We start from the raw sequence: 41,997 nt of genomic DNA on the forward strand, positions 1-41,997 counted from the left end.
CTGTTATCTTCAAATAGCAGGCGGCGCTCCCGCCTTGCCACTGGGGCCGCTGCGCTCGCCGGTTCATTATGACAATCTTTTCGAGAACAGGTCTAACCACAGAGTCCGAGCCGAGAGGCACAGAGCTTTTGTTTTGCTGAGTTACTCATCACCCGAGCTCAAGACGGGACTGGAAGTTGAAGGGACGTTCGATTCTGCCGCAGAGGGGCGGAGATGCAGAGGGGGCAGAGAATTGAGACGGGCTTGGCTCCATTTGGTTGTTTTCCATGGGCTGCGGTTTACCGGGGGGCCTCAGGGAGGAGGAGTAGGAGTACGAGGAGGAGGCAGAGTGGCGGAGCTTGCTGGTGGCTGGTTAGTTTGTCAGTTCAATGGCCATGGCGATGCCCATGCCGCCGCCGATGCAGAGGGAGGCGATGCCGCGGCGGAGGTTGTGGTCTTCCATGTGGTGGAGGAGTAAACTAGATGTCTGGCGTCTTCTTTTTGTGTTTTTGCATGGTTCTGCTTCCAAATAGGAGGGTTTAAAAAACCGAGCAGCTGGCTTAATTTTATTTTATCAAATAGGTTGGCACAGCCAATGCCATTGGTTGGCGCGTGGGCTCATTATATAACTGCCCCGTTCCAGGAGGCAGGCTACTGCGTTTTACAATTCGTCCACATATAAAGTCCCTTTTGAAAGATAATTTAATGTACTCAGTAGCCGCTCACGATCCTCTGGCTGATAAACCTTCGTGTCAAAAGCCATCGTCAGCTTCTCAAATTGATTGTCCGCTCCAAGGAAGAGATCCGCTTGCCATCTTTGCTCATTCTCAATGACGCTGAAGTACTTGCCCAGATAGTTTGCTCTTTTTATTATGTTAAATCCTTTCAGGCTTTTGGCTTCGCGCCAAATCGTTTGTCTATTTACATGAGCATTATATACCTCGATAATTACAGATGCAGTCCAATAATAAGGCGTTGCAAAAACTTCTTTGAAATCAATAAAATTCGCCGCAGTTATGAGTGAGTCTTTCAGGGAGCTTTCTTTATGTAATTCTTGATTATAGGCGTCAAGAACATAGTAGTTTCCTTTTTCCGTGTACAATATGAAAACTCCTTGTGCGGTATCAACCACGCCAAATATCCGCCCTTCCTCTTTAGGATAATTATCAACTTGTTCCGCCAAGAGATTTAGTGTTTTAGTTGGAATCAAAGTTCCAAAGTTGAATAAACCGCATAAGATTCCTCTTCCAAAATCTTTGTAAAATTGGATTAAATCCAGTGGTTTTGTTTGCAGCCCGGATAGTTCTGAAATTGGCAGATGATTAGTCATAACCTCGCCGATGCCGACAATTGTCCATCCTTTATATTCTTTTATCATAATTAAATTTTTGAAATGGATTTGGTGATGGCAGTGTGATGCTCGTTGGCCGATTCATCGAGCTTAGAATGTGCCTAGGGGGTATCGAGTTCGATGGCCATGGCGATACCCATGCCGCCGCCGATGCAGAGGGAGGCGATGCCGCGGCGGAGGTTGTGGTCTTCCATGTGGTGGAGGAGGGTGACGAGAACGCGGGCGCCGCTGGCGCCGATGGGGTGGCCGAGGGCGATGGCTCCGCCACGGGGGTTGAGCTTGGCGGTGTCGAGGTTGAGCTCTTTGGCGCAGCCGAGGGCCTGGACGGCGAAGGCTTCGTTGATCTCGATGGCATCGACTTCGTCGAGAGCCCAGCCGGTGAGGGTGCAGACTTTCTGGATGGCACCGACGGGACCGAGGCCCATCAATGCGGGATCGCAGCCGACGGCGGCGCTGGCGATGATGCGGGCGCGAGGGGTGAGGCCGTGACGGGAGACGGCGTCTGCGCTGGCGAGGAGGGCGAGGGCTGCGCCGTCATTGATGCCGGAGGCGTTGCCAGCGGTGACGGTGCCGTCTTTGCGGAAGGCGGGCTTCAATTTGGCGAGGGAGTCGGCGGTGGTGTCGGCACGCGGGTGTTCGTCTGCGGTGACATCGCTGATGGGAATGATCTCGCGGGACAAGGCGGCGCGGCTGGCGGCGACGCGGCTTTGGCTGAGGGCGGCGAAGGCGTCCTGCTCGGCGCGGGAGATGGCGTGTTTGTCGGCGATGCGTTCGGCGGTTTCGCCCATGCCGATCTTGAGGAGGGGATCGGTGAGGCCATCGACGAACATTGCGTCCTGGAGGGAGGAGTCGCCGAGCTTTTTGCCGAAACGGAGGTCGGTGGCGTAGTGGGGGGCGCGGCTCATGACTTCGACGCCGCCGGCGAGGACGAGGTCGTTTTCACCGGAGCGGATGGAGTCGGCGGCGAGGGCGACGGCTTTGAGGGAGGAGCCGCAGGCCATGTTGACGGTGTAGGCGGGGACTTCCTGAGGGAGGCCGAGCTTGAGGGCGATCTGGCGGGCGACGTTCATGCCGGAGCCTGCCTGGAGGACCTGGCCGAGGATGACCTGCTGGATGTAGGCGCGGAGAGCCGGAGGGAGCATGGCGTCCCCGAGGGCGTGGCCGAGCTGGGTGGGGGAGAGGTCTTTGAGGCCGCCGCCGAAACGGCCGATGGGGGTGCGGCGGGCGTCGATGATGTAGATGGGGGGCATGGGAAAGTTACAGGTTTAAAGTTTGAAGTTTAAAGTTCTCTGGGCGCGGTGCGTGTGAGGTGCTGGTGATCCGCAGAGAGGGCGGAGTTTTTTATTGGCCTACGGAAGACGCGGAAGACACGAAAGCCAGAAGAGGATGGCTTTTTAGTGGGCTGTGGGGACGTGAGTGCTGGCATCGCTACGCGATGCGAGTGTGTTTGAGGAGGCCGATAGCGGTCACGAGGGGTGTCGCTTCGCTCAACCCCTCGCTACAGGCTTTGATGGCTACGCCATCAGGGGAAGGTGGTGTGTGGGTAGAGTGAGTGATCGCAGTATGAATGTTGATTTGCCAAGTTGTCTGGCTGCGAGGGGCTCGTGCGGCATGGTGTTTGCCGTGCGCTGATGGACGGGCGGGCTGTCGCCACACCCATCCTACGAGCCGGCGTGGTGCCATGCGTTATTTTACGAAGGTGGTGAAGCGGTCATCGGTGCAGGTCGATGGAAGGAGTGAATTCCATTTTGGAGAGGATGTCGGTTTGGAGGTCGAGGCCTTCGGTGATTTCGATGAGGCGGAGGCCGCCGGGGACGAGCTGGAAGACGGCACGCTCGGTGATGTAGAGGACCTGCTGGCCATTGCGGAGTGCGGTGGGGCCGTGGAAGCAGACGTGCTGGATTTTTTGCACGAACTTGGGCTGGCCCTTGGCTTCGAAGGTACAGCAGAAGATGAGGCGGCGGGCGCTCTGGGCGATGTTTACAAAACCGCCGACGCCAGCAAAGCGGTCGGCGAAACTGGTGACATTGACGCTGCCTTCGTGATCGACTTCGACGGCACCGAGGACGGCGAGGTCGAGGCCGCCGCCGTCGTAGTAGTCGAACTGTGAGGGCTGGTCGATGATGGCTTCGGGGAAGTGGCTGCAGCCGAAGCTGAGGCCGGAGGCGGGGACGCCGCCGGTGGGGCCGCTTTCGACGGTGAGGGTGAACTCCTGGAGGCGACCGGTTTCGGCGGCGACCATGGCGACGGCTTCAGGGAGGCCGATACCGAGATTGACGATGTCTCCTTTGCGCACCTCCTGAAGGGCGCGGGTGCCGATGCGTTTGCGATCGGACTCGGGCATGACGGGGAGGGTAAAGGAGCCGTCGCTGGTGACGACGAAGTCCTCGATGAAGGCTTCGCTGAAAGTCTGATCGTGATGGAGGCCGCCGGAGGTGACGATGTAGTCCACGAGGAGGCCTGGAACGCGGACGGATTTGGGATCTGGGAGCTGATCAACGACGGACTCGACCTGGGCGATGACGATGCCGCCGTGGTTTTTGGCGGCCTGGGCCATGGGGAGGAGCTCGCTGATGATGCCTTCGCATTCCATGCTGAGATTGCCGCGTGAGTCGGCATAGGTGGCGCGGATGAGGGCGACATGGATGGGGATGGGCTTGTAGCGGAGCCAGGTGTCGCCATCGAGCTGGATGCGCTCGACGAGGGGCTCGGTGGTGCGTGCATTGAGCCTGCCGCCGCCGTGGATGGGATCGATGAAGGTATTGAGCCCGACTTTGGTGAAGAGGCCGGGGCGCTTGGCGGCGATCTCGCGGGTGAGGACGGAGAGGACGCCCTGGGGGAGATTGTAGGCCTCCACTTTGTTGGCGAGGGCGAGTGTGCCGAGCTTGGGGGCGAGATTCCAATGGCCGCCGACGATGCGCCGGAGCAGGCCTTCATGGGCGAGGTGATTGAGGCCGCGCTCGCAGCGGTCGCCCTGGCCGGCGCAGTAGTAGAGGGTGAGATCTGTGGGTGTGCCGGTCTGGAGGAAGCGGCGCTCGAGGGCGAGGGTGAGGAGCTCGGGATGGCCGGAGCCGACGAAGCCGCTGACGGCGATGGTGGAGCCGCTGGGGATGGCGGCGATGGCTTCGTCAGCGCTGGCAAGGGTGGCGGGTGCGCGCATGTTTCAGTGACTGCGGAGGCTGGGGGTGGCGGATTTAACACCGCGAGAGATTAGAAGACCGCAGAGATGAGGTTTTCATTCTGAGGTGGTGATGAGGAGGCGCTGGGGACTGGAGGTTGCACCGCAGAGATAGGAAAAACGCAGAGGTGGGGTGAGGGGCGCCGGGAAGAGGAAGAGGAAGAGGAAGAGGAAGAGGAAGAGGAAGAGGAAGAGGAAGAGGAAGAGGAAGATTGGCGGGGAATCAGCCGCGCCAGCCGCCGTTGATTTCGATGGTCTGGCCGGTGACGTAGGAGGCGAGGGGGGAGCAGAGGAAGAGGACGACGTTGGCGACTTCCTCGGTGGTGCCGAAGCGGGCGAGGGGGACGTTTTTGAGCATCTCGGCGCGGACGGCTTCGGGAATGGTGGCGGCCATGGAGGTGTCGATGACACCGGGGGCGATGGCGTTGGCGCGGATCTGCTTGCGGGCGGCCTCGCGGCTGAGGACGCGCATCATGGCCTGGACGCCGGATTTGGCGGCGGCGTAGTTGGCCTGGCCGAAGAAGCCCTGGATGGCAGCAATGCTGCCAAAGCTGACGATGGCGCCGTGATCGCGCATGATTTCGAGGGCGTATTTGCAGCAGTAGAAGACGCCGGAGAGATTGACGTCGATGACGGCGTCCCATTCATCGAGGCTCATCTTGGCGATGGTGCGGTCTTTGATGATGGCGGCGTTGTTGACAAGGTAGTCGAGACCGCCGTGACGGGCCTGGATCTCCGCCATCATGGACTGGACCTGATCGGGCTTGGAGACATCTGCGGCGATGATGCTGGCGCTGTCTGTGCGAGCGAGGTTGAACTCATCTGCGAGCAGCTGGGCGTCTGCGGTGGTGCCGGGGGTGCCGAGGTGATTGAGGACGACGGTGGCACCTGCGCGATGGAAGGTGCGGGCCACCTGGGCGCCGATGCCCTGGGATGCGCCGGTGATGAGGGCGACTTTTCCTTTGAGGTCGATGGAGATCATGGTGTGGTTTTATGAGACGGAGCGCGGCGCATCAAGCTTTCCTCCACTCTGAGGATCATTTGCCACGAGGGGGAGCGTGTGGCATAGGCATGGAATCATGGTCAAAAAACTTCTGCACACCCGCTACCGGGTGAACGATCTCGAAAAGACGATCCACTTTTACACCCAGGTGCTGGGGCTGAAGGAAGTGAGGCGGCACAAGTCGCCACGTGGGTCTGAGCTGGTGTTTCTACAGACGCCGAACAGCGACGAGCTGATCGAGATCTGCAGCTATCCGGCGAGCGGGCCGGTGACGTTTTGCAGCGATCTGACGCATCTGGCGTTTGAGGTGGAGAGCATCGAGGAGTTTGCGAAGCATTCGGCTGCGCTGGGTTACCCGCTGTCTGACGGGCCGACGCCGAGCTCGAGCGGGGTGTTTGCCTTTATTGACGCGCCTGAGGGGTATGAGATAGAACTGATCGAATACCGCAAATAAATCCGTATATACCGTCTCATGGACTTTGACTGGATCGGCGCCGCCTTTGACCTCTCCAAGCTGCCTCCCAAGGACATTGAGGAGTCATTTGAGGATCCGTTTTCCATCAAGCTGCTGCCGGATGGCCAGCTAGAGAGCGCGGAAGCCCGGTACTACAACCTGGGCAAGTCGCTGCAGGGCAAGCCGGTGTTCAGCGTGTTCTGGACGGACGGGAAGCACTACCGGGTGGTGTTTGCGCGCCTGATGACGCCAGCGGAGCATGACTTCTTTGAGCGCAAGAAGGCGGAGGATCTTTGATTTTTTAACCCAGCACCGACATGGAAACCGCACCTGCAGACCTGAAGCTGATCAAAGCGTGGAGAGACGTGCCCGTCTTTGAGTCGGACGAGGCGGAGGGGAAATTCTGGGGTGCGCACCAGCTGGATGCGCGGCTGATGCAGTCTTCCATCCATCGCACGGATGTGAGGGAGTCCACGACGATCACGCTGAGATTTGACCCGCGGATGCTGAGCCGGATCAAGCGTGTGGCGCGTAGGCGCTACCTGAACTACCAGAGCATGATCAAACAGTGGCTGAGCGAGCGGATGGAGCAGGAGCTGAAGGGAGAGTAGGCAGGCGGCTGTGTGCCGCCGCTACGCCTTGCCACGGGAGGGAATGATTTTCGGACGGTTCCTGGCGATTTTTTATGACGGGGCAGGAATGCCCCGGCTACTTTCATGTCATGGGGGCAGGAATGCCCCGGGTGCCTAGATGGACTCTTTGAGGGCGGCGGAGGGGACGAAGCGGACGGTTTTGGAGGCCTTGATCTCGACGGGAACTTTGGTCTTGGGGTTGCGGCCCATGCGGGCTTTGCGCTCGACGGGCTTGAAGGTGCCGAAGCCGATGAGCTGAACGGGCTCTTTTTTCAGGCCGGAGGCGATGGCCTGCAGGACGGCGTCGAGGGCTTCTGAGGCAGCGCGTTTGGAGGTGTCGCCACCAAGGATTTCCTGAACTGCGTCGATGAGCTGAGCTTTGTTCATGGGCGAGTGAGATTCGTTGTTGGATAGAAGGTGAGTCCGTTCCAGAATGAATGAGGCGCGGCGCTGTTTATGGCGCTGACGGGTTAATTTCACAATCATAAAATCTCATCTCGACCATCATGGAATCGCTAAAAAAATTCTTGCTTCCTGAGGCGCAGCCGTCCGTGGCCGCCGATGCCTTCATCGCCCAGGGGGCGGTGGTGCTGGGGGCGGTGGAACTGCATGAGCAGTCGAGCGTGTGGTATGGCTCGGTGCTGAGGGGAGACATCAACCGGATTGTGGTGGGGCCGCAGAGCAATGTGCAGGATGGAAGCGTGCTGCATGTGAGTGATGACTGCGCCTGTGTGCTGGGGGCGCGGGTGACGGTGGGGCACCGTGCGGTGGTGCATGCGTGCACCGTGGGGGACGAGGTGCTGGTGGGCATGGGGGCGATCATTCTGGACGGGGCGCAGATCGGGGCGAGAAGCATCATCGCTGCGGGGGCGCTGGTAACGAAGGGGACGGTGATACCGGAGGGCTCTCTGGTAATGGGCTCTCCGGCGCGAGTGGTGCGTGCCCTTTCCCAAGAGGAGCAGCAGGCTAACGCGAAGCTGGCGCTGAAGTATGTGGAGGTATCGCGGCGATATCTGGCGATGGGGCTGGGCGCCGGTGTGGTGAAGATCCCAGGAGAAGTCCAGGCCTAGAAAAACGCAGCCTGCGTGTTGCCAGCGGGCGGCGGGCGGCTTTTAATAGATCGTCATGAACAAGGATGTCATCGAAGTGCAGGTGAGGGCGGTGCTGCCGCTAGAGGGCAGCTTTGCCGTATTCCTGGGGAATGAGACGAAGGTCTTTGTGATCTACATCGATGAGTCCGTGGGCACCGCGATCTCCATGTTTATGCGAGGGGTTTCCAAAGAGAGACCGCTGACGCATGATCTTGTGGGGCATCTGCTGCTGGCCTTTGGCGCGAAGGTGGAGCGAGTGGTGATCAACAACATCAACGGCAGCGTCTTCCACGCGAGGCTGATCATCTCCGCCGAGAATGAACTGCATACGACGCGCAAGGTGATCGAGCTGGATGCACGGCCGAGCGACAGCATCGCGATGGCAGTGCAGCAGGGAGCGCCGATCTTTGTGGCCAAGTCCGTGTGGGATACGGTGGAAGATGTGAGCGAGACGCTGGCGCAGATCGAGAAGAAGGGGCTGCAGGCGCAGCAGGCGGCGGAGGCATCTTCTGAAGAAGAGGAGGATGACGAGGACGACATCGACGAATTCAGCGATGAAGACATCGATACGATTGCGGGGATCGAACCCGAGGAGAAGGAAGATGACGAGTACGATGATGGTTTTGGCGGAGATGATGACGATGAGGAAGGTGAGGAGTGGAAGAAGGCGGATGGGTAGCTGGATGCTGCAGCATGCGCGAACGCCTTTTCTGCTGCGGAGAGGCGGAGAAACGCTGCTGGTGAAAACGGCGCGCGAAGACGGCGCTGGGTTTGCTTCCCAGGATGAGATGCGGCAACCCAGGGTTGCCTCGCTCAGCCTCGGCTAACCCTGGGCTCAACTACACAACCCCTTTGGGGTTGGTGCGAAGAATGGGGCTTGCGACAAAAGAGAGACCTGTGTTCAACAGAATGTGGCATCATCTTTGGATGATACTAATACCACGAGTCCTTGAAAACGGGTCTACAATTCAGTCGCCGCAGGCATGGAGTGCGTCTGGATTTGGAGTGCGGTCGCGCAGATGCAAGGCGCAGGCCTGCATCGGAGCCACCGCATTCGCGGGGTCGTGAAGGTTCTTTGGCCTCAGCCAGCTGTCCGGCCTGCGGAAAGCGGTAGCTTCGTTCGTTCCTCACTGCGCGACCGCACTCCAAATGGGACGCTGTGCTTTCACGCCCCAGAACCTGCGGTACGCTCATGCACTTACGGGCTATCGCCACACCCATCCCACGATCCAAGATAGCGGACCAGCCATTCCGCTTTTTATCCGAGGAAGACTCTGAGTCTGTGATCCTGTTCAGACTCGTTTTCAACTGCCAGTGGTATAAAAGCCTTTCACCGACCTGTCAGGGCGGCGCGGAGCTGGAGGGCTTCGCCGTAGCCGGGGGCGATGGTGAGGGCGCGGTCGAGGGCGGCGATGGCTTCCGGGCGGCGGTTGTGCTGGGCGAGGATGGTGGCGCGGGCGTAGGGGATGCCGGGGTCGCGGGGATTGGCGAGTTCGCCACGCTGGAGGGCTTCGAGGGCTCCGGGGATGTCTCCCTGGCTGTTTTTGGCGAGGCCGAGATTGTACCAAGCGCGAGAGAGGCCGGGGTCGAGACGGGTGGCCTCCTGCAGTGAGTGGATGACGGCGGGCATGTCGCCGGATTCGCTGAGAGCGAGGCCGAGCTCGTAGTGGTATTCGGCGTGATTGGGGGCGAGCTTGATGGCGTCCCGCAGCTTGCCGATGGCGAGCGGGGTCTGGCCGGTGGAGCTGTACATGAGGGCCAAGTCGTGGTGGAAGGGGGGAGAGTTGGGATCCCAGCGGATGGCGGTTTCCATGTGCTGGATGGCGGAGGTGACATTGCGCCGGGCGTGCTCAAACTGAGCGAGCTGCATCTGGCCGCTGGGCTGGTCGGCGTTCCAGTTGAGCATGTGCTGAAGGTCCAGGCCGGCGGCGGAGTCGAGGTGCAGGCTTTCACGCAGGGCCCAGGCGGCGGTGACGCGGACACCGCGAACTTTGTCGTTCAAGAGGGGCTCTATGGCTTTGCGGACCGAGCCTTCCTGCAGCATGGGTTCAAGGGTACGGACAGCGCTTTCGCGCACAAGAGGGTGGGTGTGCTGGAGCTGGGCGAGGACGGCGCTCTGGACGGAGGGCTGGTCGATCCAGCGGTCAAGCAGGAGCGTGGCGCTGGCTTTCCAGTGGGGGATTTCATCGCTGCCGAGCAGGGCCACGAGGCCCTCGCGGGCTTCGTCATTCCCCTGACGAGCTTTGGCGATGAGAGTGGCGCGGGTGCGAGTGCGGCGATCCATTTTAGGGCCCCACCACTTCTGCGTGGCCTCAAGAGCCCAGTCGGTGGACTTGTCGGTGTGGCATTTGTTGCAGGCGTTGGGGATGCTGAACTGCTTGGTGAGCAGCGGGTCGGGGATGGTGAAGCCGTGGTCATGGCGCGGGTGGCGCTGCATGTAAACGGTCTGCGGCATGTGGCAGTTGACGCACTGATTGCCGGTGCTGGCTGTCTGATGAAAGCTGTGGGCCTCCGGCATGATGGGCGGGGCATTGGGGAAGCCGCCCGGGGTGTGGCAGCGCATGCAGAGCTGATTGCCGGGGAGGATGATCTTCATGCTGTGCATGTCGTGGCAGTCCATGCAACGCACGCCGGCATTGTGCATGCGGCTGCTGAGGAAGCTGCTGAACTCATAGTTTTCATCCCGGATCTGGCCGTCTGGGAAGAAGGTGTCTGACTGGTCGGTGATGGTGAGGTGGTAGTGGTCCCAGAAGGATTCGCCGGGAACGAAGTCGCCGGTGATTTCGCCACGGCGGGCGTGGCAGCCAGCGCAGTTGTCGATGTGCTGGTCGCGGGTCCACTTGGTGAGAGTGGGATCGCCCTTGGTGCCCCGGTGTTCGTGCTGCCAGGTGTTGTGCGCTTTCATGGGGCCGTGGCAGGCTTCGCAGCTGACGGACATCTCGGCCATGGTGGTGCGGTAGCCATCGGTTTTGGCGTCGTAGTTTTTCCGCAGGCGGGTGTTGTGGCAGGTGGCGCACATCTGGTTCCAGACCATGCCGCGCCCGGTCCAGTGGCCCCATTCGCCGGGCTTGCGGTCTTCGTGGCCATAGACATTGAACCACTCATTTTTGTGCGGGTCGAGGCAGGCCTCCATGGCCTGGAGGCGGCCGTCGCCACCCGAAACCAGGAACTGGCGCAGCGGGTCGTGGCCGATGACGCGCTCCACACGATAAGGGGTGATCTTGTCGCCGAAGCCGAGGGCTACGAGCTCGTAGTCGGAGCCGGTTTTGCGCGTCTCGGTAGTCTGGGTGCCGTGCTGGAAAGTGCGGCTGGGAACGAAGGCGGGGTCGTCGAGCTTTGAGTCTGGTTTGCGCTCGGCGAGGCCGTGGTGGGAGCCCTGCCATTTGGCGAACTGGTCGGCGTGGCATTCGCGGCAGCTCTGGGAGCCGGCGTATTGGGAGAAGGTGGTCTTCTCGTCCGGCATGGCGTAGGGGGCGGCCTTGGCAAGAGAGATGGTGACCGGAGCGACGGGCAGCTGGGTGTATTTTTTCTGAGGCCAGAGCGCCCAAGCGATGAGGGCCACCACTGCCGCGCCCAAACCGCCTATCCACAAGCCAGCCTTCCACGAGGACTCGGGTGGCTGGGAGGAGGGCGGGGTGTTGTTCTTCATGCGTGCGCCAGACTAGGCGGACGCGATAACGCTGCAAGGCGTGGCAAAGAATCAGAAATCCAGATAGATCTCCGCGCGGCGGTTGTGGCTGCGACCTTCGGGGTCGTCCGTGCCGTCCGACTTCTTGTTGGGGCTGAGAGGCTGGGCTTTGCCGAGGCCGGTGGTCTCCACCTGATCGGCTGGCACGCCGAGGGCGGCGAGCTGCTTTTTGACCGCTTCGGCGCGATCACGAGAGAGGCGGATATTGTAGTCATCCGCGCCTTTTTCGTCGGTGTGACCGGCGATGCGGAGTTTTTTGGAGGGGTCCGCCTTCATGAGGGCGGAGATGACTTCGAGCTGCTTTTGCGCGCGAGGGTGAAGCTCGGCGCGGTCGTACTCAAAGTAGAGGGCAAGGGATTCGCCGCCTTTGGGGTTCTTGACGATGGGAGTGTAGGGGACGCCGAGCTTGGAGGCGCTTTTGGCGAAGGAGCCGAGGATGTCCGAGAGATTGAGACCGGCGACTTTCCAGGGCTGGGCGATGTCGGCGCGCTTGAGTTCGACGCCGAACTCGGTGTTTTGCTGAAGTGATTCTGACTGAACCTGGGCGATGACCCAGGAGACTTCGGGGTTGGCGATGGTGACGATGAGCGGCTTGGCAGGGTTGAGGGCATACTGGCCTTCCTCGAACACGATGCAGAGGCCCACGAGGCGCTCGGCGGGGACTTTTTTCTCATCCACATAGGCGCGTGCGGCGGCGAAGTCGTGCTTGAGCAGGAGGCGGACGAAGTCGCTGGCGAAGGCGAGGGCGTCAGTGCCGTCGTCCACACCGAAGATCGGCTTCATGGGGGCGGCGGCTGTGGCGGGAGAGCCTGGAGTGGCGGACGCTGCGGGGGGAGCTGCGGGCGCGGGCATGGGGGCTGCGGCGATGGCGCTGCTCATGGCCTTGGGGAGGGTGGCCTTGGCGACCTTCCAGCCCATGCGTTCGTCGCGTTCCAGATCGAGCTGAATGCGCACGGTTTCCTGAGAGCCGGGCATGACGAAGGGGAGGGCGATGCGGGTGCGGTCCTCGACGAGACCGAGGAGCTCGGCCTGATCTTCGCCAGCAGGTTTGTAACCCATGGAGGCGAGTTTTTCGAAGAGTTTGGCGACGCTTTCTGACTGCTCAGCGTCTGAGGTGGAGGCCAGTTTGCCTGCGGTGGCGAAATCTCCGGTGGAGAGGCTGCGCATGAGCTGCCTGCCGAGATCCAGGGGGCGGGCAAAGGCAAAGGCGGGCGGGGCGGGCTTGGGAGGTGGAGGCGGGGGAGCGGGCGGCGGAGTGACCGGGGTGGAGGGAGAGGTGGTCTTGGCTGCTTCCGGGGCTGCCTTGGCGGCGGCTACAGCGGCTGTTTTCTCCGCAGCTTTGGCCGAGGCATCCTTCTGGGCCTCCATTTTCTTTTTGGTGAAGAGGAAGAAAATAGCGGTGCTGAGCGCGAGGGCGGCAACGACGATGAGAACAGGCACGAGACTGCCGCCGAAAACGGAGCGGACAGAGTGAGAGCGGGGCGGGATATGCATAGCCGGGAGTAAGCTGTCCAGTGACAGCATTTAAGATGCCACCACGGGGGGTGATGAATCAAGGCCTATTATGCTGTCCAGCAACCGCTCAGCGCTTGTCCTCAGTGCCTTCTGTGGTCTGCCCAGAACGCATTTTGGCTTTGAGGCGCGACCAGAAATCGTCTTCGGGCTTGGACTCGCCTTTGGAAGAGTCGGTGCCACCCTTGAAAGCAGGAACATCCACGCTGGCGGTGCGGGCGCCATCGCTGCCCACATCTGCCAAAGCACGGCCATAGGGGGCGAAGTTGTTCACCGGCACGTCGTATTTCTGCATGCTGGAAGGCAGGGCGCGGCGGGCATTGATGAAGGCTGTGGGGCTGTAGTAGTTGGAGGAATCCCTGGCGAACTGGGAGCGGTTCATGCCGATGTGGAGATTCTTGCGTACCTCGAAGTGGAGGTGAACGGGGTACATGCCATTATTACCGCCCATGGTGCCGACGAGCTGGCCTTTCTCCACGAGTTGGTGGAGTTTTACCTTCCGCTCATGGAGATGAGCGTAGAGGGAGTCCACCATGGCGACCTTGCCATCAGCCTCGCGGAAGATGTGGCGTACGAGGATGCAATTTCCCCAGCCGACGCCGATGTTTTCGGAGAAAATCACCACGCCACGGCCCATGGCATAAATCGGCACGCCGAGGTCGGTGTCGCCCCCGCCGCGTCCGTTCCAGTCTTCGCCGAGGTGGCCGTTGGGCCAGTAGCCGCGGGCTTTGTAGAAGCCGTCGGCGTCAGGTTTTCCGACTGGGAAGTCAAAGCCATCGGCCAGACGCACGCGGATGGTGGAGCCAGCCTGGGCGGCGGCATCGGCTACCCAGCAGAGCAAGGCACAGGCGCACAGGAGCGCTGACCACACCATGGAAGGGCGGTCGGGCAATGTGGATGGTCTGGAATGAGCACTGGCTGGCATGCCGAGGGGGAAACGAAGCTAGTCCAAATCGTGGCAAAGGCCAGCCTGAAAACCGCCGCAGGGAAGAGATTGGCGGAGTGTGACGAAATTATCATGTTCTATGGACTGACTAAAGCGTCGGGGGCTTGCAAACTGTGCTGACCGCCTGATTGTAACGACCGGCACACGCCCAATCCTCCCCGTCAACCATGCCATGACCGAAGGAGCGGGCTGGCAGCCCGTATCACTTCAGACCTTCCACATCCCCCATTTACGACATGCCTGACTGGCTCGCGATCATACTTCTAGGCATCATTGAAGGTGTCACCGAATTCCTGCCCATCTCCTCCACAGGGCACCTGCTGATACCGCAAAATCTGCACTGGCTGCCGCAGAAGAGCGAACTTTTCAACGTGGTGATCCAGAGCGGTGCGGTGTTGGCGGTGCTGGCGGTCTTCACCCAGCGGCTGAAGCATTTGGCAACCACTCTGGGTGATCCCTCGACACGGTCTTACCTGGCCAAGCTGTTTGTGTCGTTTTTCATCACTGCCGTGGGTGGTCTGGTGATCAAAAAGCTGAACATCAAGCTGCCGGAGACGGTGCCGCCGGTGGCGTGGGCGACTTTCATTGGAGGAATTATCATCCTGGTGCTGGAATTTCTGCACAAGGACAAGAAGGGAACGGCGGAGATCACGTGGGCGGTGGTGGTGGCGGTGGCGCTGGCGCAGCTGCTGGCGGCGGTGTTTCCGGGAACCTCGCGCTCCGGCGCGAGCATCCTGATGGCGCTGGCGTTTGGGGTGTCCCGACCTGCGGCCACGGAGTTTTCATTTTTGCTGGGCATTCCGACGCTGATGGCCGCTGGGGCTTTCAAAGTGCTGTCCGCGATCAAGGATGGCGAGGCCGGTGGGGAAGACTGGGCGATGGTGGCACTGGGGACGGTGGTGGCCGCCGTGTCCGCCTTCATTGTGGTGAAGTGGCTGATCCGTTTTGTGCAGGGGCACACCTTCAACGGCTTTGCGTGGTACCGGATCGTGATGGGCGGCGCACTGCTGGCCTGGGTATACACCGGAGGAGGGAACTGAGCATGTTTGCGATTGCCAGAGGGTGGTTTCGCCGCTCGGTTTTTAAAACGATCCGGTTTCTCAAGCACCCGCGCAAGCTGAGGCAGAGCCCGGCGATGCGCTGGTTTGCGCGGCACTTTCTGGACAAGAGGGTGTGGAAACCGACGCAGCACACGCTCTCCGGCGGGATGGCGGTGGGGATGTTTGTGACGCTGCAGCTGCTGCCGATCCAGATGCCGACGGCGACGGTGCTCTCGGCGATTTTCCGGGTGAACATCCCGATCTCGATCGCGCTTTGCTGGGTGAGCAATCCTGTGACGGTGCCGTTCATGGCGTGGCTGGAGTATGCGATCGGGAAATGGTTTTTGTCCCTCTACACGACGGTGCCGACCTCACCGTTTCCGACGCAGCTGCCGGATTCGATGGTGGACGCGTGGATCGTGCTCAAGGAGCATGCGCCGGTGATGCTGATGGGGGGGATCATCCTGGGGGCAGTGGTGGCGTTCTTGAGCTACATCATCACGTGGGGATGCTGGGAGATCGGATTGCGGATGGAGATGGCAAAGAAGCTGCGTGAGGCCAAGGCGGCCGCTGTGAGAGCGTGAGGCCACGGGAAATGAATGCTTTTTTGCGCTGTCGCAGGTGCGAAAAACCTTGTTCCTGCGGGCGCTTTGCGTTCTCATCCGGGCAGACGAACAATCACTCATGACCGAAGCAGAACGCAGGATCATCGCCGCGCAGGGATACGTGGAGCTGGGGCTCTATGAGGAGGCCCAGGCGGAGCTGGCTCCGCTGCCGGAGGAGATGCACCACCGGGTGGATGTGATCGAGATCACGCTGCTGTGCCTGATGGGTGCGCAGCGGTGGGCAGAGGCGCTGGCGCTGGCGACCAAGCTGTGCAGCGAGGAGCCGATGGAGCCGGGGGGATTTATCCATGCGGCCTTCTGCCTGCATGAGCTGCAGCGGACTGCGGAGGCTGTGGATGTGCTGTCGAGAGGACCGGCGACGCTGCGAGCCAAGCCGGTGTATTACTATAACATGGGGTGCTACCATGCGTGCCTGGGCCTGCTGGACAAATCCATGATCTATCTGAAGCGTGCCTTTGAGATGGACGGCGAACTGCGGCAGCACGCGAAAAAAGACCGTGACCTGGACTGCCTGCGGGCCCAACTGGAGTCCCACCACGCATGAGCGCGCCCGCCAGTCCAGCCAGTCTCGCAGCCGTCCGGCAATGGTTTGAAGAAAGTTTCCGCACGCGCTGGGAGATGGGGGCGTCTGTCTCCATCTGGCATCATGGGCAGGAAGTGCTGAGCCTGGCGCATGGACACTGCGACCGGGCGCGCACCCGCGAGTGGGATCAGGACACGCTGGTGCCGGTGTGGTCCGCCACGAAGGGGCCGGCGGCGGTGTGCTGCCTGCTGGCGCTGGAGGAGGCGGGCATCCCGCTGGAGTGCCCGGTGGCGGAAGTGTGGCCGGAGTTTGTGGGTGGAGGGAAGGCGAATGTGGCGTTTGTGCACCTGCTAACTCATACCGCCGGGCTGTGTGCGCTGGATGAACGGGCGCCGATTTACAATTACGACGCGGTGATCGAGGCTCTGGAACATCAGCGCCCGCTGTGGGAGCCTGGAACACGACAAGGGTACCATGCGCGCACGTTTGGCTTTCTGCTGGATGAGATCGTGCGGCGTCTGACTGAGGCGGAATCTCTGGGGGAGTATTTCAGAGAGGTGTTTGGCAGCCAGATGGGGCTGGATTTCTGGATCGGGCTGCCGAGCGCGCAGTGGGACCGGGTCTCGCCGGTTTATCCTGGGAAGATCAGCATCGCGAACGGGGACCAGCCTTTTATCAAAGCCTTCAACACGGGAGGGACGCTGACGCAGCGGACCTTTACCTCGCCGATCGGGCTGAATGCGATCAGCGACTTTAACCAGAGCGAGATGTGGTCACGTGGCTATGCGAGCATGGGCGGCGTGGGCAATGCGCGGGGGCTGGCGAAGTTTTACTCCATGCTGGCGCAGGGCGGGCGGTGGAATGGGGCGCAGATCGTGCCTGAGAATGTGGTGCGCCATTTGGAGCAAACGCTGACGCAGGAAACGGACGCGGTGCTGCTGACACCGATCGCTTTTTCAACGGGGATGATGCAGGACCCTTTGAACGAAGATCCGGAGTCAGACGGAGGAAAGCTGAGGCAGCTGTATGGGCCGAGCCGACTGGCGTTTGGGCATCCGGGGGCAGGTGGCAGCCTGGCCTTTGCGGATCCGGAGAATGGCATCAGCTTTGCCTACACGATGAATCAGATGGAGGTGGGGGCGCTGCCCGGGGAGCGTGTGCTGGGGCTGGTGCGGGCGTTGTATGCGTGAGTGCAGGCAAGAGTGCCTGCATCACTTTGATTATTGGGAGAGCTCGTGTTTTCCTTCCTGGATCACGAGGGCCTTCATGCCGCTGGCGGTGATCTTGTTGGCTTTTATGATCTGGGATTCGCCGGAGAGGATGATGCCGTTTTTGCCGGAGGCGGTGATTTCGTTTTGGGCCACGGTGTTGCCTTTGGTGCCGGTGGCGATCTGGATGGCGTTTCCCCTGGTGTGATCGAAGGCGTTTTGGGCGATGATGTTTCCTTCGTTGAGGCCAGGCTGCCTGCACCAGCGCCAGAGATTGATGCCGGTGCCGCATTCGCGGAATTCATTGCCGGCGACGAGGCAGTGGCTGGCGTCGTTGAGTTCGACGCCGATGTGGCTGCGGGTAATGTGATTGTGGGTGACCACGGATTTCACGGTGAAGTGATCGAGGTCGATGGCTTCGTCTGAGGTGTCGCGGATGGTGCAGTCGTCGATCTCGGCGCTGTCCACGGAATAGAGGGCGATGCCGCGCCCGTGGCAGTTCTGGATGAAGCAACGGGAGATGCGCAGCTTTTTGACCTGAGGACCGGTGGGGCCTTTTTCATAGCTGTAGGCTCCGGTGGCGAGCACAGCGCAGAGCTGAGTGTGGCCGCGGATGGGAGGATCTCCCTCCACGCGGCCGCCGTCGAGGGTGAGCTTTTCGATGAGCACTTCCTCGCTGGTGCCGCTGATGGAGATGATATTGGGAGCGTCCTCGTGGCGGATGAGGGTGCCGTCGGGGACGGGATATTTGAGCGGGGCATCGAGCTCGATGAGCTCTCCGGCTGCGGATTTGACTTTGGCGACGTGGAAGGGGCGGGGCTTTTGGGTGAAGCTGTCCACCTCGCCATCGGCCTCGATTTTGAGGCGCATGCCCGGCTGAAAGCCGCGCTGGGTTTTGACGGAGATGGAGGTGGCGCCGGCTGCTGTGGCGCCAGCGGCGATGGCATAGGCCACGGGCGGGAGCTTCAGGACGGTATCCTCGGCATCGAGGCCGACGATGCGGAGTTTTTTGGCATCTTTGAGCACGAGGCCGCGCTTGATGAGATGGACCCCCGGGGGGATGACGACCTCTCCGCCGCCTGCTTTGATGGCTTCATTGATGTAGCGCTGCAGCTCCGCCTCAGGCAGCGCGTGGGCAGACTGGAGCAGGATGAAAAACAGGGCGAGCAGGGCGGGAAATCGCATGGCTTAGGAAAGACGGTGCGAGAGGGGAGAAACTCGCTTTTTTGTCTGGATTAAACGCCTCCGGCCTGCCCATGAAGTTTCTCAATCGTCCTGGATTCTACCTGATTCTGCTGCTGATCACCGCGATGCTGATGCTGACGCTCTGGCTGCAATGGAAGCTCGACAGCCTGCCAAAGAGGAAAGTGAAACAAGAAACGGCTCCCGCTGCCGTTTCACATTCACCATGAAGCCGCTTTCTCTTCTGCTAGCCCTGGTGCTGACGCTGCAGGTGCATGCCCGCCAGCCGAACATTGTTTTCATTCTGGCGGATGACCTGGGGCCGGGGGATCTGGGGTGCTATGGGCAGAAGATCATCCGCACGCCGAATTTGGACCGGATGGCGGCGGAGGGGATGAAGTTTACGCAGCACTACTGCGGCAATGCGGTGTGCGCGCCCTCGCGCTGTGTGCTGATGAGCGGGCTGCACCCGGGGCATGCGTTTATCCGCGACAACCGCCAGGCCGATGATGCGAAAGGCCTGCCGAAGATGGGCAAGCCGGAGCATGAGGGGCAGTTTCCGATACCGGCGGACACGGTGCTCATTCCGCAAGTGCTGAAGCCGCTGGGGTATGTGACGGGCGGCTTTGGGAAGTGGGGGCTGGGCGGGCCGGGATCAAGCGGGGAGCCGATGAAGCACGGCTTTGACCGGTGGTTTGGCTACAACTGCCAGGGAGTGGCGCACAATTTCTACCCGACGTATCTGTGGGACAATGAGCGCACGATCGATCTGAAGAACCCGCCGTTTCCTTCTGCTGACAAGCTGAGGCCGGATGAGGACCCGAACAAGGCGGAGAGTTATGTGCGGTTTAAAGGCAGCGAGTATTCGGCGGATCTGATCGCGGAGCGGGCGCTGAAGTTTGCGCGGGACAACAAGGACAACCCATTCTTTCTCTACTGGCCGACGACGGTGCCGCATGTGGCGCTGCAGGTGCCGGATGATTCGCTGCAGGAGTATGTCGGCAAGTTTGATGATCCGCCGTATCCGGGTGGCAATGGCTACCTGCCGCACTTCAAGCCGAAGGCGGCGTATGCGGCGATGATCACGCGGATGGACCGTGAGATCGGGCGCATGGTGGCGCTGATCTCCGAGCTGGGGCTGGATGAGGACACGATCTTTGTGTTTGTGAGCGACAACGGACCGCTGACGGGCACTCACCAGGGGCTGGCGGGGACGGACTGCGCCTTCTTCAACTCCAACGAAGGCCGACGCGATGGCAAGGGGACGCTGTATGACGGAGGGTTTCGCTCTCCTTGCATCGTGAGATGGAAGGGCAAGATCAAAGCTGGGAGCACGAGCGACCGTGTGACGGGATTTGAAGACTGGATGCCGACGCTGCTGGAACTGGCGGGCGCGAAGGAGAAGGTGCCGCCTACGGACGGGATCAGCTTTGCCGCGACGCTGCGGGGGGAGAAGCAGGCGGAACGTGAGTTTTTATACCGAGAATTTCCGAGCTATGGCGGGCAGCAGATGCTGCGAATGGGAGAGTGGAAGCTGGTGAGGCGGAATCTAACGGGGAAGGGGAATGCGAAAGCGAAGGGCAAGGGGTCCGTCATCACAGAGGAGTTGTTCAACATTGCCGAGGACCCCGCGGAGACAAAAGACGTGGCTGCAGAGCACCCTGACCTGATCGTGAAAATGAAGGGGATCATGGCGACAGAGCATACGCTGAGCGCGGATTTTCCGATGAAGGCGCTGGATTAGGAGAGGTCTGCGTCGTTGGGTTCAGACTGGGGGATCAAATTTTATCTGAATGCCCGTTATCGTGACGGTCTTATGACGGCATCAGGTGTCGGTCTGATTTAAGCAAATATTCAACTGGCCTTAGGTTCTGAAATTGATGAGGAAAGAAGCTTGTTCTTGTTGAGGAATACGCTTATGGCTTAATTTTGTTTAAATAAAAATAAATTACTGTGCTTGGTTCAGGCTTATGCAGCTCTCTGAATGCCCTAATTCATCCGTGTGTGATTTCCAGAAAAAGCCGTGTTTGGCTATAGAAGACGCATGGTATTCCGCATCGAGTGGGGCGAGGAAGAATCGCGGAATAAGGGCGCTCGTGATGAAGCTGACAGCTGGAAAAAAGAAGAGCTGAAGACATGCCAGCAATCGGGAGTCAAGATTATCGCAAGATAATAAACTATTATATATAAGATATATATCTAAAAATATAGATGAATAATTTTAGAAATTTAAAACACATCATGATGATGCACTCTGCATTCGACTGCGGTAAAGCCAAGAAAGACGTCTTATTCCAGCGGTTCAGGAAACAGATGGCTTTTCTGATGATGGCTTTGACCGGCTTTTGGCAGGTGGCACCGACACTGCATGCTGCGACTTTGACCTGGGACACAGTGGCGGGGGATGGAGGGACCATCACGAGTGGTTCAGGAACTTGGACCACTGGCCTGGGGAACTGGAACACCGGGAGCGGTGACACGACCTGGAACAGCGCGACGCCTGATTCTGCGATTTTTAGCGGGGGGGCGTCGATTATTGGATTCGGAGGGCCGGTGACGGTCGGCAACATTCTTTTTAACGCCACGACTACCCTGGCTGGTGGAGGAACTCTGACGCTGTCGAATTCCACGCTCACGACCAATGCTGATTCGACGATTAGCGGCGTGCTGGCGGGAAACACCGGTCTGATCAAGAATGGCAATGGTGTGCTGACGCTCTCAGGGGTGAACACCTACACGGGGGTGACAGCGGTGACAGCGGGCACGCTGAATGTGCTTTCTCTGGCCGACGGGGGAGTCAACAGCGCGATCGGGGCCGCGAGCAACGCTGCGGAGAATCTCGTGATGGACAATGGCACGCTGAAATATTCTCCTGGGGCGGCGGCTCCCGTCAGCACGGACCGGCTTTTCAGCGTGGGCACCGGCGGCGCCACGATTGATGCTTCGAGTGGATTTAGCGTCAGCTTCACGAACACGGGAAATCTGGGCTTCAACGGGCAGAGCGGGGCACGCACGCTGACGCTGACTGGAAGCAACACTGGCGGCAATTCACTGGCAGCAGTGATCGGTGACAACGGGGGGGGCACTGCTCTGACCAAGGCGTCCACAGGCAACTGGAGCCTCTCGGGAAACAACACCTACACAGGTGTGACGAGCATCATGGGGGGGACGCTGAGTGTGTCCACACTGGCCAATGGCGGGCAGAGCAGCAATCTTGGTGCCGCGACGAACGACGCTGCGAACCTAATTCTCAATTCGACGCTGCAATACACGGGGACAGGCTCCAGCACCGACCGGCTATTTACCCTGGGCGGTTTGCAGCCAACGTTGGACGCTTCCGGAACGGGAGCCGTGAACTTTACCAACACCGGCAGTGTCGGTTTTTTATCGGCGGGCCCGCACACCCTAACGCTCAAGGGCACAAGCTCAGACGGCAATACGCTTTCCGCCGCGATCGTTGACAACGGAGGAGCCACTGCGATTACAAAGTCTGGAACTGGCAACTGGGTGCTGACGGGAGCGAACAGCTACACTGGCACTACGACCATCAGCGGTGGTGTGCTGCAGGTGGGGAATGGAGGCACCTCTGGAGCTCTGGGGACCGGCGCAGTGACCAACAATGCGAGCCTGGTCGTGAACCGCTCTGACAACCTGACGATAAGCAATGCGATCAGCGGCACGGGCAGCTTTACGCAGGCTGGCACGGGCACCACGACTCTGAGTGGTTCGACGAGTTATGCGGGTGCGACTTTAATCAACGCCGGAAAACTGCAGGCAGGGGCGGCATTTGTTTTTGCCGTCAATTCATCGGTCTCCGTTGCCGCAGGGGCTGTGCTTGAACTCAATGGTTTTAGCAACGCCATAGGCAGCCTTTCCGGGGCAGGCACGGTGCAGAATGGCACGGCCACGACAGCCACCTTCACGCTGGGAGGCATCCCAAGCACGACTTTTGACGGGCTGATTCAGAATGGTGGCAGCGCGCCCCTGGCGCTCAGCAAGAACGGAACAGGCACGCAGGTGCTGACAGGGGCCAATACGTACACGGGCGGCACGATTGTGAACAATGGCGTGCTGAGCGTGTCCTCACTGGCGAACGGCGGTGTGGCGAGCAACATCGGCGCATCTTCGAGCGGGGCCAACAGCCTGGCGCTCAACGGGGGAACGCTGAGCTACACGGGAGCAGGAAACTCCACCGACCGGCTGTTCTCAGTGACCACATCCAACGGCACGCTGGATTCTTCCGGCAGCGGTGCTGTCAATTTCACGAACGCTGGGAGCATGGGGTTTGCCGGCACAAGCGGGACACGCACGCTGACTCTGACCGGAAGCAACACAGGCAATAATACGATCGCGGCGGTGATCAGTGACAACGGGGGAGCGACTTCGCTGACTAAATCCGGCCAGGGCACCTGGGTGCTGACCGGGGCCAACAGCTACACGGGGACGACGACCATCAGCGGCGGTGTGCTGCAGATTGGCAGCGGCGGCACCACCGGCACGCTGGGAACTGCAGCAGTCACTGACAATAGCAATCTAACGTTCAATCGTTCGAACGTCCTGACGGCAGCGAACACCATCAGCGGCGTCGGTGGAGTGACCCAGGCCGGGACTGGCACCACCACACTGAGCGGCACCAACAGCTACACGGGGGCGACGACGATCACCGGAGGTGTGCTCGTAGTGAGCACTCTGGCCAACGGAGGGAGCAGCAGCAACATCGGAGCATCGGACAATTCCGCCGCCAACCTGGTGCTGAATGGCGGCACGCTGAGGTACTCCACAGGCGCGGCCTCAGCAGTGAGCACTGACCGCCTCTTCAGCGTGGGGACCAGTGGAGGCACGCTTGATGCCTCAGGTGGTTTTGCCATCAACTTTACCAACACAGGCGCCATGGGATTCAATGGGCAGAGCGGAGCGCGAACGCTGACGCTGACAGGCAACAATGCGAATGATAACACACTGGCGGCGGTGATCGGAGACAACGGCGGCGCGACGTCCGTCACGAAGGCGGGCGGCGGGATCTGGGTGCTGAGCGGAGCAAACACGTACACTGGCGTCACAACGGTGAGCGGCACCGCAGTGCTGAAGGTCAGTTCCCTGGCCAATGGAGGAGTGGCGAGCAGCATCGGGGCGTCGTCCAATGCGGCGAGCAATCTGGTGCTCAATGGTGGTACGCTCACCTACACGGGTGCTGCAGTGAGCACGGACCGTCTGTTCAGCCTGGGCACCTCGGGCATCACCTTGAATGTTTTTGGGACTGGCGGGGTGAACTTTACCAACACGGGGGCCATGGGATTCAACGGGCAGTCGGGAGCGCGTACGCTGACGCTGGCGAATTCGAACGGGGGGGCAAGCACCATTGCTGCAATCATCGGTGACAATGGCGGTGCGACTTCGGTCACGCATACCTCCGCCGCAAGCACCTGGGCCCTGACGGGAGCGAACACGTACACAGGTGCGACGACGGTGAATGGCGGCGTGATCAATGTGACCAGCCTGGCCAATGGTGGTAGTGCGAGCGGCATCGGGGCCGCAAGCAATGCGGCAACCAATCTGGTGCTTAGCGGGGGCACGCTGCAATACACGGGCGCTGGATCGAGCACGGACCGGTTGTTCAGCGTGGGGACCAGCGGCGGGACTGTGGACTCCTCAGGAACGGGAGCGGTGAATTTTACGAACAGCGGCGGCATGGGCTTCAACAGCCAGACGGGGACGCGAACTCTGACACTGACAGGAACGAACACGGGAGCCAACACGATCGGCGCAGTGATCGGAGACAACGGTGCTGCGACGGCATTGGTGAAAAGTGGTGCAGGCACCTGGGTGCTGACCGGAGCCAACAGCTACACGGGCACGACGACGATCAACGCGGGATCTCTGCAAGCGGGCGGCGGAGGCACCAGCGGCAACCTAGGGACCGGAGCGGTGACGAATAATGGCAACCTGACTTTCAACCGCTCGGATGCCATCACCGTTGCCAATGTCATCAGTGGGACAGGCTCGGTCACTCAGGCGGGCGCGGGCACCACGACGATGAGCGGGGCCAATTCCTACAGCGGAGCGACGATCATCAATGCAGGGGTGATGAATGTCACATCTCTCGCCAATGGCGGGAGCAACAGCAACCTGGGCGCATCCTCAAGCGCTGCGACCAATCTGGTGCTCAATGGCGGCACCCTGCAATACAGCGGTGCTGGAAGCGCTGCGACGGACCGGTTGATCAGTGTGTCGACCAGCGGAGGGGGGCTGGATGCCTCCGGCGGAGGCGCGGTCAATTTCAGCAACACCGGCAGCATTGGCTTCAACAGTCAGAGCGGCGCACGCACATTGACTCTCACTGGAACCAACACCGGCAGCAACACGCTGGCCGCCGCGATTGCAGACAATGGAGGGGCGACTGCCCTGACGAAGAGCGGGACCGGAAGCTGGACCCTGTCTGGATCCAACAGCTACACGGGAGTGACGACGATCAACGGAGGTGTGCTCAGTGTGACGACACTCGCCAACGGCGGGACCAGCAGCAACATTGGTGCGTCAACGAATGCAGCGAGCAATCTGGTGCTGAACGGCGGGACATTGCAGTACAACAGCACTGCGACCACCAATACGGACCGCCTCTTCAGCGTGGGGACCGCCGGAGGGACAATCAGTGTGCCTGTGGTTGGAACACTCAATCTAACGAACACTGGCAACATCGGATTCAACGGTCAGAGCGGTGCGCGCACGGTGACGTTTGCATTCAGCGACAGCCCATCGAACGCCGGCAACATAGTTCTTTCCAGCGCGATTACTGACAACGGGGGGGCGACTTCTCTCCTGAAAGCGAACTCATTTGGCATCTTGCGGCTAGCCAGCAACAATAACACTTATACAGGAACCACGACAATCAATGGAGGCAGTGTCTCGATTGGTGCGCTCGGCGGCAGCACGGGCAGCATCGGCAGCGGGAACATCATCATCAATGGCAGTGGAACTCTTGCCGTGTCGCGCAGCGGGACGGTGAATCTGAGCCAGACGATCAGTGGTACGGGGGGAGTCATTCTCAACGGGAGCGCAGCGCTGACCATGAGCGGTACGAATACTTATACCGGCTTTACCAATATCCTGGGGAGTGGAGGTGTGCTGACAGTGAGTGACATTGGCAACGGGGGTGTTCCCAGTGGAATCGGGGCTTCTAGTTCTGCGGCGAGCAATTTGTTGATCACGACCTTGAGCACCTTGCGGTACGTTGGTGCGGGCGCTTCGACAGACCGTCTGTTTTCGGTTTCCGGGGGTGCAAGCGGGGTGGGCACCATCGATGCTTCGGGCACCGGGCCGCTGGTGTTTACCAACACGGGGGCCATGGGGTTCGCCTCTTCAACCGGAACGAGAACGCTGATCTTGAGCGGTACCAATACGCAGAACAACACGATGACGCCGGTGATCGGGGATAACTCGGGGGCGACAGCGCTGACCAAGTCTGGAGCGGGGACATGGGTGGTGGCAGGGGCCAACAGCTACACGGGAGTGACGACTGTGTCCGGCGGTGTGCTCAGTGTTGCCAGCCTGGCGAATGGCGGGAGCAACAGCAACCTCGGTGCATCGACCAATGCCGCGACCAATGTGGTGCTGAATGGCGGTACGCTGCAATACACGGGGGCTGCGGTGAGCACGGACCGGTTGTTCAGCGTGGGGACGAGCGGGGGAACACTGGATGCCTCGGGTACAGGGGCGGTGAATTTTACCAATACGGGAAGCCTAGGATTTAACAGCCAGACGGGGACGCGCACGCTGACACTGACGGGGACGAATACAGGGGCCAACACGCTGGCCGCGGTGATCGGTGATAACAGTGGAGCCACCGCATTGACGAAGTCGGGAGCCGGCACATGGGTGCTGACCGGGGCGAATAGCTACAGCGGTGTGACGACGGTGAGCGGCGGTGTGTTGCAGGTCGGGAATGGCGGGACCAGCGGGACGCTGGGCAGCGGGAGCGTGACTGACAATGCCAGCCTGGCATTCAACCGTTCTGATGCCGTGACTGTGTCCAATGTCATCAGCGGCACGGGCTCTGTGGTGCAGGCCGGCGCGGGTACGACAACGCTGAGCGGTGCCAATTCCTATTCTGGAGCGACGGTCATCAATGCAGGCATTCTGAATGTCACATCCCTTGCGAATGGCGGGAGCAACAGCAACATTGGGGCTTCATCAAGCGCAGCGAGCAATCTGGTGATCAATGGGGGAACATTTGCCTATGCGGGAGCCGCGGCGAGTACAGACAGGCTCTTTAGCGTAGGCACGGCCGGGGCCACTCTGACTGTGCTTGGCAGCGGCGGTGTTACCTTCACGAATACCGGGAGCATAGACTTCAATGGTCAGACAGGGGCACGCACTCTCACGCTGGCGAATGCAAGCGCCGGCACCAGCACGATAGCAGCAGTCATCGGTGACAATGGCGGCCCAACATCAGTGACGAAGATCAATGCTGGCATCTGGGCTCTGACGGGTGCGAACACTTACACTGGAGCTACTACGATCAACGGAACCAGTTCCACCATACTAAGCGTGACCAGCCTGGCGAACGGGGGGAGCGCCAGCAATATTGGCGCGTCGAGCAACGCAGCGACCAATCTTGTGCTTAACGGCGGCACGCTCCGATATACCGGAACCGGAGCAAGCACTGACAGGCTTTTCAGTGTGGGAACAAGCGGAGGTATTTTGGATGCCTCTGGCACTGTTGCTGAACTGAAATTTACCAATACAGGAAGCATGGGATTCAACGGTCAGACGGGTGCACGCACGCTTATGCTGATCGGTACATATCTTGGGTTTAACACTGTGGCGGCTGTTATTGGGGACAATGGCGGAGCCACCTCGGTGACGAAGGCCGGTACTGGAAAATGGGTGCTGACTGGCAACAATACATATTCCGGCACCACAACCATCAGCGGGGGAGTGCTCCAAATCGGGTACCTCACCGCAAGCGGCACGGTGGGAACAGGGAATATCGTGAACAACGGCATTTTGGTGCTGTATCGGACAGATGCCTTCACGTTGTCGAATGTCATCAGCGGGACCGGATCAGTTTCGCATGCACAGGGCGCCGCGACTCTTGCCGGGCTGAATACTTACACAGGGACCACTGCTGTTGCAGCAGGCACCGTTATTGTGGACACGCTTGCCGATGGCGGGAGTGCCAGCAACATCGGGGCCTCCACCAACGCGGCCAACAATCTTCAACTCACCGGGGGTACGTTCAAATACACAGGGGCAGGAGTCAGCACGGATCGTCTTTTCACGATCGGAGTAACGGCAACGATTGATGCCTCCGGCACCGGGGCTTTAAACTTTACGAACACGGGGATCATGGGGAGGATGTTAACTGGAACACGGACGCTGACCCTGACCGGCACCAATACAGGCAGTAACACGATTGCCGCAGTCATCAGCGACAACACAGGGGCCACTTCATTAGTGAAGACCGGCACAGGAACCTGGGTGCTTTCTGGATTAAACACCTACACGGGTGTCAGCACTGTCAGCGGAGGCGTGCTGTCAGTCTCGAGCCTGGCAGATGGTGGTTCTGCAAGCAACATCGGAGGGGCGACTAATGCGGCCACGAATCTTGTGCTGAATGGCGGCACTCTGCGGTATACAGGAGCAGCCGGAACTACGGATCATCTCTTCAGTGTGGGAACGGGCGGGGGGACGCTGGATTCTTCGGGGACGGAGGGCATTACTTTCTCCAACTCAGGCAGCATGGGGTTCAATGGCCAGACCGGGGCGAGAACGCTGACGCTCACTGGAACTGGCGCTTTTGCGACCAATCAGATTGCCGTGGGAATCGGAGATAACGGGGGTGCGACTTCGGTGGTCAAAAATGGAAGCGGCACATGGTCGATAACGGGGACGAACAGCTACACCGGCACCACCACGATCAACGCCGGGACTTTGATTGTTGGGGCCAATGGAATCCTCGGCAATTTGGGAACAGGCAACATCATCAACAACGGGCAACTGATGGTCATGCGTTCGAACGCCTTGACGATGGCTCAGAGCATCAGCGGCAGCGGCAATCTTATCCAAGCGGCTGCAAACACGCTGACGCTGAGCGGAACCAACACCTACACCGGAGTCACGATGATCGGCGGCGGGGGCACGCTGAGCATTTCCAGCCTGGGCAACGGGGGCAGTGCGAGCGGGATTGGCGCCGCAACGAATGCTGCGGGCAACATCGAGTTTTCCAGTGTCAATGCGACACTCAAATACACGGGAGCGGCCACCAGCACGGACCGGCTTTTCAGCATTGATGCCGGGGCGGGAGCGGTGATTGATGCGTCTGGCACGGGGGCGATTAATTTCACCAACACCGGTGCCATGGGGCTGACACCTGGCGGCGCCAGTGCGCGCAGCCTGACACTGACAGGATCGAACACCGGCAACAACACGCTTGCCGCTGCGATTGGTGAAAGCGGGGTCACGACTTCAGTCAGCAAGACTGGCAACGGCACGTGGCTGCTGACAGGTGCAAACACCTACACCGGGGCGACGACGATCAGTGGAGGGAAACTGGTGGTCTCAAGCCTGGCTGATGGTGGAAGTGCCAGCAGCATTGGGGCTGCCAGCAATGCGGCGGGCAATCTGGTGCTCAATTCAGCCACACTGCAGTACACCGGCAGCGGTGGGAGCACGAACCGACTTTTCAGCATTGGCACAGGCAGCGGGACGCTGGATGCCTCCGGCACCGGGGCCGTGAATTTTACCAATACAGGAGCCATGGGGTTTAACGGACAGAGCGGAACACGAGGGCTGTCACTTGCCGGCACAGGCACGGGGTCGCTGGCTGCCGCAATTGGTGACAATGGTGGAGCCACTATCGTTCTTCTGACAGGTTCTCCCACCTGGACACTCAGCGGCGCCAGCACTTACACTGGTGGAACGCGGGTGTTTGGCGGCGTGCTCATTGTCTCCACACTGGCCGATGGCGGCCTGGCCAGCCCATTGGGCGCATCCAGCAATGCTGCGACCAATTTGTGGCTAAGCGGGGGAACACTGAGATACCTTGGGGCTGCTGTCAGCACGGACCGGTTGTTCACGCTGGGAGCCTTGAACAGCGCCTTAGACGCTTCAGGCACGGGAGCTGTGAAATTTACCAACACGGGCAGTCTGGATCTGAATGGAACGGGTGGTCGAATGCTCACGCTCACTGGCACCAACACCGACGACAATACACTGGCTGCGGGCATTGGTGATAATGGTGGGGCTACGATCCTGACCAAGTCTGGTGCAGGCAAGTGGGTGATCACGGGAGCCAACACCTATACGGGAGCCACCAATATCAACGCCGGCATATTGCAGGTGGGGGATGGAGGAACTACGGGCACGCTGGGGAGCGGGACGGTGAACAACTCTGCAGCGCTCGTCATCAACCGCTCGGATGCGGTCACGATTGCCAACGCCATCAGCGGTACTGGAACGTTTACGCAGGCAGGTGCAGGAACAACCACATTCAGCACCGGCACCAAAAGCTATACGGGAGCCACTTTTGTGAATGCGGGCAAGCTGCAGGCGGGAGGAACGAATGCCTTTAGCACGGGCTCGGCAGTGACGGTGGCGAGCGGGGCGGTGCTGGAGGTGAATGGCTTCAATGTTGTTGTCGGCGGACTGTCAGGAGCGGGGACGGTGCAGAATGGGACGGCCACCGGAGCGACCCTGAATATTGGTGGCTCTGCCAACGCTTCGTTTGACGGGCTCATTCAAAATGGCGGCAGCGGGTTCATGTCCGTCAACAAGGGGGGGCTGGGAGGCACGCTGACGCTGACGGGCAGCAATACCTACACGGGAGGAACTGTGGTCAGCGCTGGAACGCTGAGCGTCTCCACCCTGGCGAATGGCGGCGTGGCGAGCAACATTGGGGCGTCCAGCAATGCGGCTTTCAACCTGCTTCTCAATGGTGGCACGCTCAGCTATACGGGAGCTGCCGTTTCTACTGACCGGTTGTTTTCCGTGACGACTGCGAATGGCACGCTGGATGCCTCGGGTACGGGAGCGGTGAATTTTACCAACACCGGAAGCATGGCCTTTAACAGCCAGACGGGGGCGCGCGTGCTGACGCTGACTGGAACAAATACCGGAGCGAATACGATCGCCGCAGTGATCGGCGACAACGGTGGGGCGACGGCGCTTTTGAAAACAGGAACGGGCAAATGGGTGCTGACTGGAAACAGCAGCTACACGGGGGTCACGACCATCTCGGGCGGGGTGCTGGCTGTTTCTAGTCTGGCGAACGGGGGCTCCAGCAGCAGCCTGGGCGCGGCCACGAGCCTGGCCAGCAATCTGGTGATCGGCGGCGCTACTTTGCAATATCTGGGGGCGGCAGCCAGCACGGACCGGCTCTTCAGCGTGGGGAGCAGCGGCGGTACGCTGGATGCTTCTGGCACCGGTGCGGTGAATTTTACCAACACCGGAAGCATGGGATTTAATGGTGTGACAGGAACCCGTACGCTGACACTCACGGGAACGAACACGGACAGCAACACGATCAACGCGATCATTGGTGACAACGGTGGTGCTACTACGGTGGTGAAATCTGGTGTGGGAACGTGGGTGCTGAATGGAGCGAACACCTACACCGGAAGCACCACGATCAACACCGGGGTGCTGCAAATCGGCAGCGGAGGCACCACAGGCACACTGGGGACTGGTGCCGTAACAAACAACGGCAACCTGACGATCAACCGTTCGGATGCCACCACGATCAGCAACACCATCAGCGGCAGCGGCTCCCTGATACAGGCAGGCAGTGGCACGACGACGCTCAGCGGCAGCAATTCCTACGCAGGGGCGACGACGGTCACCGCAGGTGTCCTCAAGGTTTCCACGCTGGCCAATGGCGGCAGCAACAGCAACATTGGCTCCTCCAACAATGCGGCCAGCAATGTGGTGCTGAATGGAGGTGCGCTGCAATATACCGGAGCGGCCGTGAGCACGAATCGTCTTTTCAGTGTGGGAACGAGCGGCGGCACGCTGGATGCCTCTGGCACTGGTGCGGTGAATTTCACGAACACGGGAAGCGTGGGGTTCAATGGCCAGAGTGGTGCGCGCACTTTGACTCTCACGGGGAGCAACACGGGCAGCAATACTCTGGCTGCGGTGATCGGTGACAGTGGGGGGGCTACATCGCTGACGAAGTCCGGTGCAGGCACCTGGGTGCTGACGGGAACGAATACTTACACGGGCACGACGACCATCAGCTCAGGGGTGCTGCAGGTGGGGAATGGTGGCACGAGCGGCTCTCTGGGCAGCGGTGCGGTGACCAATAATGCAAGCCTGGTCTTTAATCGGTCGGACGCGATTACCGTGGCCAACGTCATCGGTGGCAGCGGGTCTTTGACTCAGGCGGGCTCTGGAACCATGACGGTGAGCGGGGCTAACACCTACACGGGAAGCACCATCATCAACGCCGGAGTGCTGAGTGTGGCATCCATTGCAAACGGTGGCACCAGCAGCAATCTGGGAGCCTCCAGCAGTGCGGCGAGCAACCTCGTGATCAATGGCGGCACGCTGAAGTATACGGGGGCTGCGGCCACGACGGATCGTTTATTCAGCGTGGGGACGAGTGGCGGTACGGTGGATGCGTCCGGGACTGGGGCGGTGAATTTTACGAATGCCGGAAGCATGGGCTTTAACGGGCAGAGCGGAGCGCGCACGGTGACGCTCACGGGCACGAACACTGGCAGCAACACGATCGCTGCAGGCATAGGTGACAACGGAGGGGCGACCGCGCTGGTGAAATCGGGCACGGGAACCTGGGTGCTGATGGGAGCCAATACTTATACCGGCAGCACCACCATCAATGCCGGGGTGCTGCAGGTAGGCAACGGCAGCACCACGGGCACCTTGGGCAGCGGGGCGGTGATCAACAATGCTCAACTGACCGCCAACCGTTCCGACGCCATCACCATCAACAATACGATAAGTGGCGGCGGTTCGTTTACCCAGGCGGGGACAGGGACCACGAGGCTGAGCGGCAGCAACTCCTACACTGGAGTGACGACGATCACCTCTGGAGTGATGAATGTGACGAGCCTGGCGAACGGCGGGAGCAGCAGCAACATTGGTGCGTCAAGCAATGCGGCCACGAACCTGGTGATCAATGGAGGGACGCTGCAATACACGGGGAGCAGCAATGTGAGCACGGACCGGCTTTTCAGTGTCGGGCTGGGCAGCGCGGTCATTGATGTGTCCGGAACGGGCACGGTGAATTTTACGAACACCGGAAGCATGGGTTTCAATGGGGAAAGCGGCGCGCGCACGCTGACTCTCACTGGGACGAACACGTCCGGGCAGAACATCATCGCCGCCGCCATCGGCGATTTTGGCGGGGCTACTTCCGTGACTATCGACGGCGCGGCTACATGGGTGCTCACGGGAGCCAACACCTATACAGGAGCCACGACCTTGAGCGCAGGTGTATTGCAGATCGGAGGCAACAGCCTGGCTTCCGCCATCATCGTGGGAGCGAACGCCACCCTTGAGATCAATGGAGTGAATGCCAGCATAGGCTCCCTGGCCGGATCTGGAACTGTGCAGAACAATTCGGTGACTGCGGCGACGCTGACCCTGGGCGGAAACGATCTCAACACGACCTTCAGCGGTGTCATCAAAGATGGTGGTGCAGGTGCGCTGTCGCTGGTCAAAACGGGTGCGGGGACCTTTACGCTCACAGGAGCCAACACCTACAACGGAACGACGACGATCAGCGCGGGCGAACTGCAGGTGGGATCTGGCGGCACGACAGGAACGCTCGGCAGCGGGGCGGTGACGAACCATGCGCAACTGACGATCAACCGTTCGAACGCCATCACGCTGGCCAATGTGATTGGTGGAAGCGGGTCGCTCACGCAGGCGGGTGCCGGCACCACGACGCTGACGGGAAGCAACAGCTACAGCGGCAGCACGACCATCAGTGGTGGAGTGCTGAGTGTGGCCCTACTGGCGAACGGGGGGGCAAGCAGCAACATTGGAGCCTCTAGCAATGTGGCGAGCAATCTGGTGCTCAATGGCGGCACGCTGCAATACACGGGTGCGGATGTGAGCACGGACCGCTTGTTCAGCGTGGGAACGAATGGAGGCACGGTGGACGCATCTGGCACAGGTGCCGTGAATTTTACGAACACGGGCGGCCTGGGATTCAACGGGCAGATCGGCATCCGTACGCTGACCCTCACGGGGACGAACAGCGGAGGCAACACGCTGGCTGCAGTGATTGGCGACAATGGTGGAGCGACATCGGTGACAAAATCTGGGACGGGTACCTGGATCCTGACCGGTGCGAACAGCTACAGTGGCACCACGACGATCAATGGTGGTGTGCTGCAAGCGGGCAGCGGCGGCACTTCCGGTGCACTGGGAAGCGGAGCTGTGATCAACAATGCCGCGCTCGTGATCAACCGCTCAGATTCCATCACGGTGGCGAACGACATGAGCGGAAGCGGTTCGCTGACGCACGCAGGCATCGGGACGACGACGCTGACTGGAACGAACAGCTACAGCGGCAGCACGACGATCAGTGGTGGTGTATTGAGCGTGTCTGTGCTGGCCGATGGTGGCAGCAGCAGCAATCTGGGAGCCTCCAGCAATGCAGCGACGAATCTGGTGCTCAATGGAGGAACCCTGCAATACACAGGCGCGGATGTGAGTACGGACCGCTTGTTTAGCGTGGGGAGCAATGGTGGCACCGTGGATGCCTCTGGTACGGGAGCGGTGAATTTTACCAATACCGGCAGCCTTGGCTTCAATGGCCAGAGCGGTGTGCGGACACTGACCCTGACGGGAGCCAACACGGGCAGCAACACGCTGGCGGCGGTGATGGGTGACAGCGGAGGAGCCACGACGCTGCTGAAATCTGGTGCAGGAACGTGGGTGATCACCGGAAACAACACCTACACGGGGACGACGACGATCAGCGCCGGGGAGCTGCAGGTCGGCGGTGGTGGAACAACGGGAGCGCTGGGGACAGGTGGTGTGATCAACCACGGCAGCCTGGTGCTGAACCGATCTGACGCCATGACAGTGGCCAATGATATCAGCGGGAGCGGGGGGCTCACTCAAACAGGAGCTGGTACCACGACGCTGAGCGGGACCAGCAGCTACACTGGCGGCACGACAATCAATGGTGGCGTACTGAGTGTGGCCGTCCTTGCCAACGGTGGTGAGAGCAGCAACATCGGAGCTTCAGGCAATGCGGCGACGAATCTGGTGCTCAATGGCGGCAGCCTGCAATACACGGGCGCGGATGTGAGCACAGATCGACTGTTTAGCGTGGGAGTAAATGGAGCCACAGTGGATGCATCAGGCACTGGCGCGGTGAATTTCACCAATACGGGCAGCCTGGGCTTCAATGGGCAGAGCGGCGCACGCACATTGACACTCAGTGGAAGCAATACGGGCAGCAACATGCTTGCCGCAGTGATCGGCGACAACGGCGGGGCGACGTCGCTGACGAAATCCGGGGCTGGCACCTGGGTGCTGAGCGGTGCAAACACCTATACTGGCAGCACTTCAGTCAGTGCAGGCACCTTGCAGATCGGCGATGGCGGCACGACGGGCTCCCTCTCCGCCAGCAGCGCGCTGAGCACTGATGGAACGCTGGCCTTTAATCGTTCAAACACGGTGACGCAGGGGACAGATTTTGCCAACGTGATCAGCGGCAGCGGTGCTGTGACGCAGGCGGGAAGCGGCACGCTGACCCTCAACGGCAGCAACACGTACGCAGGAGCAACGAATGTGAACGCAGGCACGCTGGAAGTGACCAGCAACAACGCGCTGGGCACCAATGCCACAGGCACTGCAGTGGGCAGCGGCGGAACGCTGCTGCTTAACAACGTGAACTACAGCACGGCGGAAGATCTCACGCTCAATGGCAGTGGGGTCGGTGGCGGCGGGGCGCTACGCAACAGCGGCACGAGCACCTATTCGGGGCAGATCACTGCTGCGACGGATGCGAGCATCAATGCCGGTGGCGGCATCCTGACCCTCACGGGAGGGCTGGTGAAAGACGGCACTGTATTGACCATCACAGGAGGTGGCACGGTGTACGTGAGCGGCACGGGCATCAGCGGGGCGAGTGCAAACTCGGATCTGGTGGTGGATGGCACAAATCTGGTGGTCAGCGCGGACAGCGACTACAACGGCCCGACCACGGTGAAGAACGGTGCGATGCTGGTGGCGAATGCTGCGGTGACGACGACGCAGTTTGACCTCAGCAGCAACAGCATGCTGGCGGGAACGGGAAGCATCACCACTGCGGTGGACCAGTCCATTTTCATGAATGGAACGATGACTGTGGGAAATCCGGCGGTGGCGCCTGTGGCAACGAGCTTTGCTCTCACAACGTCTGGCGCGGGTGCGGTGGTGATGGGCGCAGGCAGCGTGATCCAGCTGGATTTGTTTTCTGGAGCTGGCTTGGGCAACAACCTTGCAAACGCTGCGGCAGCAGATTCCATCAACCTGCATGGCAAGATCGACGCCACAGCGGGAGGCACGCTGGTCGTTGGCAACCCCACCAGCATGACGGGCTTTCGTGGCGGCGACCAATGGCAGTTGTTTCATCTCAACAGCGGCAGCGCCAATGCAGGCAGCTTTGTCTCGGAGCTGGCGCTGAATGACAGCAGCCTAAGACTGGCGAGCGGATTTACGAGCCACCTGGATCAGGGTACGGGCGTCTTTACCATCATTGATACCAATGGAGGTCTGGCGATTGCGAGCGCGGAAGGGCAGGCGCTGATCGGCGGTGGGAACACTGTGACCTCCGACCTGAACGGCCATCTTTTCAATCTTCGTGCCGGTGGTGGCGAAGAGGAGGAGAGTGACCCGAGTGCGGGCTCGATCGCCGCAGCTCTCGATGAAGGGGTGATTATGGGCGAGGGCGACGGAAATTCTGAGAAGAAGGAGTCTCCCATCGTCAAGCGTGTGCCACGCTCGCGTCAGTGGGAAGTGTTTGCCACGGTGAACTACGGCAATGTCAAACTCACGCCCATCCGTACACAAGCGGGTGTGCAGGTGGACTCGTGGGCTTCTGGAGCGGGCCTGGAGCGCCATTTCACGCGCGGACTGACGCTGGGCTTTGCCTTGTCCTTCCTGCAGAGCACGCAGGGGTTCACGGGCAATGCGGGGAGCCTGTACATGGAAGGACCGGCGCTCTCCAGCTATGTGTCGTATGTGCGCGGCGGATTCTGGAACAGCCTGCTGTACAGTTTTGGCACCTACCAGATGGACACTGTGCGCAATCCTGGAGCTCCATTCCCCACGGCGAACGGTTCAACGCGCGCTTATACGCATTCGGTGCAATACAATACGGGTTGGAACTTCCGCTTTCAGAACAAGACACTGGTCACCGGGCCGTTCGTCGGGGTGGACTATCTGCATGGCACGGTGGACGCATACAACGAAACCGGAGGAGGCCTGGCGGCGCTGCATTATGGCGCGCAGAGCTTCCAATCTCTGGTGAGCCGGATCGGCTGGTCGGTGTCGAAGAAACTGGAGACAAGCTTTGCCACGATCACACCACAGCTGCGACTGAGCTATGAGCGGCAGAACATCAAGAACAACAACGGCACCAGCGTGTCCTTGATCAACGTGCCGTTCTCCTCTTTTGCAGGCAACCAGAACCCCGGGCAGGATTACCTGGTGGCCGGACTGGGGGTGAGCCTAGCCTTCACCGATCGTTTCAGCCTGATGCTGTCTTATCAGGGGCAGTTCTTCAGGCATGATCTGCAGGCACACTTTGGAAGCATCCGTTTCAGCTACCAATTCTAGCGGCGGGTCGGCAGCGGCTGCGCTACAGCAGCCGCTTGCGCTTGAAGTAAACGATCGGCAGGATGGCGGAGAGGACGATCATGACCATGACGAGGGCGAAGGCCCAGCCGTTGTTGGCGGCGGGGAGGCCGACGTTCATGCCGTAGATGCTGGCGATGAGGGTGGGCGGCATGAAGAGCACGCTGGCCACGGTGAAGATCTTGATGATCTGGTTCTGCTGGATGTTGATGAGGCCGAGGGTGGACTCCAGCAGGAAGGTCATCTCCTGGGTCTGCTGGTTGGTGTAGTCGTCCATGCTCTTGATGTCGCGCATGACGCTGCGGAACTGGGCGGCGAGATCTCCGCGCATCCAGGTGGCGGCGTTGTTGAGGAAGTACTGCAGCATGCGGCTGATGCTGAGCAGGCTCTCGCGCACATTGGCGACGAGGGCGCTGCGGCGGCCGAGGAGCTTGACGACATCGCTGAGGTCTTTTTCCACGGCGGCGTGAGCTTTGTGGGGATCGAGGCGGAAGATGTCGCGGCAGATTTTTTTCATGTCGCCCTCGACCTGTTGAAGAGCATCGGCGATGCGAGCCACGATGAGTTCGAGCAAGAGGAGGAAGACGGCGTCGCTGGTGAGCGGCGAAGTGCACTGGCGCTTGGCCTGGTCTGCGAGGATGCGGAAGGAAAGCGGGTCGGCATAGCGGACTGTGGTGAGGCAGTCGGGCGCGATGACGAAGGAGATGGAGGTGTTGTCGGGGTCGGGGGTGTCGAGACCGACGGGCAGCCAGGCGGTCATGTAGAGAGTGCCCTTTTCAGTGTAGAGTCGGCTGGACTCCTCGATGTCCTGCATTTCCTCTCGTGTGGGCAGCTGGTATTCGAGCCACTTTTCAGCCTCGATTTCCTCGGCACGGCCGGGGTTCAGCAAATCCAGGAAGACGATATTATCCGGAAACGGATGTGTCTTTTCGTCATTCCAGTCGATGAGCTGTCCTTGCTGTGTGAGAAGTCGAACCATGCGTGAGTGCTAGCGGAAGGGTGGGGGATGCACAGGGTAGCCGCATGGCATGCATGTGCCAGAGCAAACTCGCCTGGAAAATGTGTCAGTACCGTGGCGTGGCGGGGTCCACCATGTCCGCCCAGGCGTCTATGCCGCCGCGCATGCTCTGAGTATGGACAAAGCCGTGCTGCCGCAGAAACTGGGTGGCGCGCAGGCTGCGCATGCCGTGGTGGCAGTAAATGATGATGTGCTCCTGCGTATCGGCAAAGACCTGCTGGGCCAGCTCTCCGAAACGAGAGAGAGGCACAAGCTGTGCGTCCGGCAGGCGGCAGATCTGCCACTCGCTCTCCTCACGGCAGTCGATGATTCGGCAGGTGCGCGGACCGGGACGCTCCATCAGGTAGCTGACGTCCGTGGGGCTGATCTCGAGCGGGGTCTCAGGCGTCATGGCAGTGCATCAGGGGCGCACGGTGACTGGCGTGCCGATGGAGACGTGATTGTAGAAAGTGGCCGCCATGTGGGGAGGCATGCGGACGCAGCCATGGGAGGCTGGATAGCCGGGCAGGAAGCCCTCGTGCATGCCGATGCCGCCGGTGAAGCGCATGAAGTGGTGCATTTTAGAACCCTCGAAGCGGGTGCCGGGCGGGGGCTTGTCCTTGGTCACGTCAATATTGGCCATGACAACATTGCCAGCCCCGTCCACGAAGTCGCCGTAGAGGTTGGACTTGTGCCACTGGTCCTTCTCAAAGATTTTGAATTTGCCGGTCTTGGTGGCGTGGCGCTCGTCGCCCGTGGAGAGGGCGGAGACACCAGCGAGGGTGCCACCTTTGTAAAAGTAGGCTTTTTGGTCGCTGAGGTCGATGATGATGTTGGGAGCGCCGCTCAGGCCGTCGCCATCCCAGTAGGAGTCCTGGTCGGCATTGTACATAGCCGAATGGGGAACACTTTGGGTCGGGAAGGCTTCCAGGTACTGCGTCTGACCGCGTGAGCCTCCTCCACTTTGGCAGGAAGCCAGGAGAGCAAGGATGGGGATAAGGGCTAGGCGTACGGTCTTGGAGATCACCAGTTGACTCATGCGTAGGAGGTTACGTTTGCAGGGGCGAAAAGGCCGGTACCATATGCCGCGATGCGGCGCGTCTGTCCAGCGTCAATCCATGCGGGAAGCAGGCTGAATCTCCGGCTGGAGGGCTGGGAGGTGGAGAAGCTGCATTGAAAAGCGAAAAAGGCCGGTTTCTGGCGTTTGTTGCCCATGCGCCGTTTTCTTTTGCTGCCGCTTGTTGCTGCCTCGTTGAGTCAAGCCGAAACGCCCTCCCAGCCGTCTGGCAGCGGGACGCTGTTCAATGGATGGAAGCTCTCCCCTGCGGGCAGCCATGTGGCGCTGCCTGGAGACATGCCGCTGAAGATGATCCTGTCTCCAGACGGCAAGGTGGCGGTGGCTGTGTGCGCCGGGTACAACAGCCCCGGGCTGGCGGTGCTGAGCGTGGCGGAGCAGAAGCAGACGCAGTTCATCCCCATCCCGCACATCTGGAACGGGCTGGCTTTTGATCGTGAGGGAAAGCGTCTGTTTGTGAGCGGCGGCAATTCCGGAGAAGTTCATGTGTTTAAGTATGAGGCGGGGGAGGTTTCCCCGCTGACCTCGGTGAAGGTGGCGAAGGAGGGCGCGCCCAAGTTTGTGGCCGGCATCTCGGTGCACCCGGAAGACGGCAGGCTGTATGTGTGCAACGAAGCCAACCATGAGCTGTGGGTGCTGAATGCGGAGACGCTGGCGGTGGAGCAGACGGTAGCCGTGGGGCTGCACCCGCATACATGCCACTTTGGCGCGGACAAGCGGCATGTTTATGTGAGCAACTGGGGCGCGCGCAGTGTGTCGATCGTGGATGCGACGCAGGGCAAAAAGCTGCGGGATCTCAGCGTGGGCGTGCGGCCGAATGACATGGCGCTGGCCGAGGACGGGCGGCTGTTTGTGGCCTGCGCGGGAGACAACACCGTGCATGTGATCCAGACGCGCACGCTGGAGAAGAAGGGCGAGGACGCCGACAGCTCCCGCCGGCTGTGGGACGGGACGCGGGAGATTATCTCGACTTCGCTCTATCCGCAGTCGCCGGAAGGCAGCACGCCGGATGCGCTGGCGGTTTCCCCGGATGGGAAGACGTTGTTTGTGGCGAATGCGGACAACAACTGCGTGATGGTGGTGAACATCGGTGAATCTGTCTCCGAGCCCGGCGAGAAGTATGCGGAAAAGATCAGCGCGGTGGAGGGCTTCATCCCTGTGGGATGGTACCCCACCTCGCTGGTGGTCAGCAGCGATGGCGGCACGCTTCTGGTGGGCAATGGCAAGGGCATCAGCGCGATGCCGGACCCGAGCAAGGATGGCGAGCTCAAAGCGGGGGAAAAGCAGAAGGCCATCCACCCAGGGCGCACTCTGGACGGCAGCGTGAGCTTCATCGCCAAGCCGGATGACAAGCAGATGACCGCCTACACGGCGCAGGTGAGGAAGAACTCGCCCTACAAGCCGGAGATGCTGCGCACGGCACAGAAGCCGAACGACTGCGTGATCCCTGCCAAGGTGGGAGAACCCTGCCCGATCAAGTATGTGCTGTACATCATCAAGGAAAACCGTACGTATGACCAGGTGCTGGGAGATATGAAGGACGCCAAGGGCAAGCCCATTGGCAACGGTGATCCGAGCATCACGCTCTACGGCGAGGACGTGACACCCAACCAGCACCAGCTCTCGCGCGATTACGTGCTGCTGGACAATCTGTACTGCAATGGAGAGGTGAGCGTGGACGGGCACAGCTGGTGCGACGCCGCGATGGCCACGGACTGGAATCAGCGCTCGTGGACGCAGAGCTACTCCTCCCGCAAGGACAAGCTGCCGGGGAATGACGAGCTCGAAACGCCGACGGCGGGCTACCTGTGGGACCAGTGCAAGCGCGCAGGCATCAGCTTCAAGACGTATGGCGAAGGCGCGCAGCGCGTGCCGAGTGTGAATCGCGGGAAGTGGAGTGAAACGCGGGACATGGAAAAGTGCCAGAACTGGATCAACGACCTGCACGAGGCGGAGAAGACGGGAGAGCTGCCACGCTTTACCATCATGGCGCTGGGGGAAAACCACACCAAGGGCACCACGCCCGGAGCGCATACGCCGGCGGCGTGCGTGGGCAGCAATGACCTGGCCTTTGGCAAAATCATCGAGGCTGCCACGAAGTCGAAGTTCTGGAAGCAGATGGCGATTTTTGTGATCGAGGATGATGCGCAGAACGGGCCTGATCATGTGGATGCTCACCGGACGATCGGCTCAGTCATCAGCCCCTGGGTGAAGCCGCGCAGCCTGGACCACACGCTGTACACCACGGCGAGCATGATCCGGACGATGGAGCTGATCCTGGGCCTGCCGCCGATGACGCAGTATGATGCCGGAGCGACGCCGATGTTCCGCTGCTTTACGGACGAGCCCGTGATGAGGGAATACAAGGCGAGGCAGCCTAAGGTGGACCTGCTGGCGAAGAATACTCCGGCATCACCGGGAGCGAAGGCCAGTGCGATGATGGACTTTGATGAGTACGATGAAGCGCCGGAGGATGAGCTGAACCGCATTCTTTGGACGGAAGCGAAAGGGCCGAATGTGCCATATCCTGCACCGATTCACCGGGTGCTGTTTACGGAGTAGAGCTTTAGTAGTCATCCACACTCAGGTCGGGCATGAGGAGGCTAGGCCGTGTTTGAAAACCCTCAAGAGCCATATCTGAGCCAGTCGATGACGGAGGCAAACTGAATGAGGGAGAGGAAGTGGCGAGCAAGCTT

25 protein-coding genes are annotated in these 41,997 nt (G+C 60.4%); 13 read left to right on the top strand and 12 right to left on the bottom strand.

Annotated elements, in window-relative coordinates:
• Positions 1 to 640: 640 nt before the first annotated feature.
• The 4 genes from HNQ65_RS25700 to HNQ65_RS25715 form a co-directional block, all read right to left on the bottom strand.
• Entirely contained in the window at positions 641 to 1,357 is a 717-nt protein-coding gene (locus HNQ65_RS25700) for a hypothetical protein (protein WP_184344588.1), read from the bottom strand.
• Between the two features lie 74 nt (positions 1,358 to 1,431).
• Positions 1,432 to 2,580, bottom strand: coding sequence for a thiolase family protein (locus tag HNQ65_RS25705; protein WP_184344590.1), 1,149 nt, complete (start codon positions 2,578 to 2,580; stop codon positions 1,432 to 1,434).
• 461 nt (positions 2,581 to 3,041) lie between these two features.
• Complete coding sequence (locus HNQ65_RS25710; RefSeq protein WP_184344592.1) at positions 3,042 to 4,490, bottom strand: acyl CoA:acetate/3-ketoacid CoA transferase; 1,449 nt, start codon at positions 4,488 to 4,490, stop codon at positions 3,042 to 3,044.
• Between the two features lie 241 nt (positions 4,491 to 4,731).
• Positions 4,732 to 5,490, bottom strand: a complete 759-nt coding sequence (locus HNQ65_RS25715) for an SDR family oxidoreductase (protein WP_184344594.1) — start codon at positions 5,488 to 5,490, stop codon at positions 4,732 to 4,734.
• A 97-nt stretch (positions 5,491 to 5,587) separates the two neighbouring features.
• Here HNQ65_RS25715 and HNQ65_RS25720 point away from each other — a divergent pair, with 97 nt between their 5' ends.
• Genes HNQ65_RS25720 through HNQ65_RS25730 form a run of 3 tightly spaced genes read left to right on the top strand, consistent with a single transcriptional unit; the run spans position 5,588 to position 6,576 of the window.
• On the top strand, positions 5,588 to 5,965 hold the full coding sequence (locus tag HNQ65_RS25720; protein ID WP_184344596.1) for a VOC family protein: 378 nt from the start codon (positions 5,588 to 5,590) through the stop codon (positions 5,963 to 5,965).
• An 18-nt stretch (positions 5,966 to 5,983) separates the two neighbouring features.
• Entirely contained in the window at positions 5,984 to 6,262 is a 279-nt protein-coding gene (locus HNQ65_RS25725) for a BrnT family toxin (protein ID WP_184344598.1), read from the top strand.
• A gap of 20 nt (positions 6,263 to 6,282) precedes the next feature.
• On the top strand, positions 6,283 to 6,576 hold the full coding sequence (locus HNQ65_RS25730; protein ID WP_184344599.1) for a CopG family antitoxin: 294 nt from the start codon (positions 6,283 to 6,285) through the stop codon (positions 6,574 to 6,576).
• Positions 6,577 to 6,711: 135 nt separating this feature from the next.
• On the opposite strand, the gene HNQ65_RS25735 is transcribed toward HNQ65_RS25730, so the two are convergent.
• Entirely contained in the window at positions 6,712 to 6,984 is a 273-nt protein-coding gene (locus tag HNQ65_RS25735) for an HU family DNA-binding protein (protein WP_184344601.1), read from the bottom strand.
• Positions 6,985 to 7,103: 119 nt separating this feature from the next.
• On the opposite strand from HNQ65_RS25735, the gene HNQ65_RS25740 reads away from it, so the two are divergent.
• On the top strand, positions 7,104 to 7,667 hold the full coding sequence (locus tag HNQ65_RS25740; RefSeq protein ID WP_184344603.1) for a gamma carbonic anhydrase family protein: 564 nt from the start codon (positions 7,104 to 7,106) through the stop codon (positions 7,665 to 7,667).
• 55 nt (positions 7,668 to 7,722) lie between these two features.
• The gene (locus HNQ65_RS25745; protein WP_184344605.1) at positions 7,723 to 8,367 is read left to right on the top strand and encodes a bifunctional nuclease family protein; all 645 of its coding nucleotides are present in this window, start codon (positions 7,723 to 7,725) and stop codon (positions 8,365 to 8,367) included.
• A 651-nt stretch (positions 8,368 to 9,018) separates the two neighbouring features.
• Here HNQ65_RS25745 and HNQ65_RS25750 read toward each other — a convergent pair.
• The 3 genes from HNQ65_RS25750 to HNQ65_RS25760 form a co-directional block, all read right to left on the bottom strand.
• The gene (locus HNQ65_RS25750; protein WP_184344607.1) at positions 9,019 to 11,337 is read right to left on the bottom strand and encodes a tetratricopeptide repeat protein; all 2,319 of its coding nucleotides are present in this window, start codon (positions 11,335 to 11,337) and stop codon (positions 9,019 to 9,021) included.
• 51 nt (positions 11,338 to 11,388) lie between these two features.
• Positions 11,389 to 12,870 (bottom strand): OmpA family protein, encoded by a 1,482-nt coding sequence (locus HNQ65_RS26915; protein ID WP_221306302.1) that lies wholly within the window; start codon positions 12,868 to 12,870, stop codon positions 11,389 to 11,391.
• Positions 12,871 to 12,958: 88 nt separating this feature from the next.
• On the bottom strand, positions 12,959 to 13,729 hold the full coding sequence (locus HNQ65_RS25760; RefSeq protein ID WP_184344610.1) for a M23 family metallopeptidase: 771 nt from the start codon (positions 13,727 to 13,729) through the stop codon (positions 12,959 to 12,961).
• A gap of 341 nt (positions 13,730 to 14,070) precedes the next feature.
• On the opposite strand from HNQ65_RS25760, the gene HNQ65_RS25765 reads away from it, so the two are divergent.
• From HNQ65_RS25765 to HNQ65_RS25780, 4 genes are all read left to right on the top strand, one after another.
• On the top strand, positions 14,071 to 14,874 hold the full coding sequence (locus tag HNQ65_RS25765; protein ID WP_184344612.1) for an undecaprenyl-diphosphate phosphatase: 804 nt from the start codon (positions 14,071 to 14,073) through the stop codon (positions 14,872 to 14,874).
• Positions 14,875 to 14,969: 95 nt separating this feature from the next.
• Entirely contained in the window at positions 14,970 to 15,458 is a 489-nt protein-coding gene (locus HNQ65_RS25770; RefSeq protein ID WP_184344614.1) for a DUF2062 domain-containing protein, read from the top strand.
• A gap of 100 nt (positions 15,459 to 15,558) precedes the next feature.
• Positions 15,559 to 16,044: a TPR end-of-group domain-containing protein gene (locus HNQ65_RS25775; protein WP_184344616.1), complete on the top strand. Its 486-nt coding sequence runs from the start codon at positions 15,559 to 15,561 to the stop codon at positions 16,042 to 16,044.
• Positions 16,041 to 17,213, top strand: a complete 1,173-nt coding sequence (locus HNQ65_RS25780; protein WP_184344619.1) for a serine hydrolase domain-containing protein — start codon at positions 16,041 to 16,043, stop codon at positions 17,211 to 17,213. The genes HNQ65_RS25775 and HNQ65_RS25780 overlap by 4 nt, the downstream gene beginning before the upstream one ends.
• A gap of 30 nt (positions 17,214 to 17,243) precedes the next feature.
• On the opposite strand, the gene HNQ65_RS25785 is transcribed toward HNQ65_RS25780, so the two are convergent.
• Positions 17,244 to 18,416, bottom strand: a complete 1,173-nt coding sequence (locus HNQ65_RS25785) for a right-handed parallel beta-helix repeat-containing protein (RefSeq protein WP_184344621.1) — start codon at positions 18,414 to 18,416, stop codon at positions 17,244 to 17,246.
• A gap of 71 nt (positions 18,417 to 18,487) precedes the next feature.
• Here HNQ65_RS25785 and HNQ65_RS25790 point away from each other — a divergent pair, with 71 nt between their 5' ends.
• The 3 genes from HNQ65_RS25790 (at position 18,488) to HNQ65_RS25800 (ending at position 37,211) form a co-directional block, all read left to right on the top strand.
• Positions 18,488 to 18,643, top strand: coding sequence for a hypothetical protein (locus HNQ65_RS25790; protein WP_184344623.1), 156 nt, complete (start codon positions 18,488 to 18,490; stop codon positions 18,641 to 18,643).
• Complete coding sequence (locus HNQ65_RS25795) at positions 18,640 to 20,157, top strand: arylsulfatase (protein WP_184344625.1); 1,518 nt, start codon at positions 18,640 to 18,642, stop codon at positions 20,155 to 20,157. The genes HNQ65_RS25790 and HNQ65_RS25795 overlap by 4 nt, the downstream gene beginning before the upstream one ends.
• Positions 20,158 to 20,738: 581 nt before the next feature.
• The gene (locus HNQ65_RS25800; RefSeq protein WP_221306303.1) at positions 20,739 to 37,211 is read left to right on the top strand and encodes an autotransporter-associated beta strand repeat-containing protein; all 16,473 of its coding nucleotides are present in this window, start codon (positions 20,739 to 20,741) and stop codon (positions 37,209 to 37,211) included.
• 22 nt (positions 37,212 to 37,233) lie between these two features.
• On the opposite strand, the gene HNQ65_RS25805 is transcribed toward HNQ65_RS25800, so the two are convergent.
• The 3 genes from HNQ65_RS25805 to HNQ65_RS25815 all read right to left on the bottom strand — a co-directional run bounded on the left by HNQ65_RS25805 (position 37,234) and on the right by HNQ65_RS25815 (position 39,265).
• Positions 37,234 to 38,208, bottom strand: a complete 975-nt coding sequence (locus HNQ65_RS25805) for a magnesium transporter CorA family protein (RefSeq protein WP_184344630.1) — start codon at positions 38,206 to 38,208, stop codon at positions 37,234 to 37,236.
• A gap of 85 nt (positions 38,209 to 38,293) precedes the next feature.
• Positions 38,294 to 38,638 carry a rhodanese-like domain-containing protein gene (locus tag HNQ65_RS25810; RefSeq protein ID WP_184344632.1) on the bottom strand — a complete coding sequence of 115 codons (345 nt, stop codon included), beginning with the start codon at positions 38,636 to 38,638 and terminating at the stop codon, positions 38,294 to 38,296.
• A 9-nt stretch (positions 38,639 to 38,647) separates the two neighbouring features.
• Complete coding sequence (locus HNQ65_RS25815; RefSeq protein ID WP_221306304.1) at positions 38,648 to 39,265, bottom strand: L,D-transpeptidase family protein; 618 nt, start codon at positions 39,263 to 39,265, stop codon at positions 38,648 to 38,650.
• Between the two features lie 174 nt (positions 39,266 to 39,439).
• On the opposite strand from HNQ65_RS25815, the gene HNQ65_RS25820 reads away from it, so the two are divergent.
• Positions 39,440 to 41,863, top strand: a complete 2,424-nt coding sequence (locus HNQ65_RS25820; protein ID WP_184344634.1) for a beta-propeller fold lactonase family protein — start codon at positions 39,440 to 39,442, stop codon at positions 41,861 to 41,863.
• Positions 41,864 to 41,997 lie beyond the last annotated feature (134 nt).

The organism is Prosthecobacter vanneervenii (genome assembly GCF_014203095.1).
Classification (GTDB): domain Bacteria; phylum Verrucomicrobiota; class Verrucomicrobiia; order Verrucomicrobiales; family Verrucomicrobiaceae; genus Prosthecobacter; species Prosthecobacter vanneervenii.

Excerpts from the sequence above, each read along its gene's own strand:
- HNQ65_RS25710 (WP_184344592.1), bottom strand. The coding sequence starts at position 4,490 with ATGCGCGCACCCGCCACCCTTGCCAGCGCTGACGAAGCCATCGCCGCC.
- HNQ65_RS25810 (WP_184344632.1), bottom strand. The coding sequence starts at position 38,638 with ATGACGCCTGAGACCCCGCTCGAGATCAGCCCCACGGACGTCAGCTAC.
- HNQ65_RS25720 (WP_184344596.1), top strand. The coding sequence starts at position 5,588 with ATGGTCAAAAAACTTCTGCACACCCGCTACCGGGTGAACGATCTCGAA.
- HNQ65_RS25820 (WP_184344634.1), top strand. The coding sequence starts at position 39,440 with ATGCGCCGTTTTCTTTTGCTGCCGCTTGTTGCTGCCTCGTTGAGTCAA.
- HNQ65_RS25715 (WP_184344594.1), bottom strand. The coding sequence starts at position 5,490 with ATGATCTCCATCGACCTCAAAGGAAAAGTCGCCCTCATCACCGGCGCA.
- HNQ65_RS25730 (WP_184344599.1), top strand. The coding sequence starts at position 6,283 with ATGGAAACCGCACCTGCAGACCTGAAGCTGATCAAAGCGTGGAGAGAC.
- HNQ65_RS25735 (WP_184344601.1), bottom strand. The coding sequence starts at position 6,984 with ATGAACAAAGCTCAGCTCATCGACGCAGTTCAGGAAATCCTTGGTGGC.
- HNQ65_RS25705 (WP_184344590.1), bottom strand. The coding sequence starts at position 2,580 with ATGCCCCCCATCTACATCATCGACGCCCGCCGCACCCCCATCGGCCGT.
- HNQ65_RS25770 (WP_184344614.1), top strand. The coding sequence starts at position 14,970 with ATGCGCTGGTTTGCGCGGCACTTTCTGGACAAGAGGGTGTGGAAACCG.
- HNQ65_RS25745 (WP_184344605.1), top strand. The coding sequence starts at position 7,723 with ATGAACAAGGATGTCATCGAAGTGCAGGTGAGGGCGGTGCTGCCGCTA.
- HNQ65_RS25725 (WP_184344598.1), top strand. The coding sequence starts at position 5,984 with ATGGACTTTGACTGGATCGGCGCCGCCTTTGACCTCTCCAAGCTGCCT.
- HNQ65_RS26915 (WP_221306302.1), bottom strand. The coding sequence starts at position 12,870 with ATGCATATCCCGCCCCGCTCTCACTCTGTCCGCTCCGTTTTCGGCGGC.
- HNQ65_RS25775 (WP_184344616.1), top strand. The coding sequence starts at position 15,559 with ATGACCGAAGCAGAACGCAGGATCATCGCCGCGCAGGGATACGTGGAG.
- HNQ65_RS25750 (WP_184344607.1), bottom strand. The coding sequence starts at position 11,337 with ATGAAGAACAACACCCCGCCCTCCTCCCAGCCACCCGAGTCCTCGTGG.
- HNQ65_RS25795 (WP_184344625.1), top strand. The coding sequence starts at position 18,640 with ATGAAGCCGCTTTCTCTTCTGCTAGCCCTGGTGCTGACGCTGCAGGTG.
- HNQ65_RS25780 (WP_184344619.1), top strand. The coding sequence starts at position 16,041 with ATGAGCGCGCCCGCCAGTCCAGCCAGTCTCGCAGCCGTCCGGCAATGG.
- HNQ65_RS25785 (WP_184344621.1), bottom strand. The coding sequence starts at position 18,416 with ATGCGATTTCCCGCCCTGCTCGCCCTGTTTTTCATCCTGCTCCAGTCT.
- HNQ65_RS25800 (WP_221306303.1), top strand. The coding sequence starts at position 20,739 with ATGATGGCTTTGACCGGCTTTTGGCAGGTGGCACCGACACTGCATGCT.
- HNQ65_RS25790 (WP_184344623.1), top strand. The coding sequence starts at position 18,488 with ATGAAGTTTCTCAATCGTCCTGGATTCTACCTGATTCTGCTGCTGATC.
- HNQ65_RS25815 (WP_221306304.1), bottom strand. The coding sequence starts at position 39,265 with ATGAGTCAACTGGTGATCTCCAAGACCGTACGCCTAGCCCTTATCCCC.
- HNQ65_RS25805 (WP_184344630.1), bottom strand. The coding sequence starts at position 38,208 with ATGGTTCGACTTCTCACACAGCAAGGACAGCTCATCGACTGGAATGAC.
- HNQ65_RS25700 (WP_184344588.1), bottom strand. The coding sequence starts at position 1,357 with ATGATAAAAGAATATAAAGGATGGACAATTGTCGGCATCGGCGAGGTT.
- HNQ65_RS25765 (WP_184344612.1), top strand. The coding sequence starts at position 14,071 with ATGCCTGACTGGCTCGCGATCATACTTCTAGGCATCATTGAAGGTGTC.
- HNQ65_RS25740 (WP_184344603.1), top strand. The coding sequence starts at position 7,104 with ATGGAATCGCTAAAAAAATTCTTGCTTCCTGAGGCGCAGCCGTCCGTG.